Source organism: Lactobacillus sp. MRS-253-APC-2B (assembly GCF_012843675.1).
Taxonomy (GTDB): Bacteria; Bacillota; Bacilli; order Lactobacillales; family Lactobacillaceae; genus Limosilactobacillus; species Limosilactobacillus pulli.
Genome location: NZ_JABAFO010000007.1, coordinates 1 through 57,671, shown reverse-complemented (window position 1 = coordinate 57,671; position 57,671 = coordinate 1). Strand labels below are relative to the sequence as shown.

60 protein-coding genes and 1 other annotated feature are annotated in these 57,671 nt (G+C 47.3%); of the genes, 54 read left to right on the top strand and 6 right to left on the bottom strand.

Going from position 1 to position 57,671, the window contains the following annotated elements; translation table 11 throughout:
- Positions 1–53: 53 nt before the first annotated feature.
- From HF864_RS05160 to HF864_RS05110, 11 genes are all read left to right on the top strand, one after another.
- A complete protein-coding gene (locus HF864_RS05160; protein ID WP_169461998.1) occupies positions 54–257 on the top strand; it encodes a cold-shock protein in 204 nt (67 codons plus the stop codon).
- A gap of 15 nt (positions 258–272) precedes the next feature.
- Positions 273–845 carry an NUDIX hydrolase gene (locus tag HF864_RS05155; protein ID WP_169461997.1) on the top strand — a complete coding sequence of 191 codons (573 nt, stop codon included), beginning with the start codon at positions 273–275 and terminating at the stop codon, positions 843–845.
- Complete coding sequence (locus HF864_RS05150) at positions 838–1,164, top strand: hypothetical protein (RefSeq protein WP_169461996.1); 327 nt, start codon at positions 838–840, stop codon at positions 1,162–1,164. The genes HF864_RS05155 and HF864_RS05150 overlap by 8 nt, the downstream gene beginning before the upstream one ends.
- A gap of 17 nt (positions 1,165–1,181) precedes the next feature.
- On the top strand, positions 1,182–1,883 hold the full coding sequence (locus HF864_RS05145; RefSeq protein ID WP_169461995.1) for a 5'-methylthioadenosine/adenosylhomocysteine nucleosidase: 702 nt from the start codon (positions 1,182–1,184) through the stop codon (positions 1,881–1,883).
- Between the two features lie 4 nt (positions 1,884–1,887).
- Positions 1,888–2,232 (top strand): DUF1831 domain-containing protein, encoded by a 345-nt coding sequence (locus HF864_RS05140; RefSeq protein ID WP_169461994.1) that lies wholly within the window; start codon positions 1,888–1,890, stop codon positions 2,230–2,232.
- Positions 2,233–2,343: 111 nt separating this feature from the next.
- Positions 2,344–3,477: a tRNA 2-thiouridine(34) synthase MnmA gene (mnmA, locus tag HF864_RS05135; protein WP_169461993.1), complete on the top strand. Its 1,134-nt coding sequence runs from the start codon at positions 2,344–2,346 to the stop codon at positions 3,475–3,477.
- A gap of 139 nt (positions 3,478–3,616) precedes the next feature.
- Complete coding sequence (locus HF864_RS05130) at positions 3,617–4,276, top strand: histidine phosphatase family protein (RefSeq protein WP_169461992.1); 660 nt, start codon at positions 3,617–3,619, stop codon at positions 4,274–4,276.
- A 13-nt stretch (positions 4,277–4,289) separates the two neighbouring features.
- Positions 4,290–4,976, top strand: a complete 687-nt coding sequence (locus HF864_RS05125) for a tetratricopeptide repeat protein (RefSeq protein WP_169461991.1) — start codon at positions 4,290–4,292, stop codon at positions 4,974–4,976.
- Positions 4,973–5,266, top strand: a complete 294-nt coding sequence (locus HF864_RS05120; RefSeq protein ID WP_169461990.1) for a hypothetical protein — start codon at positions 4,973–4,975, stop codon at positions 5,264–5,266. Before HF864_RS05125 ends, HF864_RS05120 begins: the two co-directional genes overlap by 4 nt.
- On the top strand, positions 5,253–7,760 hold the full coding sequence (locus tag HF864_RS05115) for an ATP-dependent RecD-like DNA helicase (RefSeq protein ID WP_169461989.1): 2,508 nt from the start codon (positions 5,253–5,255) through the stop codon (positions 7,758–7,760). The genes HF864_RS05120 and HF864_RS05115 overlap by 14 nt, the downstream gene beginning before the upstream one ends.
- Positions 7,761–7,838: 78 nt before the next feature.
- Complete coding sequence (locus HF864_RS05110; protein ID WP_169461988.1) at positions 7,839–8,840, top strand: ribose-phosphate pyrophosphokinase; 1,002 nt, start codon at positions 7,839–7,841, stop codon at positions 8,838–8,840.
- Between the two features lie 48 nt (positions 8,841–8,888).
- Here the strand turns inward: HF864_RS05110 and HF864_RS05105 are convergent, their stop codons facing one another.
- The gene (locus HF864_RS05105; protein ID WP_169461987.1) at positions 8,889–9,311 is read right to left on the bottom strand and encodes an ArsC/Spx/MgsR family protein; all 423 of its coding nucleotides are present in this window, start codon (positions 9,309–9,311) and stop codon (positions 8,889–8,891) included.
- A 298-nt stretch (positions 9,312–9,609) separates the two neighbouring features.
- On the opposite strand from HF864_RS05105, the gene HF864_RS05100 reads away from it, so the two are divergent.
- Both HF864_RS05100 and HF864_RS05095 read left to right on the top strand, forming a co-directional pair.
- The gene (locus tag HF864_RS05100) at positions 9,610–11,175 is read left to right on the top strand and encodes a C40 family peptidase (RefSeq protein ID WP_169461986.1); all 1,566 of its coding nucleotides are present in this window, start codon (positions 9,610–9,612) and stop codon (positions 11,173–11,175) included.
- A 255-nt stretch (positions 11,176–11,430) separates the two neighbouring features.
- Complete coding sequence (locus HF864_RS05095) at positions 11,431–11,643, top strand: hypothetical protein (protein ID WP_169461985.1); 213 nt, start codon at positions 11,431–11,433, stop codon at positions 11,641–11,643.
- A gap of 141 nt (positions 11,644–11,784) precedes the next feature.
- On the opposite strand, the gene HF864_RS05090 is transcribed toward HF864_RS05095, so the two are convergent.
- On the bottom strand, positions 11,785–12,744 hold the full coding sequence (locus HF864_RS05090) for a YegS/Rv2252/BmrU family lipid kinase (protein WP_169461984.1): 960 nt from the start codon (positions 12,742–12,744) through the stop codon (positions 11,785–11,787).
- 69 nt (positions 12,745–12,813) lie between these two features.
- Positions 12,814–13,026 carry a DNA-directed RNA polymerase subunit epsilon gene (locus tag HF864_RS05085; RefSeq protein ID WP_169461983.1) on the bottom strand — a complete coding sequence of 71 codons (213 nt, stop codon included), beginning with the start codon at positions 13,024–13,026 and terminating at the stop codon, positions 12,814–12,816.
- Between the two features lie 130 nt (positions 13,027–13,156).
- On the opposite strand from HF864_RS05085, the gene HF864_RS05080 reads away from it, so the two are divergent.
- Positions 13,157–13,621, top strand: a complete 465-nt coding sequence (locus HF864_RS05080) for a hypothetical protein (RefSeq protein ID WP_169461982.1) — start codon at positions 13,157–13,159, stop codon at positions 13,619–13,621.
- Positions 13,622–13,698: 77 nt separating this feature from the next.
- Here the strand turns inward: HF864_RS05080 and def are convergent, their stop codons facing one another.
- Positions 13,699–14,259, bottom strand: coding sequence for a peptide deformylase (gene def / locus HF864_RS05075; RefSeq protein ID WP_169461981.1), 561 nt, complete (start codon positions 14,257–14,259; stop codon positions 13,699–13,701).
- A gap of 144 nt (positions 14,260–14,403) precedes the next feature.
- Between def and HF864_RS05070 the strand changes: the two genes are divergently transcribed.
- The 12 genes from HF864_RS05070 to holA all read left to right on the top strand — a co-directional run bounded on the left by HF864_RS05070 (position 14,404) and on the right by holA (position 25,746).
- Positions 14,404–14,691: a UPF0223 family protein gene (locus HF864_RS05070; protein WP_169461980.1), complete on the top strand. Its 288-nt coding sequence runs from the start codon at positions 14,404–14,406 to the stop codon at positions 14,689–14,691.
- A gap of 16 nt (positions 14,692–14,707) precedes the next feature.
- Entirely contained in the window at positions 14,708–15,472 is a 765-nt protein-coding gene (locus HF864_RS05065) for an inositol monophosphatase family protein (protein WP_169461979.1), read from the top strand.
- 92 nt (positions 15,473–15,564) lie between these two features.
- Positions 15,565–17,409, top strand: coding sequence for a translational GTPase TypA (gene typA, locus HF864_RS05060; protein WP_006499730.1), 1,845 nt, complete (start codon positions 15,565–15,567; stop codon positions 17,407–17,409).
- Between the two features lie 174 nt (positions 17,410–17,583).
- A complete protein-coding gene (locus HF864_RS05055) occupies positions 17,584–18,789 on the top strand; it encodes an FtsW/RodA/SpoVE family cell cycle protein (protein WP_240936881.1) in 1,206 nt (401 codons plus the stop codon).
- Positions 18,789–19,076: a YlbG family protein gene (locus tag HF864_RS05050; RefSeq protein WP_169461978.1), complete on the top strand. Its 288-nt coding sequence runs from the start codon at positions 18,789–18,791 to the stop codon at positions 19,074–19,076. Before HF864_RS05055 ends, HF864_RS05050 begins: the two co-directional genes overlap by 1 nt.
- Positions 19,073–19,642 (top strand): 16S rRNA (guanine(966)-N(2))-methyltransferase RsmD, encoded by a 570-nt coding sequence (gene rsmD, locus HF864_RS05045; RefSeq protein WP_169461977.1) that lies wholly within the window; start codon positions 19,073–19,075, stop codon positions 19,640–19,642. The genes HF864_RS05050 and rsmD overlap by 4 nt, the downstream gene beginning before the upstream one ends.
- A complete protein-coding gene (coaD, locus tag HF864_RS05040; RefSeq protein ID WP_169461976.1) occupies positions 19,639–20,160 on the top strand; it encodes a pantetheine-phosphate adenylyltransferase in 522 nt (173 codons plus the stop codon). The genes rsmD and coaD overlap by 4 nt, the downstream gene beginning before the upstream one ends.
- Positions 20,144–21,193, top strand: a complete 1,050-nt coding sequence (locus tag HF864_RS05035) for a SepM family pheromone-processing serine protease (protein WP_169461975.1) — start codon at positions 20,144–20,146, stop codon at positions 21,191–21,193. The genes coaD and HF864_RS05035 overlap by 17 nt, the downstream gene beginning before the upstream one ends.
- An 89-nt stretch (positions 21,194–21,282) precedes the next feature.
- Positions 21,283–21,921, top strand: a complete 639-nt coding sequence (locus HF864_RS05030; RefSeq protein WP_169461974.1) for a helix-hairpin-helix domain-containing protein — start codon at positions 21,283–21,285, stop codon at positions 21,919–21,921.
- A 67-nt stretch (positions 21,922–21,988) separates the two neighbouring features.
- On the top strand, positions 21,989–22,483 hold the full coding sequence (locus HF864_RS05025; RefSeq protein WP_169461973.1) for a ComE operon protein 2: 495 nt from the start codon (positions 21,989–21,991) through the stop codon (positions 22,481–22,483).
- Positions 22,484–24,751 (top strand): DNA internalization-related competence protein ComEC/Rec2, encoded by a 2,268-nt coding sequence (locus tag HF864_RS05020; RefSeq protein ID WP_169461972.1) that lies wholly within the window; start codon positions 22,484–22,486, stop codon positions 24,749–24,751.
- Complete coding sequence (gene holA, locus HF864_RS05015; RefSeq protein WP_169461971.1) at positions 24,721–25,746, top strand: DNA polymerase III subunit delta; 1,026 nt, start codon at positions 24,721–24,723, stop codon at positions 25,744–25,746. Before HF864_RS05020 ends, holA begins: the two co-directional genes overlap by 31 nt.
- A 49-nt stretch (positions 25,747–25,795) precedes the next feature.
- On the opposite strand, the gene rpsT is transcribed toward holA, so the two are convergent.
- Entirely contained in the window at positions 25,796–26,050 is a 255-nt protein-coding gene (gene rpsT, locus HF864_RS05010; protein WP_169461970.1) for a 30S ribosomal protein S20, read from the bottom strand.
- Positions 26,051–26,312: 262 nt separating this feature from the next.
- Here rpsT and rpsO point away from each other — a divergent pair, with 262 nt between their 5' ends.
- The 9 genes from rpsO (at position 26,313) to yihA (ending at position 38,008) form a co-directional block, all read left to right on the top strand.
- Positions 26,313–26,582, top strand: coding sequence for a 30S ribosomal protein S15 (gene rpsO / locus HF864_RS05005; protein WP_006499741.1), 270 nt, complete (start codon positions 26,313–26,315; stop codon positions 26,580–26,582).
- Between the two features lie 214 nt (positions 26,583–26,796).
- Positions 26,797–28,608, top strand: coding sequence for a ribonuclease J (locus HF864_RS05000; protein ID WP_169461969.1), 1,812 nt, complete (start codon positions 26,797–26,799; stop codon positions 28,606–28,608).
- Positions 28,609–28,670: 62 nt separating this feature from the next.
- Entirely contained in the window at positions 28,671–29,576 is a 906-nt protein-coding gene (locus HF864_RS04995; RefSeq protein WP_169461968.1) for a hypothetical protein, read from the top strand.
- 187 nt (positions 29,577–29,763) lie between these two features.
- Positions 29,764–30,954: an elongation factor Tu gene (tuf, locus tag HF864_RS04990; RefSeq protein ID WP_006499744.1), complete on the top strand. Its 1,191-nt coding sequence runs from the start codon at positions 29,764–29,766 to the stop codon at positions 30,952–30,954.
- Positions 30,955–31,275: 321 nt separating this feature from the next.
- Positions 31,276–32,625 (top strand): NCS2 family permease, encoded by a 1,350-nt coding sequence (locus HF864_RS04985; protein WP_169461967.1) that lies wholly within the window; start codon positions 31,276–31,278, stop codon positions 32,623–32,625.
- A gap of 84 nt (positions 32,626–32,709) precedes the next feature.
- Positions 32,710–34,455 (top strand): adenine deaminase, encoded by a 1,746-nt coding sequence (gene ade, locus HF864_RS04980; RefSeq protein ID WP_169462029.1) that lies wholly within the window; start codon positions 32,710–32,712, stop codon positions 34,453–34,455.
- Positions 34,456–34,589: 134 nt separating this feature from the next.
- Complete coding sequence (gene tig / locus HF864_RS04975; protein ID WP_169461966.1) at positions 34,590–35,903, top strand: trigger factor; 1,314 nt, start codon at positions 34,590–34,592, stop codon at positions 35,901–35,903.
- Between the two features lie 214 nt (positions 35,904–36,117).
- Complete coding sequence (gene clpX, locus HF864_RS04970) at positions 36,118–37,368, top strand: ATP-dependent Clp protease ATP-binding subunit ClpX (protein ID WP_169461965.1); 1,251 nt, start codon at positions 36,118–36,120, stop codon at positions 37,366–37,368.
- A gap of 55 nt (positions 37,369–37,423) precedes the next feature.
- Positions 37,424–38,008: a ribosome biogenesis GTP-binding protein YihA/YsxC gene (yihA, locus tag HF864_RS04965; protein WP_169461964.1), complete on the top strand. Its 585-nt coding sequence runs from the start codon at positions 37,424–37,426 to the stop codon at positions 38,006–38,008.
- 107 nt (positions 38,009–38,115) lie between these two features.
- On the opposite strand, the gene HF864_RS09540 is transcribed toward yihA, so the two are convergent.
- Positions 38,116–38,250, bottom strand: a complete 135-nt coding sequence (locus HF864_RS09540) for an SPJ_0845 family protein (protein WP_272208275.1) — start codon at positions 38,248–38,250, stop codon at positions 38,116–38,118.
- A 142-nt stretch (positions 38,251–38,392) separates the two neighbouring features.
- Between HF864_RS09540 and uvrC the strand changes: the two genes are divergently transcribed.
- The 19 genes from uvrC (at position 38,393) to hisC (ending at position 57,169) form a co-directional block, all read left to right on the top strand.
- Positions 38,393–40,204 carry an excinuclease ABC subunit UvrC gene (uvrC, locus tag HF864_RS04960; protein WP_169461963.1) on the top strand — a complete coding sequence of 604 codons (1,812 nt, stop codon included), beginning with the start codon at positions 38,393–38,395 and terminating at the stop codon, positions 40,202–40,204.
- Positions 40,205–40,285: 81 nt separating this feature from the next.
- The gene (obgE, locus tag HF864_RS04955; RefSeq protein WP_169462028.1) at positions 40,286–41,584 is read left to right on the top strand and encodes a GTPase ObgE; all 1,299 of its coding nucleotides are present in this window, start codon (positions 40,286–40,288) and stop codon (positions 41,582–41,584) included.
- A 36-nt stretch (positions 41,585–41,620) separates the two neighbouring features.
- Positions 41,621–42,547 (top strand): ribonuclease Z, encoded by a 927-nt coding sequence (gene rnz / locus HF864_RS04950; RefSeq protein ID WP_169461962.1) that lies wholly within the window; start codon positions 41,621–41,623, stop codon positions 42,545–42,547.
- A gap of 11 nt (positions 42,548–42,558) precedes the next feature.
- Positions 42,559–43,392, top strand: a complete 834-nt coding sequence (locus HF864_RS04945; RefSeq protein WP_169461961.1) for an SDR family oxidoreductase — start codon at positions 42,559–42,561, stop codon at positions 43,390–43,392.
- Between the two features lie 60 nt (positions 43,393–43,452).
- Positions 43,453–45,768 (top strand): single-stranded-DNA-specific exonuclease RecJ, encoded by a 2,316-nt coding sequence (recJ, locus tag HF864_RS04940; protein WP_169461960.1) that lies wholly within the window; start codon positions 43,453–43,455, stop codon positions 45,766–45,768.
- 13 nt (positions 45,769–45,781) lie between these two features.
- Positions 45,782–46,300 (top strand): adenine phosphoribosyltransferase, encoded by a 519-nt coding sequence (locus tag HF864_RS04935; protein ID WP_169461959.1) that lies wholly within the window; start codon positions 45,782–45,784, stop codon positions 46,298–46,300.
- A gap of 213 nt (positions 46,301–46,513) precedes the next feature.
- Positions 46,514–47,155 carry a DUF308 domain-containing protein gene (locus HF864_RS04930; protein WP_169461958.1) on the top strand — a complete coding sequence of 214 codons (642 nt, stop codon included), beginning with the start codon at positions 46,514–46,516 and terminating at the stop codon, positions 47,153–47,155.
- Positions 47,156–47,166: 11 nt separating this feature from the next.
- The gene (locus HF864_RS04925) at positions 47,167–48,378 is read left to right on the top strand and encodes an MFS transporter (protein ID WP_169461957.1); all 1,212 of its coding nucleotides are present in this window, start codon (positions 47,167–47,169) and stop codon (positions 48,376–48,378) included.
- Positions 48,379–48,485: 107 nt separating this feature from the next.
- A complete protein-coding gene (gene hisJ, locus HF864_RS04920) occupies positions 48,486–49,343 on the top strand; it encodes a histidinol-phosphatase HisJ (RefSeq protein ID WP_169461956.1) in 858 nt (285 codons plus the stop codon).
- Positions 49,344–49,383: 40 nt separating this feature from the next.
- Positions 49,384–49,615 (top strand) — a binding site (T-box leader).
- A gap of 71 nt (positions 49,616–49,686) precedes the next feature.
- Positions 49,687–50,844 (top strand): ATP phosphoribosyltransferase regulatory subunit, encoded by a 1,158-nt coding sequence (locus HF864_RS04915; RefSeq protein ID WP_169461955.1) that lies wholly within the window; start codon positions 49,687–49,689, stop codon positions 50,842–50,844.
- Positions 50,838–51,497 carry an ATP phosphoribosyltransferase gene (gene hisG, locus HF864_RS04910; protein ID WP_169461954.1) on the top strand — a complete coding sequence of 220 codons (660 nt, stop codon included), beginning with the start codon at positions 50,838–50,840 and terminating at the stop codon, positions 51,495–51,497. Before HF864_RS04915 ends, hisG begins: the two co-directional genes overlap by 7 nt.
- On the top strand, positions 51,469–52,752 hold the full coding sequence (hisD, locus tag HF864_RS04905; RefSeq protein WP_169462027.1) for a histidinol dehydrogenase: 1,284 nt from the start codon (positions 51,469–51,471) through the stop codon (positions 52,750–52,752). The genes hisG and hisD overlap by 29 nt, the downstream gene beginning before the upstream one ends.
- A 4-nt stretch (positions 52,753–52,756) precedes the next feature.
- A complete protein-coding gene (gene hisB / locus HF864_RS04900) occupies positions 52,757–53,341 on the top strand; it encodes an imidazoleglycerol-phosphate dehydratase HisB (RefSeq protein ID WP_006499764.1) in 585 nt (194 codons plus the stop codon).
- Positions 53,341–53,955 (top strand): imidazole glycerol phosphate synthase subunit HisH, encoded by a 615-nt coding sequence (gene hisH / locus HF864_RS04895; protein ID WP_169461953.1) that lies wholly within the window; start codon positions 53,341–53,343, stop codon positions 53,953–53,955. Before hisB ends, hisH begins: the two co-directional genes overlap by 1 nt.
- Complete coding sequence (gene hisA / locus HF864_RS04890) at positions 53,952–54,677, top strand: 1-(5-phosphoribosyl)-5-[(5-phosphoribosylamino)methylideneamino]imidazole-4-carboxamide isomerase (protein WP_169461952.1); 726 nt, start codon at positions 53,952–53,954, stop codon at positions 54,675–54,677. The genes hisH and hisA overlap by 4 nt, the downstream gene beginning before the upstream one ends.
- Positions 54,667–55,428, top strand: a complete 762-nt coding sequence (gene hisF, locus HF864_RS04885; RefSeq protein ID WP_169461951.1) for an imidazole glycerol phosphate synthase subunit HisF — start codon at positions 54,667–54,669, stop codon at positions 55,426–55,428. The genes hisA and hisF overlap by 11 nt, the downstream gene beginning before the upstream one ends.
- A complete protein-coding gene (hisI, locus tag HF864_RS04880; protein ID WP_169461950.1) occupies positions 55,425–55,775 on the top strand; it encodes a phosphoribosyl-AMP cyclohydrolase in 351 nt (116 codons plus the stop codon). The genes hisF and hisI overlap by 4 nt, the downstream gene beginning before the upstream one ends.
- Complete coding sequence (gene hisE / locus HF864_RS04875) at positions 55,756–56,082, top strand: phosphoribosyl-ATP diphosphatase (RefSeq protein ID WP_006499769.1); 327 nt, start codon at positions 55,756–55,758, stop codon at positions 56,080–56,082. The genes hisI and hisE overlap by 20 nt, the downstream gene beginning before the upstream one ends.
- 10 nt (positions 56,083–56,092) lie before the next feature.
- Entirely contained in the window at positions 56,093–57,169 is a 1,077-nt protein-coding gene (gene hisC / locus HF864_RS04870; RefSeq protein WP_169461949.1) for a histidinol-phosphate transaminase, read from the top strand.
- Positions 57,170–57,671 lie beyond the last annotated feature (502 nt).

The window sequence follows — 57,671 nt, the reverse complement described above, 5'->3', positions numbered from 1 at the left end:
CATTTAACTGTTTGATGCATTTTTATTTTGCAGCGAAATGGCAGGTGAAAAAATTGCTAAAAGGACGAGTAAAAAATTTTGATGCCCAAAAAGGCTGGGGCTTTATCGAAGTCGAAAACGAACCGGATGTCTTTGTTCACTTTAACGGTATCGAAGGCAGCGGACATCGCGAATTAAAACCAGGTCAGCTGGTTTCTTTGGTAGTCGTGCAGGGAAGAAAAGGGCCACAAGCCGCACACGTTTTGCCATTGGATTAGAAATGGGGGACGACAATGGATCTTGAAGAAAAAACAATTGATCAACAAACGGTCTTTAAGGGTCATGTAGTCGATGTCGAGCTTCAACACGTTAAGACGCCACAAGGCAATATCGCCACGCGTGAGATTGTTCGGCATGCTCCAGCAATTGCGCTTTTGGTGATTGACGATGATCAGAAGATGATTTTAGAAAAGCAGTGGCGCGCGCCGGTTCAAAATATTACCTGGGAAATTCCGGCTGGTAAATTAGATGAGCGCGATCACGGTGATGCCAGACATGCGGCGATTCGTGAATTGAATGAGGAAACGCGTCTGCAGGCCGGTGAACTAACCAAAATTACGGCTTTTTACAGTTCCGTTGGTTTTTGCGATGAATATCTAACGCTTTACCAGGCACGAAACCTTAAGCCGGTTGAGCATGCCTTGCCACAGGATCAAGATGAGGATATCAAGCTTTACCGCTTCAGTTTGGACGAGGCATTAAAGATGATCGAAGCAGGAGCGATTGAGGATTCCAAGACCATCGTAGCGGTTTATTACTGGCAGGCTCAGACGCTGGCACAAAAATTAAAGGAAAATCATGAATAATCAGCAGATTGATCCAGAAAAGATGACACGCCAACAGTATCGTGAATGGCAAAAGCGACAGGCCTCAAAAAATAATCGCCCAGTATCGGGCAATGAAGGGCCGGTCAATGATACCGATAATCTTAATGATGGATTTGAGAATGTTGGTCCAAGTACCGAAGCTGAGCCCATGATGCCGCGTCAAGCTGTTAAGCAGGCACAGGCCCAAGAATTGGCAGAGAGAAAAACGGCTCAATTAAAGCGCCGGCTCAACTGGGCGATTCTAGGATTGAGTCTGGCAATCATCGTTGTCTATTTGATTTTGTTTTTTGTAGGTTAATGGAGGAAAAGATTTTAATGAAGTTTGGAATTATCTGTGCAATGCAAGAAGAGATCAAGGAATTGAAGGGAGCTCTTTCAAATGCCCAGACCACGACTTTGGGCGACAAGGAGTACTTTAGCGGACAGATCGATGGCCAAGCAGTTGTTTTGGTTGAATCCGGCATTGGCAAGGTCGAGGCGGCCATCACGGCTGAGCATCTAGCAGTTGACTTTGGTGTTGATGTAATTATCAATTCTGGTTCAGCGGGCGGCATTGGTGAAGGCCTGCACGTTGGCGATGTGGTGGTTTCTTCAGAGACGGCCTATCATGACGTAGATGCAACCGCCTTTGGCTACGAATATGGCCAGCTGCCGCAAAAGGCACCCCGTTTCAAGGCTTCGACAAAGTGGGGCGATGCCTTGATGAAAGCCGGTGAGCAGACTGGTCTCAACGTTAAGCGCGGTTTGATCGTATCTGGTGATCAATTCGTTGCTGGCCAAAAAGCAATCGACAAGATCAAGCAGCACTTTCCAGATGCGCTGTCAGCTGAAATGGAAGGGGCAGCGGTTGGTCAGGTAGCCTGTGATCATGAACTGCCATACGTGGTCGTACGCGCAATGTCAGATACTGGTGATGAGGATGCCGGTGTTTCGTTTGATGAGTTTATCATTGATGCCGGCAAGCGCTCGGCCAAGATGCTTTTGCAGCTGTTCAGCGACTTAAAGGTCTCGAGGTGAAAAAATGGCTGAATTCGTTTCAAAAATCAAGCTGCCGGGTGATAACGATACCTACGCAATCAGCCCAGCAATTAAAAAATACACGCTGCTTGACCTGGGATTTGAACAATCACCCCGGGGAGTCTATACCTATCTGGGCAGCCTTGATCGGCAAAATCCATTTAAGCCGGTTGCCCGCTTAAAAATTCGCATCAATCCTGAAATGACTGGCTTTAAAATGGAAACGGTCAATACCAATGGTTTTCGGGAGGTCAATATTTTCAAGCATCCCCGGGCTGATGAATTGATTACGCAGTATCACTTTATCTTAGACGAGATGGTCGATCGGCATATCTTTGACCGTCAATAATGGTTTTTACTGGTCAAACCGGGTGTGTCTTTGTTACAATGAAAGGCACTGTGAACACGCGACCTTCACTCGTAGATTGTTCCAGAATCTATTGAAAATGATGGTGATAAAATGACAGACAACTCTAAGACACGGGTCGTCGTTGGCATGAGTGGCGGCGTTGATTCCTCAGTTACGGCGCTCTTATTGAAACGGCAGGGCTACGATGTCGTAGGCGTCTTTATGAAAAACTGGGATGATACCGATGAAAACGGCGTCTGCACCGCGACTGAAGACTATAAGGACGTAGCCAAGGTTGCTACGCAGATCGGGATTCCATATTATTCCGTCAATTTTGAAAAGGAATACTGGGATCGAGTCTTCAAGTATTTCATTGCTGAATACAAAAAGGGGCGTACGCCAAACCCTGATGTGATCTGCAACAAAGAGATCAAGTTCAAAGCATTCATCGAATATGCGCATCAGCTGGGGGCCGATTATGTGGCAACGGGCCATTATGCTGATCTTAAGGCCGACGCAGAAGGCAATATGCATCTGATGCGGGCAACCGACCCCCATAAGGATCAGACCTACTTTTTGAGTCAGCTGGACCATGCTCAGCTGGATCACGTGATGTTCCCACTGGCCGGCTACACTAAAAAGCAGGTCCGTGAGATTGCCAAGGAGGCCGGTCTGGCAGTTGCCGACAAGAAGGATTCAGTTGGCATCTGCTTTATCGGTGAGGATGGACATTTCCGCGAGTTCTTGAGTCAGTATCTGCCAGCTCAGCCTGGCAATATGGAGACCGTTGATGGTAAGGTCGTTGGTCAGCATGCTGGCTTGATGTACTACACAATTGGTCAGCGTCGTGGTCTGGGCCTGGGCGGCAATAAGGAGAGCAATGAGCCTTGGTTTGTTATCGGCAAAGACATTACCAAAAACGTATTATACGTCGGTCAGGGTTATGAAAATGAGCATCTGTACGCTACGCACCTGGAAGCCAGTGACATTCACTGGGTTGACGATGTAGTCAGCCGCTATGGTCGCCATTTCCACTGCACCGCTAAGTTCCGCTACCGTCAGATCGATGAGGGCGTAACGGTAACGATCAGTGATGATGACCAGATGGTAACGGTTGAGTTTGACGATCCGGCACGAGCAATTACGCCAGGCCAGGCCGTAGTCTTTTATGATGGTCAAGAGTGCCTGGGCAGCGCAATTATCGATCGGGCCTACAATCACGATCATCAGCTGCAGTACGTCTAATTCAAATGATTTTTATGGTCGCCTGCAAGAGATTGCACGCGGCTTTTTAGATTTTGCGATAAATATTGGTTATACCCTGGTTATTTTTGGTATCATATAAGCAGACACATCGAAAAGGCAGATATTTTGGAAGAGAAAAATGACAAGGATCTATTTTATCAGACACGGTAAAACTCAATGGAACCTGCAATCACGCTATCAAGGAGCCCATGGCGATTCGCCGCTCTTGAAAAGCAGCTACCGGGAAATTGAGCTGTTGGCCGAATCATTAAATAATACTGTTTTTGCCCATGCTTATGCCAGTCCGCTCAAGCGTGCTCGCGTAACGGCAATGACGCTGCTGGATAATCTAAATCGCCAGATGCCGTTTACCATTGACAGCCGGCTGCGCGAGTTTGACTTGGGAATGATGGAGGGAATGCATTTTAGTGCCGTTGCCGAAAAATGGCCCACGGTGCTGGACAGTTTTCGCCATCATCCCGATCAATACGATGCCACGATCGTTCAAAGCGAAAGTTTTCCAGCAGTCATTGCACGGGTTGGTCAAGCGGTCAAAGAATATGCGCGAAGCTATCCTGGCGATCAAAATCTGCTGATCGTCTCACATGGGGCGGCCTTAAATGCAGCAATTAATGGTCTGCTTGAGGTTCCAATGGCGCACTTAAAAGATCGCGGCGGGCTCAGCAATACATCGACCACAATTTTGAAAACTGACGATGCTAAGCATTTTGAGCTGGAAAAATGGAATGATACCACCTATCTGCATAAAGAACATTTAGATCCGACTGATACGATTTAATGGGGTGAATAATATGAGCAACCAAGAAATCAATCGTGAAGAACAAAAGAAACAGACCCAAAAGCTGGTACATCGCTTGGTAACGGCAATCGACGAAGAACCAGATAAGTTCAACAACTACTATGATCTGGGGGCGCTCTTGACGCGGCTTAATGATTATGAACAAGCAGAAGAATTGTTTATGAAGGCGTTGGGGATCTTTGAAAAGAAAAACGATGCCAAAGCGGTTAATCTGCTGAACTATGGTCTGGGAAACGTCTACTACTCAGTAGGCAAGATCAATGATGCCATCAAGCAGTACAATAAAATTGACGATGCCAAGCTAAAGGGTGATTCATATCTGATGCTGGCGCAGAGCTATATGAAGCAAAAACAGTATCAGCAAGCCGTAGCATATGGTTTGACGGCTCATGATCTGCGTCCCCAGGATCCTGAAATCAATCAGGTAATCGGCGACTCGCTGCTGGCCTTGGGTGAGTTCAAGCAGGCCAAAACCTATTATGATTTGATCTTAAAGCGTCATCCCGGTCGTGCCGATACACAGTTTAACCGTGGACTGGTGGCGATGGTTTTGGGCGAGCCTTACCAAGATTATTTGACGCAGTCGCAGCAGCTTGATCCGGACTACTACGCTCAAAGCGAAAAGCGCATTTCCGACATTGAGCACTTCTTACAAAAGCAATCCGGCCAGAACAAATGACAATTGCTCAAAAAAATAGCCGTCCGGCAAAAACGTCATTTATCGGCGTCGTGCGCCGGGCGGCTTTTGTTGCGCCAAACAGTTTTTACCAGGTTCTCTATGTTCAGGTTTTGGATGCGTCGTTTGTCGATCGTCAAACTGAGATTACCGTAGTGGGACGTTTCGGCGATCTAACCGTCGGACAGGCATATCGCTTTACCGGTTTTTGGCAGACGCGCGCTCGTTTTGGCAATCAATTTCATGCCGTTGACTATCAAAAAATAGAGGGGGATTTGCATGGTCAAGAGTAAAACCGCAACTGCCAAAGAAAGGCTGCGCGGGACGGTTCATTTTATCAAGTTTGCCAAAGAAGATGGTCCTCGTGCCTTTCGTATCTGTGTCATTGATGTGGATGAAGCCAGTTTTCCCTGGTCAGAAGAGGAGATTACGGTCAAAGGTCCGCTGGGCGATCTAAAAAAGCATCAAATGTATGAGTTTACTGGGCGACTGGTTGATAATGCCAACTATGGCCGTCAGTTTGAAGCTACCGGTTGCCAGATCGCCTTACCCCAGACTGAAGATGAGCTGGCGGGGACCTTGAATCAAGCCGGCATAGCCGTGACCGATGCTGAAGAGATCAGTCATCGTCTGTTTAAGAAGTTGGGTAAGAAAGCCGTTGAAAAAATCGTTGCCGATCCCAAGCGATTGGAAAAAATCAAGATTACCAGCGAAGCCGATCGCAAGCTGGTTTTAGACTACTTCAATGCCCGTCATGATGAGCATCAGATGAATGACGAGCTGGTTGACTGGCTGGCCAAGCTGGGCTTTAAGGATCGCCTTAGTGAGCGAATCATCAATAAGTATGGTGCCGATACGATGAAAATCGTCAAGGAAAATCCATATCAGCTGGTTTTAGATATCGATCGAATCGGGTTTGGCCGGGCCGACTTTGCTGCCAGCGTTTTAGGAATTGCTCCCGATGATTCGCGGCGTCTTTCAGCAGCACTGCGAGAGGTTTTGAATCAAGAGACCATGAATCAAGGGGCAACCTATGTCAGTCAAAAGACCTTGATTACTCAGGCAATGCGGCAGCTTGGCAATGTTTCTGATGCCGGACTGTTTGAAAATGAGCTGGCTGAGCTGATCAAGAGCCATCAGCTACAGGCTGAGGATGCTCAGCATATTTATCCCAGCTTCTTATATAACGCAGAATGGCTGATTGCCCAACACCTGCACCGAATTTTGTTTACTGAGGCCAAGGTTGATAAAAGGCGTGTTGAAAAAGCCGTTCAGACAGCAGAAAAGGCCGCGCAGATCGAATATGATCAACAGCAGAAAAAGGCAATCAAAATGGCACTGGAATCCAAGGTGCTCTTGCTGACTGGAGGACCTGGTACGGGTAAGACGACGATTATTCGCGGGATCGTCAACAGCTTTGCCCAGCTGCATGGCGTTGACGATGAAGAGATTATTTTGGCGGCACCAACGGGACGGGCGGCTCAGCAAATGGCAGCAGCCACCAAGATGCCGGCCAGCACGATCCATCATCTGCTGGGACTGACTGGTCAGGAAACACCTTCTAAAATGACGGCTAGTCGCTTAAAGGGAAGTCTTTTGATCATTGATGAGATGTCGATGGTTGATACACTGCTGTTCAAGACACTGGTTGCGGCAATTCCGCAAACGATGCATGTGGTTTTGGTTGGCGACCAGGATCAGCTGCCATCGGTTGGCCCAGGACAGGTCTTTCGGGATCTTTTGAGCTTTGCAGAGCTGCCTCAGGTGCGGTTGACGCAGATTCACCGACAAGATGCTAAGTCAACGATTATTCCGCTGTCCAAAAGCATCAATGACGGGCAGGTCCCAGCTGATCTGTTCAAGCAGGCCTTGCCAGACCGCTCGTTTATTCCAACCGACGCCCAAAATGCCGGTCGTTTTATTAATCAATTGATGGACTGGGGATTGAGTCAGCCAGGATGCGATTTAATGGACGTACAGGTCCTAATTCCAATGCACAAGGGAATTGCCGGGATCGATCAGCAGAATCGCAATCTGCAAGAACATCTCAATCCGGCCAGCCCAGATCGGCAAGAAGTAAAATTTGGTGAAACGATCTTTCGCAAAGGCGATAAGGTAATCCAAACAGTCAATGATCCCAATAATAATGTTTATAACGGCGATATGGGGGTAATTTCGGCCATCGAGGGCGGGGACAATGCGCCTAAGGCTAAGATCAAAAAGCCGCTTAAGGTTACCGTACGCTTTAACAACGACAATGAGGTCAACTATAATCGCAAGGAGCTGACCAATCTGCAGCTTGCATACTGCGTAACGATCCATAAATCGCAAGGCAGTCAGTTCAAGGTGGTAATTCTCTTAATGCTGGCCAACTATCGCATGATGTATCAGCGCAATCTGCTGTATACCGGCGTTACGCGGGCAACCAATTTTCTGCTTTTGCTGGGTCAGCCTGAGGCCTTTCAAGACTGTATTCAACAGCCACCATTGGCTCGGCATACGATGCTGGTTGACCGGCTCTTAAAAGTCTGGCAGCAGCCGGATTTATACCAGGCCCCCGAACCGGTCAGTGACGATGAGGATATCGATCTGTTTGCCAACGTTCCGAAGGCCGAAGTTATAGACTTTTTGGGACAGCAAAATCGTGAATCGGATAAAACGGTAACCAATCAGGCTGCCAATTTACCCCAAGCTAGTCGCCCCGATCGCTTGACTGCTAAGTTGATTGAAGAAGAGTCAATTGATCCATTGATCGGGATGCGAGGTATTACGCCAAAGGATAACTGAAGCAGATACGGCTTGCACATCAGGTTATTTGCTGAGATAATAGATTCAATGTTTAGCATAATTGCGTGGAGGATTTAAATGAGCAAGATTGAAAATGCAGAAAACGTTCGTCTGTTTGCGCTGAACTCCAATCAGCCATTGGCTAAGCGACTTTCCAAGAAATTGGGACTGCCGCTTTCGGATGCAACCATTACGCACTTTGCCGATGGTGAGATCTCAATTACGATCAATGAAAGCGTTCGTGGTCGTGAGGTCTACGTTTTGCAGTCGGTTTCACAGCCTGTCAACACCAATCTGATGGAGCTTTTGATTATGGTTGATGCTTTGCGGCGTGCCAGTGCCGCCAAGATCAACGTAATCATGCCTTACTACGGTTACGCGCGTCAGGACCGCAAAGCCCGCAGCCGTGAACCAATCACGGCCAAGCTGATTGCCAACCTGCTGGAAATGGACCAGATTGACCGCTTGATTGCTGTTGACTTTCATGCTCCACAGCTGCAGGGATTCTTTGATATTCCCGTCGATCACCTGCAGGCAGCGCCAATTTTGGCTTCCTACTTTGCGCAAAGCGATCTGGATCTGGAAAATACGGTTATCGTGGCTCCAGACCATGCTGGCGTGACCTTGGCTCGTCGATTTGCTGAATTTTTGGGAACGCCGATTGCAATTATCGACAACCGCAACCTTGATCAGCAGCGCGGTGCCAAAAATACTGAAACGCCAACTTCAATCATTGGTGACGTTGAGGGCAAAACGGCTCTGGTGGTTGATGATATCGTTGATACCGGGGTGCGGGTGGCCAACTCGGCTGAGCTGCTTAAGAGCTGCGGTGCCAAAGATGTATATGGCGTTGCAACGCATGCAGTACTTTCAAAAGGGGCCGTTGAACGGATTCAAGCTTCTGCGGTTAAAAAGATGGTAGTTACCGACACGATCGATCTGCCGGATGAAAAACGAATCAATAAGCTGGTTCGATTGTCAACGGCTGATCTTTTGGCTGGGGCCGTGGCAAGCATTCACAATCATGAATCGATTCATTATCTTTACAGCATGCCAGAAGTCAAGCCAGTAGAAGACTAAAACAAAAAGGATTCGATTTTGATGTTGAATCCTTTTTTATAAACTCAGTTAAGCTGGTTTGGCTTGCGGACTGGGAGCAGCAAAACCTTGTAACAGCCGCTTGAGCTCAAGGCGGCGCTGCTGTTTGGAAATAAAGAGCCCCATTTTTTCCTTGTCAAAACCGGTAATCAGTTTATTATCACTGAAAATGATCGGATTTTTTAAAATATGTGGACTTTTTTGAATGGCTGCCGTCAGCTCATTGAGCGTCATTTGATCCGGATCAATCCTTAACGCCTTGGTCTCACGCGAACGCTGAGAAACCAGATCATCGGTACCGTTTAAAGAGATCGTCAGCAGTTGTTGAATCTCGGCCGCGCTCAATGGCTCCTTTTCAATATTGCGCTGTGTCAGTGCGATGTTATGCTTGGCAAACCATTGAACGGCCTTGCGCTTGGAAGGATCATTGGTATGAAAATACAGATTGACCATTTGAACGAACCACCTTTATGTACTTTAAAAGACATTTTAGCAAGTTTGATAAAAATATAAATACTAATTGACCAATTGTTAAATAAAACTTTATTAATTGTGACTTTTTTTAGAAACTCTTAATCTTTTTGAAGGAGCTTAACGTTAATGATCATAAGGGATTTGGTGATTATCACCTAAAAAGCGAACATGCTGGCGTCTTCAAATGTTTATCAAAAAATGGTAAATTAAGAGAGTATAAAATTTTTAGTGACGTCTTGACGTCAATTAAAGTTAAGTTCAAAGAGGTGTTAAGTTCATGGTTAAACGGATCAAAGCCCAGCATCATCGACATGGTCGGCAATGGCTGCTCGGAACGGTCAGTGCATTAAGTCTGCTGGCAACGGCCCATGCCAAGGCTGACCAGGTTACCGTTAAAGATGGTGACACCGTTTGGAATCTGGCCAATCAATACCAAACCAGCGTTAAGGCAATTGAAGATGCCAACCCGCACGTTAAAAAGATCAGCAGCAGTGTTGATCTGATCTATGCCGGCCAAAAGCTGCAGCTGTCTAAAAACGATTCAGCCAGCCAGTCAGCCCAAACAACCGGCAGCGACAGCTATACGGTTAAGAGCGGTGACACGCTGAGCGCGATCAGTGAGCGTCTACACGTATCAATTGCTGATCTGGTAAGCTGGAATCATCTTAGTAATCCAGATCAGTTGACGGTTGGTCAACAGCTGGTCGTAACGGGAACGTCAACTGTCAGTCAGACTGCATCCTCAGTCGCTGACGTTTCAAGTACGCCGGCCAGTGCAGCATCAGCTGTATCGGCAGAGCCGGTTAGTCAGGCTCAGCCATCCTCAGCTGCTGGTTTGGCGGAAAGTACGACAATTCAAGCCGACTCTGCATCCGTTCAGGCTGCTGAGTCTCCTCAGTCTGACAGTGCTTCAGCTTCTGCGCAGGCAGTATCTGCCAGTGCTGTTGATCAATCATCAGTTGCGGTTTCAAACTCAGCAACTGATGCATCAAGTACTGAACAGTCAGCTTCATCTGCAGTAGAAACTGCTGGTGTTGATTCAGCCGTTTCGCTTGCGGAAAATGAGGATATCGCTTCAGCCCAGCCAACGGATTCATCAGCCGCCAGCGTTGAGTCATCCAGTGATGTTCAAAGTGCAGCATCAGCTGTCAGTGGTGAATCATCTAGCAATAATACTCAGTCATCATCAATCGCTGCTTCTAACCCGGCTAATGATGCAGCTGCACAAGATACGACGGCAACGACTGCCGTTGTCAATAATGATGCCTCATCAACGGATCAGGTTGGATCTACATCCACTGAAACGTCTCCAGTGACGGCTGATCAAACTATGACTGCTGAATCAACCACGGCAATGACTGATCAGACGACCTCAGCTGCATCAGCAAGTACCTCTGATCAATCAACACAATCAACTGCCAACAGCACGGCTACGGTTGAAAACACTTCTACGACAACGACCAGCAGCTCTGATCTGACGACTGGCTCAGTAGTCAGTCTGGCGGTTAAACTGGCCAACGCCAACATTCCATATGTTTGGGGCGGGGCCTCGCTTTCTGGTATGGACTGCTCGGGTTTGGTCGATTATGTTTTCCAAAACGCAGAAGGCATTTCTTTGCCACACTACACGGTATCTTTGGAAAGCTGTGTCAGTCAGCATTCGGTAGCCGAAGCTCAGCCAGGTGACATTCTGTTTTGGGGTGAGCATGGCAGCACTTACCACTGTGCCATCTACATCGGCAACAACCAATATGTTGCGGCACCACAGCCTGGACAAAACGTTGAGATTGAAACGATCAGCTCATACTTTATGCCAAGCTTTGCCGGTACGATGAATCGCTAAAAATAATTGTTAAGATAAGCACGAAATCGGTTCAAAGTGATCCGATCTCGTGCTTTTTTATTGGTTCTAATAAAAAGTTTTACCTATTGTGATGATAACTACTTTGGACTGTCAAAATACTAAGGCTTTTCTTATTAAAACGTAACAAACTTGTAAAACGAAAAAGGTTAACATTCCTTAAAGAGAGTGTTAAATTATGTTTATCAAATTAGGATCAGCTTTAAATATTTTCATTATTATTGGAGGTTGTTTAAAGTGAGTAACAAGTTTGAAATTCAACATGATCTGGTTGAAGCACAAAACAAGCTTAATCGGTTGTGTCAGGCAGAGTCAAAAGCCAATGCCGTCCAATCCGGTACTCAAACGGTAACAATCGAGCCTCAGTTTGGTGATGAGATGCAGCGTCTGCGTGAGGAATGCAGTCAGTTGAGCATCATCTTAGAAGCCATGGAAGCTTCTGAGGACTAGTCGGCTCAAGTAAAAACCAATTACAAAAATAAAGACAAACGGTTATTACGGCTCTGCTGATTAACCGATCCCCGCCTTGGTTAGCTGAGGTGGGGATATTTTAGTCTAAAAAACGTGCGAACAATTTTGCTCGCACGTTTTTTAATTGAATGATTTTTCCTTTAGTGAGGTACCCCAGAATGGATATCGCCTGGTATCCAGCGTTAAATCCATAAACCGACTGCCCATCTCTTCGCCATCGGTTTGCGCAAATTCCAGCGAAGTTGTTACGTAATGCAGCCTTGGTGAACGAAAGCACTTGGCAAAACGAGAGCGGTTCAGCTTGCCGCGCGAAAACAGCCATAGACACCAAAACGTGATCAGCCAGTTGCGTTTTTCAACCACCAGCAATTCGAGGGTATCTGAGCTCAGCGACTCATCCGGAGCAACCTTAAAGCCGCCGCCAATGTAAGGGTGATTGCTGGCGATTAGAATAAAGGTTTTGGGGAAGGGATGATGGTGGCCGTTTTTTTCTTGAACCATCGTCTCAAATGGCTCTTGGTTATATAAAACGCTCAAGGCTTGTGATAGATAAGAAAAGTTTCCCAGATGCCAGCGATTGAGTCGTTTTTTAGCTTTTGAGGCATTGGCTTGGCTGACGATGGCTGCATCAAAGCCGATCCCCAGATTATTCAAAAACCAGCCATTCTCCTGCTTGATGGCGTCATAATAGTGACCGACGTTGATTAGCGTCGGGTGCTTGGCATCCAAAATCTGGCTGAGAGCCGTCATTGGGTTGGGTGAGATTCCATAGCCGCGTGCAAAATCATTGCCACTGCCAGCTGGAATGTAGGCAAGCGGTATTGATGAGCCCGCTTTGATGAGGCCATTGAGTGTTTCGTGTAGAGTACCATCGCCGCCAACCACCATTATGATGTGATCGTCAGCACCGGCAAAGCGACCAGCAATGCGCTCAGCTAAATCAATAGCATGGCCATGATAGCGAGTTAAAACGACCTGATAGCTGATATTTAGTTCATTCAAACGACTCTGCAGCTGTTGCCAGATTTTTTTTGCCCGGCCGCCGCCAGCTAATAGGTTAACAATGATTGAATACTCCATACCAAACTCCTTAAAAGTAATAAAAAAGCCGAGACAGACTTGCCATCTCAGCCGCTAAGACCATTCAGCCTAGAATTCGGTAATCTTGAAGTCTGGATTCTGCTTTTCGTATGCCAAAGACTTTTCATCCAGCAGTTCAATGAATTCGATTTGGTATTCAGTCTTATTTTCCACGAGTTGACGTGCAGCTGCTTCGGAGTCAGCTTCCAAGTAAAGTGACTTGGTGTTTTCACGTCGAGGAGTCATGGTCTTATCTGGTTGATAGTAAACTTTAAAAGTCATATTTTCTCTCCTTAGATATTGGATATCGATAAATCACCAATTTATTTTATCACAACTAACGAGCAGTGTCGTCATTCTTAATGAACCATGTGGTATTCTTAAGATAAGAATAATAAACGGAGGGATGAACATGCGACTGTTTATGATAATTTTAATCTCAGCAATCATAGTCCTTGCCATCTATTTTTTGGTTCACCGTACGATGATCAATCGGGCAACCTTGATGCTGCGCAGACAGGCTCAGGCAACGACCGATGCAGCAATGGCCTATGCGTTAAAGCATATCTTGCTGCAGCTGCCGGCCATGCCTGAATCGCAGCTGGTGGCCGATGTCTGGGGAAAGGGCGTTTTGGCATTTGAGTATACGCTCAAGGCTAAAAAGGTTACTGAACTTAATGCCAAAGATATAGAGCTGGCATTAAACGCCTATGCTAAAGAAAAACATCTGGATTATCTGCCTTCAGCCCCCAAGACGTTTGTCGTGACCGATTGGTGGACCTATGAGCAGATGCTGCACGTTGATGTGGCCTACATTTATAATGAGGCAACTCGTGAATACGTGATGGATCTGCATAAACTCAATCAAAACAACTGATCTAATCAAACCAATTGATTGAGCACAAAAAAACAGGCATGCTGGATGCAGCGTGCCTGGAGTCTTGAATGAATGCATTAGTCAAATAAGATCGTATCCTTAGGGGCCTCGAAAGGATGCTCTTTGTTGATATGATCATAAAATAAAATGCCATGCAGGTGATCAATCTCATGCTGGCAGACGATGGCTGGATAATGCTTGAGCCGAATCTTGTGCGTTTCACCAGTCGTATCTTGATACTTTAAAGTAATCCGGTCATGCCGTGGCACATAGCCGGGTACGTCGCGATCAACCGATAGGCAGCCTTCGCCTTCAGTCAGGGCGCCATATTGAACTGATTCACTGACAATAACCGGATTAATGATGACATCCTTGAATACTGGCTCATCATCGGGTTCTTCACCAGGAACCAGCACAGCAGCCATTTGTTTGGACTGACCGACTTGAGGAGCCGCCAGACCGACACCGGCCCGCAGCTTGTATTTTTCGCATAATTCGGGATCTTGGCTGACCACCAGATATTCCATCAGATCCTTGGCCAGTTTTTGGTCATCTTCAGAAAGAGGGAACTCGACCTTGGCAGCTCGCTTGCGCAGAACGGGGTCGGGATCACGAACAATGTCTTTCATTAGAAACATACTTGGTTTCGCCTCCATATTAAACGTTCAATGAATAGTCTATCATAAAAACTCAAAAAAAAGCTGACAGAAGCCTGTCAATTTGATAATGAAGGCATATACTAAATAAGATAAGCAGAAATCTGCAAAAGGGGATGTGAGACAGTGCACGATAAAAACTATTCCTATCCACTAGATCCGAGCTGGAGCACGGCTGAAATCGAAACCGTCATTGCAATGTTTCGGGCAGTGGAAGATGCTTATGAGGTTGGCATCAATCGTCAGCAGGTTATGGACTGTTATCGAAAATTCAAGATGGTAGTATCGGCCAAAAGTGAAGAGAAACGCTTAGGAAGAGAATTTGCTAAGGCCACGGGCGGCTACCAGCTGTATGATGTTGTCAAAGCGGCTCGTGAGCAAAAGGCAGGACAGATTAAGCTAAGCATAAAATAACATTAGGGGTGTCATAATGCTGGAACAGATTGATCAGCAGGCGCAGCAGCTGATGTGGGAAGTCCGTCAGCAGACGCTGCAGCTGATGACCAAAGAATTTAACGTTGCTGAAAAAACCAGTGCTCGGGATCTGGTCACGACCGTTGATAAACAAAACGAAAAAATGATTGATGATCGGCTTAAAGAAATTGATCCGACCTGCCGCATCGTCAGTGAGGAAGGCTTTGGCGATCAAGTTAACGATTTAAAGGGGCATGTCTGGATTGTTGACCCGATTGACGGCACGATGAACTTTGTGATGCAAAAACGTAATTTTGCCATTATGATGGGACTGTATATTGATGGCAAGCCGGTACTGGGGTATATCATGGATGTTGTTGAAGGAACGCTTTATCACGGCGGTATTGGCAAAGGCGTTTTTGCCAATCAGCAGCGTCTGCGCACGCCAGCAAACAAATCACTTGCTGACAGCCTGATGGTCATGAACGGCTACTTGACTATGAATAATGTGCATGGCCTGCAAAAGGCTGCCAGAAAAGCACGGGGATTACGAATGTATGGCAGTGCCGGAATTGAAATGATCTATGTTCTGACGGGATGCTTGGGGGCGTATGTTTCTCATCTGCACCCTTGGGATCTGGCAGCAGGGCGTGTCTTGGCTGAAGAACTGGGATTAGTTGTGAAACCAATTGACGATGATCATCTCAATGTGTTATCATCTAACTTTGTATTAGTAGCGACAAAGCAAGCGGGTCAAGATCTTTTGAACATCGCTGAATAGCCCAAGACTGTGACAGCGGTCACAGTTTTTTTATGACAAGGCCGCTGCCTCACAAAATTTAGAGTATTGATTAGACGAAAGGAAGATAACTTTTGAAAACACGTGATGATATTCGCAACATTGCGATCATTGCCCACGTCGACCATGGTAAGACTACGCTGGTCAACGAAATGCTGAAGCAATCTGACACTTTGCCAGAACACTTCGAGATTCAAGATCGGGCCATGGATACCAACGCCATTGAACGTGAACGTGGTATCACCATTCTCTCCAAGAACACGGCCGTTAAGTACGGCAAGTACCAGATCAACATCTTGGACACCCCAGGTCACGCCGACTTTGGTGGTGAGGTTGAACGGGTTATGAAGATGGTTGACGGTGTTCTGCTGGTTGTTGATGCTTTTGAAGGTACGATGCCTCAAACGCGCTTCGTGCTGCAAAAGGCTCTTGAACAACACTTGACGCCAATCGTTGTTATCAACAAGGTTGACCGTAAGGGTGCTCGTCCAGAAGAAGTCGTTGATGAAGTGCTCGACCTGTTTATTGAACTGGGTGCCGACGAAGATCAGCTGGACTTCCCAGTTATCTACACGTCAGCTATGAACGGTACTTCGAGCTACGATTCTGACGTTTCGACGCAGGAACACACGATGAAGCCATTGTTCGACACGATCGTTAAGACGATTCCAGCGCCAATCGACAATTCTGATGAACCACTGCAGTTCCAAGTGGCAATTTTGGACTACAACGACTTTGTTGGTCGAATTGGGATTGGCCGAATCTTCCGTGGCAAGATCAAGGTCGGTGACAACGTTTCTGTTATGAAGCTGGATGGCTCCAAGAAGAACTTCCGGGTTACCAAGCTGTTTGGTTTCTTCGGTCTGAAGCGTGAAGAAATTCAAGAAGCCAAGGCCGGTGACTTGATTGCCATCTCTGGTATGGAAGACATCAACGTTGGTGAGACGATCACGGATTCCGAGCACCCAGAAGCCCTCAAGCCACTGCGGATCGATCCACCTACGCTGCAGATGACGTTCCGGACCAACGACTCGCCATTTGCCGGTCGGGAAGGTAAGTTTGTTACCTCTCGTCAATTGGAAAACCGCTTGAATGCTGAGCTGCACACTGACGTTTCACTGCGGGTTGACCCAACCGATGAACCAGGTGCCTGGACGGTTTCTGGCCGTGGTGAATTGCACCTGTCGATCCTGATTGAAACGATGCGTCGTGAAGGTTACGAACTGCAGGTTTCTCGTCCACAGGTTATCTACCGTGAAATTGATGGTACGACTTGCGAGCCATTTGAAGAAGTTCAAGTTGACGTACCTGACGAATACACTGGTGGGATTATCGATTCACTTGCCAAGCGCAAGGGTGAGATGAAGAACATGGAACCATCCAAGAACGGTCAAACACGGATGATTTTTGAGGTACCTTCACGTGGCTTGATCGGCTACTCAACCGAATTTATGTCCCAAACGCGAGGTTATGGGATCATGAGCCACTCCTTCAAGGAATACCGGCCAGTTATCAAGAATTGGAACCCAGGTCGGACGAAGGGTACGTTGGTATCAATGAATGCCGGCAAGGCTACGACCTACGCAATGATGGGTATCGAATCCCGTGGTACGCTTCTGATCGACCCAGGTACGGAAGTCTACGAAGGTATGATCGTTGGTGAAAACAACCGTGAAAACGATATTACCGTTAACATCACTAAGGGTAAGAACCTGACCAACGTGCGGGCGGCTGGTTCTGATGAAATGGCACGGATCAAGACGCCAACGCACCTTTCTTTGGAAGAATCGTTGGAATTCTTGAACGATGACGAATATTGTGAAATTACGCCCGAAAACGTTCGCCTGCGTAAGCAGATCCTGAACACGAATGCTCGTGAAAAGGAAGCTAAGCGTCGTCGGGCTGCTTCACGCAAGTAAAAAGACGGTCTGATTAAGTAACAGCTGTCGCCAAAGACCCATCATTCGGCTTATTGACCGGGTGAATGGGTCTTTTTTGTAACAATGCCAGCTGATGAATGAACGCGAAACGGGTTTTGCTGAGCAGGTGGTGTATAATATTGTTTGATTTTATCAAAAGCGAGGAATAGCCAGTTGAAGACGACGTTTAAAAAAATCTATCGAAAAATGCGCAGCATCGACTATTGGATTTTGCTGCCATATTTGGTGCTGTGTTTAATCGGTGTGGTGATGGTCTATTCGGCCAGTGCTGCCATCAAAATGCAGACGGGCGGATCACCGGTTGGCTATCTGGTTAAGCAGATCGTGTTTGTTTTGATGGGTTGGGGATTTTTTGGATTTTTGGCTTCTCTCAACCTGAATAAACTTCGTGGACGAGGTTTTTTATGGTGGACTTATGTGGGTATTCTTTTTTTATTGTTTTTCGTTAAGTTCTTTGGCCGCGCTGTTAATGGTGCCAATGGATGGATCAATCTCGGGCCGATCAGTATTCAGCCAGCCGAATTTTCAAAACTGTATCTGATAATCTATTGGGCCAATCGCTGTGCCAAGGTTAACGATGAGCTGCATCATCCTAGTATGCGCGAGTATTCCATGGCATTGTTTAAAACTAGTCTTTTACTGTTGCTTATCATTATTCAGCCTGACGTCGGCGGTTTTTCGATCAACTTTGCCATTGCTGCTTTGATAATCATGGCATCGGGCTATAATTCACGCTGGACGATCCTAATTTTTGATGGCCTGCTTTTGATTGGAATGATTGCCCTGCCTAGCCTAGCTAAGATTGTGGCGACTGGTCATATCAAAAATTATCAAGTCGCGCGCTTCGTGGCATTTGTCAATCCGTTTGGGACACAAAGCGGTGCCGGCAGTCAGTTGGTCAATTCATACTATGCAATCAGCAATGGTGGTCTAAAAGGCATCGGCCTAGGCAACAGTATTCAAAAAATGGGCTATCTGCCAGAACCAAATACCGACTTTATCTTATCAGTCGTCAGTGAGGAGCTTGGCTTTATTGGCGTGTTTTTGGTGCTTACGCTTTTGACGATCATCATTTGCCAGATCATTCGGGTTGGAGTTCGTTCTGACAGTATGTATGAGGGGCTGCTTTGTTACGGAGTCGGTACTTTTATTGCCGTTGAGGCTGCAATCAACGTCGGTGGGGTTACCGGCCTATTGCCGATTACTGGGGTGACGTTCCCATTTATCAGTTATGGGGGATCCAGTATGATTGCATTAAGCATTGCGCTAGGCTTGGCGATGAACGTCAGCATTCGGCAAAAGCTGCGGCGTAAAAACCAGCGACGACTGCAGGCAATCAGACAAAGGGGGATTGGCTAATGGATTTTTCGATTCGTCCCAGACGTGGGTTGATCGTTTATTTAAACAGTATGAAAACGGTCAAGTCATTGCGGCGATACGGCCGAATTCAATATGCATCACGTCGCATGCATTATGCGGTGCTGTACGTTGATGAACAAAATGTGGATACGATAACCGAAAAACTGCGACAGATGCGTAACGTTAGGCGAGTAATGCAGTCGCACTGGCCAGAACTTGATCCAGAATTAATAGACTTGGAATTAACGGGTCTGTATAAAAAACATGATGAGGATGAAAAAGAATGAGAATTATTTCCGGCGAGTTTCGTGGACGGCGCTTGAATGCCGTACCTGGAATGGCAACTCGACCAACGACTGATAAGGTCAAAGAGTCGCTGTTCAACATTATTGGACCTTATTTTGAGGGTGGAACCAGTCTTGATCTTTATGGCGGCAGCGGTGGACTAAGCATTGAAGCCGTTTCGCGAGGAATCGATCATGCAACCTTGATTGATCGGCAGTATGCAGCCATCAAAACCATCAAAAAAAACATTGAGGTTACCAAGCACCCTGAGCGTTTCAGCGTCTATAAGCAGGATGCCGAAAAATCCCTGCATTTCTTGAGTCGGCAAACGCAGCATTTTGATTTGGTTTTTTTGGATCCGCCATACGCCAAGCAACATATTATTGACGATCTTGAAAAAATGGTTGACTTGGATTTATTGAACGATCAAGCTTTAATAGTAGCCGAAACCAATCAAGAGGCAAATCTGCCGACTGAAAACTGGGGAAGCTTTGAATTCTTGCGTCAGCAGACCTATGGCATTACGGTGCTGACGATCTATCGTTTTAGAAAGGGTGAAACAGAATGAAAATCGCACTTTTTCCTGGGTCGTTTGATCCACTGACTTTAGGACACATGGACTTGATCCGTCGCGGCAGCGCCCTGTTTGATCAGCTGGCAGTTGCGGTAATGAGCAATGACTCCAAAAAACCACTGTTTACGGTTGAGGAGCGCGTGGCGCAGGTCAAAGAGGCCGTAGCCGGATTATCTAACGTTTCGGTTATCACGGCAGAAGGACTGACCGTTGATTTAATGAACAAGATTGGCGCCGATTATTTAATGCGTGGCCTGCGTAATGTTAATGACTTTCAATATGAGCGTGATATTGCGGCCATGAACCAGTTTTTAGATGATCAGGCAGAAACGGTCTTTTTCCTGGCTGATCCTAAATATCAGCATCTTTCCAGCAGTCTTTTAAAAGAAACGGCGGCAGCTGGTGGTGATATCTCTGCCTATTTGCCGGGCAACATCAATAAGGCTTTGGAGAAACGGCTGCGAGAGCAAAAACTGGAGCAGGTAAAAGAACAAAATGAGCAGACAAGATAAGCAGATTCTTAAACGGATTGCGGGAGTCCTGGCCGCGGTTTTGTTTGTTGGCTGGTTTTTATTTTGGCCATTGAACTACTATATCGAAACGCCAGGCACGGCCGATAATCTTAAATCATACGTAACGGTCAAGGGACATCCTGACAAGAAAAAGGGCAGCTATATGATTACATCCGTCTATCTGCAGCAAGCCCGCCCCGCAACCTATGTCTGGGCCCATTTTGATCCACACGCAACGATTGAAAAGGCTTCTGACGTTACGGGCGGTCAAAGCAGTGCTACGTATAACAAGGTCCAAAACTTCTATATGAAGAGTGCCATCAATGAGGCAATTGCTGTTGCCTACAAGGCTGCTCATCAAGAATATACCAAGCAGTATCTGGGGATCTACGTATTAGAGGTCGAAAAGCAGTCTAAATTTAAAAACGATCTGAAGGTTGGCGATACGATCACTGAGGTCAACGGTCGGCATTTTAATACTGCACAAGGCTATCAAAAATATATTGCCAAGCAAAAGGTCGGCCAAAATCTGACAATCACCTATCTGCATAATGGCAAGCGACACCAGACCACGCATAAGCTGATCAAGATCATGGGTGACCGCGCTGGAATCGGAATTTTATTGACTGACAACGTCAAGATTCATACCAAGATTCCAGTTAAGGTCAATCCTGGGCAGCTGGGTGGGCCATCTGGCGGCTTAATGTTTAGTCTGCAGATCTATCAGCAGGTATCCGGTGAAGATCTGCGGCATGGTCGCAAGATTGCCGGGACGGGAACGATTGCTCCAGATGGCTCGGTTGGCGAGATTGGCGGTATCGATAAAAAAGTCATTGCCGCTCACAAGGCTGGAGCAACGATCTTTTTTGCTCCTTATGTCAAGCCAACCAAGACGATTCTCAAATATGAAGAGGGTCATAAGACCAACTACCAGCTGGCCAAGGAAACGGCTAAAAAGTATGCACCGGGGATGGAAGTAGTACCGGTCAAGAGCTTTAACGATGCCGTTAAATATCTTAGAACTCATCAATAGAAAGAACGTCAGAGATTTTTGAAAATTTCTGGCGCTTTTTTAATGCGATCATATCTTTTTGGCATAAAGCATATTGAGGAGGTGAAAAAATGCAGTGGCAAGAATTCTTTGAGCTGCACCGTAAGACAATTCTGATCGTTTTAGGCGGATTGATACTGCTGATCGGTGGCTGGCTGTATTCAAAACCAACGCCGACCAGTCCTACGTTTGCTACGGCTACCAGCTCGGCCAAGCCAGCTGATGTTAAAAATGAGTCAGCGACACGGACTGCGAAGGTCTGTGTTGACGTTAAAGGAGCAGTCAATCAGCCAGGTGTCTATACGCTGGGCAAGAACGCTCGTGTCCAAGAAGCCATTAATGCAGCTGGCGGCGTGCATGCCGATGCGGATATGCGTCAGGTTAATCTGGCCAAGCAACTGCAGGATCAGCAGGTCGTCTATGTTCCAGCACAAGGTGAACAGCTGCCAGGCAGTTTGATGACTGGTATGGCTGCTGACCAAACTGGGCCGAGTCTTTCAGCTGGGGGACAGGATGCACCCAGGATCAATCTTAATCAGGCCAGCAAGGAAGAATTGTGTCAGATTAACGGAATTGGCGACAAAAAAGCTGATATGATCATCCAGTATCGGCAGCAGCATGGACCATTTAAAAGCGTTGATGAGCTGAAAAATGTCGATGGCTTTGGCGATAAGACGGTTGCCAAGCTAAAGGAACAAGTGGCGGTTTAAAATTGACGTTGGCGTTGGGATTGAATCTGGTATACTGGTTAGCAGAATAAAAAAGAGGATGATAAAAGTGGAACACAGAATTGATTGGGATCAGTATTTTATGATGCAGGCAGCCCTGCTGGCTTCGCGCAGTACCTGTCAGCGACTATCGGTTGGTGCAGTTTTGGTTCGTGATAAGCGCATCATTGCAGGGGGCTATAATGGCTCAGTTTCAGGTGATGATCACTGCTTGGATGCTGGCTGTTATTTGCGTGACGGCCATTGCGTACGAACGATTCATGCCGAGATGAACGCAATTTTGCAGTGTGCCAAGTTTGGTGCACCAACTGACGGGGCCAGTCTTTATGTTACCGACTTTCCATGTCTGCAATGCACCAAGAGTCTTTTGCAGGCTGGAATCAAAGAAATCAATTATATCCGCAATTATCACAATGATGACTATGCAATGAAGCTGATTCGTCTTAAAAACGTTGCTTTACACCAGATTAAACTTGATGCCAACATCTTGGAAGAAGCCCATTTGGATCAATACATCAATCCGCAAAAACCGGCGAATGATTAATTGATTGAGCCGCGGTGGCTTTTTCCAGCCCTAACCGCTGCCTTGGTTACTGGGATTATTTTAGGCAGTCAATTATGGCTGTTATTACTTCTGATCTATCTGCTGTACCGTGTGTGGACGCTGCATGATGGATCGACTTTCAGATATGTGCTCCTGGCGGCTTTGGTAACAGGAATGTTCTGCAGCCGGGCGCTTTATAATTCTTATCAAAAACCATTGCATAGTCCGCAGCCAATCGAGCGCACCTTTAAGACGATGCCCGATCAGATCAGCATCAATGGCAATCTGGTTCAGATGCAGGGAGTCGAGCTTGCTTCAGGTGAGCGGGAACTAATCACTTTGCGACTGCATTCCTCTCAAGAAAAAGCCGCCTTGATTCATAATCAGACCATGTTGATCTGGCGAATCAAGGGGCAAAAAGAACCAATTATCGAGCCGACCAATTTTGGCCAGTTCGACTATCAGAAGTATCAATGGCGCCATCATATCTATAATGAGGTCCGAACAGATGACTGGCAGGTAGACTCACAAAAACCACGCACTCTTATTGAGGGATGTCATTGTCTAAGAGCTGCACTGCATCAGTATTTTCAAACGCTGCCAGCACCTTTGAGCGAGTATTGCGACAGTCTGATTATCGGTTTGAATACGTTTGAGACGGCTCGCCTGCTCAGTTCAGTTAAAAAACTGGGCGTGATACATCTGTTTTGTATTTCGGGCATGCATGTTGTCTTGCTGATTGCAATTTTGCGTGGGCTTTTGATTCGCCTGCGTCTTAATATTGAAACGATTGACTGGCTCTTGATTTTTTTGCTGCCGTTTTATCTAATCGTCGGTGGCGGCGCGGCCAGTCTGATTCGGGCATCGATTATGGCAGAGGTCCGGCTTTTGAGTCATCGGCTGCATTTTTCAGGGATCGATGCCTGGTCGATCAGTCTTTTAATTGGCATAATGCTTGATCCATATGTATTATTAACGCTTGGTGGTCAACTGAGCTATTTAATGTCGCTTTTGATGCCATTGTCATTAAAAGACGTCTCGGATCTTAAAAGAGCATTTTGGCTGAATCTGGTCAGCTTGCCCAGTCTGTTTCATTATGTTTATGAGGTGCATCTGCTTAGCACGCTGGTCAGCTGGCTTTTGATTCCACTGTTTGGTACGATCCTTTTTCCATTGACATTGATTGCAGCACTGACTGCTAATTGGCTGCCATTATTGGCATATCGATTCAATCAGATGCTTAGGCTGCTGCATCATTTTTTGGACCAGCTGGCTGCATGTCCGGGAATGCTGACGTTTGGAAAGATCCCCGCTTTTTGGGCTATGATGCTTTTGATCTTAACGTTATGGCTGCTGGCTGATCCAGCACAAAAGGGCAGCTGGAAGCTTTTGATACTGGTCTACTGTGCTGTTTTTATGATGATTCATCTGCCGCTTTTTGGAGAGGTAACGTTTGTTGACATTGGGCAAGGCGATTGTGCCGTTGTCAAAATGCCGTTGAATCGCAAGGTAATCATGATCGATACCGGGGGTAAGCTGCACTATCAGATGCCACAATGGGCCAAAAGTCAGACAAACAATGATCAGGCAGCCAGAACCTCAATCAGTTATTTAAAGAGTCGGGGCATTACGCACCTGGATGCCATTTGTTTAAGCCACAGCGATGCTGATCATATCGGGTATCTGCCGACTGTGCTTGACTCAATGCGCGTCAGCGAGATTTTGGTACCCAGTGGAATGGAGCGTAATCAAAAATTCACACGTTTGATCAAAAAGCCGATTCAGGTCGTACCGGTTCAAGCAGGGGATCAGATCAAGGGAACATCGCTAAAAGTCGTCCATCCATTTAAGCCAGGTACAGGCAAAAATGAGGACTCAATGGTACTGGCTGGAAGATTTGGACAGTTGCGGTTTGTTTTTACCGGTGATCTGGATCGCAGTGGTGAGCGTCAGGTGATTAAGCACTATCCGAAGCTACATGCTGATGTCTTAAAACTTAGTCATCACGGCAGTAAGACTGGTAGTGATCCAAAGTTCTTGTATCGGCTGCAACCGCGTTACGGGATCGTTTCGGCCGGTCGCTTTAATCGATATGGTCATCCTAATCGCGTGACGATCAAAAATCTAAAAAAACAGGGCATTACGCCGATTTCAACGCAGCAGTATGGAATGATCAGTTATGTTTATCATCAAAATCATGGTTATTGGAAAACCAGACTAAAAGGGGATGAGTTAAAATGGATGTTGCCACCTTACGCCAACAGTTAAATGGCCAGGCACCGGCAATGGTCTACGTAGTATTGGGAACGCAGGGGATTTTACAGCAGCAGGCTCGTGATGCATTTATGGGATTGATTCCAGAAGCAGAGCGCGTGATGAATGTCGGCAGCTATGATATGGAAACAACGCCGCTTGCGACCGCAATTGATGATGCCATGTCAGCACCCTTTTTTGGTGAGCGGCGCTTGGTATTGATCAATAAACCATATTTTTTAACGGGCAGTCCAGCCAAGGTCAAGGTTAATCACGACCTGGATGCGCTTAAAAGTTATCTTGAGCATCCTGAGCCCTCGACAGTCCTAGTACTGATGGCGCCATATGAAAAGCTCGACAATCGCAAGGGTTTGGTCAAGGAACTGAAAAAAGTGGCCGTTGAAGTCAGTGCAGCTCCGTTAAGTGAACGGGATGCTCGGCATCAAGTCGAACAACAGCTCTTAAGTGATGGCTACCGTTTGGCAAATGGAGCCATGGATGAGTTGGTTAGGCGCACCAATGCTGATTATGGGCTGATGATGGCTAATTTAAAGAAACTGGAGCTGCTGGCCTATCAAACCAAGCAAATCAGTCAAGGCGACGTGATCGGCCTGGTTCCCCAATCACTGGATGAAAATGTCTTTGATCTGATTACGGCAGTCTTAAAGCGTGATCAGGCCCAGGCTTTAGACATTTACCAACAGCTTTTGGAAACCAATCATGAGCCATTGCAGTTAAATGCGCTGTTGGTCGGTCAGTTTCGACTGCTGATCCAAATTAAGGTCTTAAGCAGTCGCGGGTTAAGCCAAGGTACGTTGGCCAGCCGGCTTAAGGTGCATCCGTATCGGGTCAAAATCGTGATGCAGACGGCACGACGCTTTCAGATGAACGATCTGGTACGGGCCTATTTAGGCTTGATTCGCTGTGAAAAGGCGCTCAAGACGACAGCGCGCGATCCGGAGCTGCTGTTTCAGCTGTTTATGCTACAGTTCGCTAAAAAGGCCGGATAACACAAAAAAGCCGATGTCAATTAAGACATCGGCTTTTTTAATGTTGGCGCTACTTGTTGTAACGAGCCGTCAGACGGGACTTGTCACGAGCGGCCTTGTTTGCCTTGATCAGGCCCTTGGAGTGGGCACGGTCAATAGCGGAAATAGCTGCCTTGTACAGGTCGTCAAGGTTTTCGGCGCCGGCTACCTTAGCCTTGTCGAATTTCTTAACAGCCGTGCGCATTTCGCTCATTTGGGAAGCGTTGCGTGCTTGGGCCTTTTCGCTGATCCGTACACGTTCGATTGCTGATTTGATGATTGGCATGAATTTCACCTCCGTTAACCCGGTTTAATTAGTTGACCAGAATTTTTCAACATTTGTCATTATACAAAAGTCGGTAGTCGATTGCAATAGTCTTGATCTGATCGTTTTGAAAAAAGAACATGGGAGTTGCAATTTTAAGCATGATCCGTTATAGTAACAAAGGCTGCTCAAAGCAGTCATTGCCTCTTCTCGGTTCAGCGATCCTCACCGACGCTTTACCTAGAACTCGGCGCACAAAAAATTGAAAGGTGGGAATAGCAACATGGCTATCTCTAAAGAACGCAAAAACGAAATCATCAAGGAATACGCTACGCACGAAGGTGACACGGGTTCAACTCAAGTTCAAGTTGCCGTACTGACTGCTGACATCAACGAACTGAACAACCACCTGCGTACGCACAAGCATGATTACCACTCACAACGTGGTCTGATGAAGAAGATCGGTCACCGTCGTAACCTGCTGGCTTACCTGCGTCGTACTGACCTGCAAGCTTACCGTGAACTGATCAAGCGTCTGGGCCTGCGTCGTTAATCTTAACGTCTGCTCAGATTCAAAGTCTCGACAATCGTCGGGGCTTTTTTTGTTGCCTATTGATGATTAATTTAAAAAATTGCCGGGATAGAATGGTTAATTTTCAATCTATGTTGATTCTGTGGTAAGATGAATAACAGCAATTATGAACGAATAAATTGCCATGAGCCGCCCAGGTCCGTGGCGCGTTTAAATACAATCATAAGGAGCAAATATGAGCAAGATTAAGATTACGCCTTTTGGGGGCGTGCACGAAAACGGCAAGAATATGTATGCCGTTGAGGTTGATGAACAGATTTTTATCCTGGACTGCGGCTTGAAATACCCAGAAAACGAACTGATGGGGATTGACGTGGTCGTACCGGACTGGTCATTTTTAAAGGAAAGTGCTGATCGAATCGTTGGGGTATTCCTGACGCAGGGTCACGCCGATGCTATTGGCGGCTTGCCATACTTTTTGACTGACTTCAACGTTCCTGTCTTTGGGAGCGAATTAACGATTGCCTTGGCTAAGCTGGCCGTTAAAGACAGCGCCGACAAGAAAGTTAAAAAATTTAATGACTTCCATGTCGTTGATGCTGCAACTGAAATCGATTTTAACGATGTGACGGTTTCATTCTTTAAGACAACGCACTCGATTCCAGATACCATGGGGATCGTGTTGCAGACGCCAGAGGGCAACATCGTTTATACTGGGGACTTTAAGTTTGATCAAACGGCGGCAGAAGGCTACCGCACTGATCTGGCACGACTGGCTCAGATTGGTCAGCAAGGTGTGCTGCTGCTGCTGTCTGATTCGGCTGGTTCAGGCATCACTGGCATGAACACCAAAGAAAAAGACATCGCTGCCTATATTCAAGATACTTTTGAGGCAGCGCCTGGCCGGGTGGTTGTCGCCAGCGTAGCTTCCAATATCATGCGTGTACAGCAGATTTTAAATGCAGCTGCTGCGACAGGTCGCAAGGTAATCCTTTCTGGGCATGACTTAGAGCAGATCATCGATACGGCGATGAGCCTTGGCAAGTTGAAGATGCCTGAAGACGATCTTTTGATTACCTTGGAAGAAGCTAAGAAGATGGAGCCACAAGAACTGGTTGTATTGGAAACTGGCCGAATGGGCGAGCCAATCAAGGCATTGCAGCAGATTGCCAATGGTGACAATAAAAACATTACGCTCAACGAAAACGATCTGGTTTTTGTTACAACGACACCATCATATGCGATGGAAACAACAGTGCAAAAGACTGAGGACATGCTTTACCGGACGGGGGCCAGCGTCAAGTTTATTGCTGCTGATCTGAATCCATCCGGTCATGCCAATCAAAATGATGAACAGCTGATGCTCAACTTTATGCGGCCACAGTGGTTCATGCCAATTCAAGGCGAGTATCGTTTGCTTGATCAGCATGCCATCTTGGCTGAAGAAGTTGGCATTCCTGCTGATCATATCTTCTTGACCAATAAGGGTGACGTCTTGACTTATGAAGATGGCGCCTTCCATTTGGGTGCCCACGTGGAAGTTGGCAATACGATGATTGATGGAACCGGGGTTGGTGATATCGGCAATATCGTATTGCGTGATCGTCGTGTGCTGTCAGAAGATGGGATCTTTGTCGTTGTAGCAACGATTGACCGTAAGAAAAAGAAGATCGTGGCCCGGCCACAGATCACTTCACGCGGTTTTGTCTTTGTTAAGACGAATCGTCAATTGATGAAGCAGAGTGCGGATCTGGTTGAAAAGGTCGTTCAAGAAAATCTGGACCAAAAAGAATTTGACTGGACGCATCTTAAATCCGACGTGCGCGAAAAACTGAATCGCTTCCTCTTTAACCAAACGAAGCGTCATCCAGTGATTCTGCCGGTAATTATGGAGATCAACCAGCATCCAAAGCGCAAGAATCATTCTAAAAAGACCAATGATAAGGCCAATGAAGAATCAACGTCCAAAAAGACGACTGCCAAGCGTCGTGGCCGGGGACGCGGAGCCAAGCGTCAGCGCAAAGCCGAGACCAAGGCCAGCAAATAATCAACAGCGTGAGCATCTGTGAATGCTCGCGCTGTTTGGCTTTCAGAAAGGAATTAATAATTATGACGCCTTTGCAACAAGAGCAGTTTCATCAAGCCGATCAGCTTCTTGATCAGCAGCATTATCATGAGGCTGCACAGCGATTTGCCGCGCTTTATGAAGAAGTTGATGAGTTCGTTGTCAATCGTCAGCTGGTAAAATCTTTGTATGAGGATCAACAGTATGCCGAGGCGCTCAGCTATGCCAATGAGCATCTCAATGAATATACCGCCTCTAGGGAATTAATGCAGCTTTTGATCGAGGTTGAGCTGCATGCTCAGGCCTTTATTGACGTTCGCGTGCAATTAAACAGTCTGCCTAAATGGCATGATGAGTTCATCAAACAAGTTGAGCAGGCTGAAAGTTCGTTTGCCAAGCACTATCAGACCTCACTGAACAGCCAGCTCAAGCAGTTCTATCATTTGGGAGACGGCAGTTTTGCCGAACAGCAGCGACGTTTTAAAGCGGCCAGTCATCTGCCGCTTAAACAGTATCTGATCGGTGCCAAGTTCTTAGCGCGTGATCCATTCGTCAATCCACTGATTAGATCAAGTCTTTTGCAGATTATGCAGCGTCTGCATCTGCAAGAAAGAATCACGATCTATTGGCTGGATGAGCAAGAGCATGAGGTTGATTTGGGCAGGCTACAAGATGTCGAGTCGATTCAAACGGTCCAGCAGATCGAATCAATGATTAAAAAAGAGTTTAGTCAGCTCGATCCATTGTCGTATCAAATGTTTGATCAAGAGTTTCACTTGCAGCTGGCATTTTTGTATCCATTGATTGAATTGGCAATTCCCAATCCAACCGCATGGTACCATGCTTTAACGGCTTATTCACAGAGCACGGATCAGGATTACGACGTTATCTTGGCCAAACAATGGCAGAATCAAATTGCCCGCTTGGCTCAGCGACTGGGCATGCAATAAAAAGTTTCGGTTAAATTCATTTACAAATCAGGGTAGAGCTGATATTATAATTAAGAATTCTTTCGGAAAACCGGTTTTAAAACTTTTAATTGGCTCCCGGAAGTAGTACAATTTTCATTAAGGGTGTGTCAGACGGTTTTTGACTTGTCTGGCATTATACTTGTAATTTATCAGGAGGATTTCATTAATGGCTGAAAAAGAACATTATGAACGTACTAAACCCCATGTAAACATTGGTACTATTGGCCACGTTGACCATGGTAAGACTACTCTGACTGCTGCAATCACGAAGGTTCTGGCAGAAAAGGGTCTGGCAAAGGCTGAAGACTACGCTGATATCGACAACGCTCCAGAAGAAAAGGAACGTGGTATCACTATCAACACGGCCCACGTTGAATACGAAACGGAAACGCGTCACTACGCACACATCGATGCCCCTGGTCACGCCGACTACGTTAAGAACATGATCACTGGTGCCGCACAAATGGATGGTGCTATCCTGGTTGTTGCTGCTACTGACGGTCCTATGCCACAAACTCGTGAACACATTCTGTTGGCTCGTCAAGTTGGTGTTCAATACATCGTTGTATTCCTGAACAAGACCGACTTGGTTGACGATGACGAACTGGTTGACTTGGTTGAAATGGAAGTTCGCGACCTGCTGAGCGAATACGATTTCCCTGGCGATGACATTCCAGTTGTTCGTGGTTCTGCTTTGAAGGCTCTGGAAGGTGACCCTGAACAAGAAAAGGTTATCCTGCACCTGATGGATGTTATCGACGAATACATCCCAACTCCAAAGCGTCCTACTGACAAGCCATTCATGCTGCCAATCGAAGACGTCTTCACTATCACTGGTCGTGGTACTGTTGTTTCCGGTCGTATCGACCGTGGTACTGTTAAGGTCGGCGACGAAGTTGAAATCGTTGGTCTGAAGGACGAAATCCTGAAGTCTACTGTTACGGGTGTTGAAATGTTCCACAAGACGCTGGACCTTGGTGAAGCCGGGGACAACGTTGGTGTTCTGCTGCGTGGTATCGGCCACGACCAAGTAGAACGTGGTCAAGTTCTGGCACAACCAGGCTCCATCCAAACGCACAAGAACTTCAAGGGTGAAGTCTACGTTATGACGAAGGAAGAAGGGGGCCGTCACACGCCATTCTTCTCCAACTACCGTCCACAATTCTACTTCCACACTACTGACGTTACGGGTACGATCGAACTGCCAGATGGTGTAGAAATGGTTATGCCTGGGGACAACGTTACGTTTACTGTTTCCCTGCAAAAGCCAGTTGCCATTGAAAAGGGTCTGAAGTTCACTATTCGTGAAGGTGGCCACACTGTTGGTGCCGGTGTCGTTTCTGACATCCTGGACTAATTTCAAATTAGTGCAATAAATAAAAGAGCAAGCAGAGTTCTGCTTGCTCTTTTTTTGTGTCTAAAAAATGAATCTTTGCTTGGCTAGGGTGACTGATGTTCTTAAAAAAAGCGTATCTAAATTAAGCTTGAACCAGGCTGCAACTTGACGGCTTGGCTTTTTATTTCCGAACAATCGTATTTAAATCCTTTTACAAAAGCCGATTTAAAAATCAGATGCGAACATTCGTAATTTTATCGTTTTAATCTATTGCAAAAATCCGAAAATTGTTGCATAATCAAATCTTGTTTGTTGGATTAAATGCATAGGAGATGAATTTTAATGGGTCAAAGCACGAATAACTCGCCTGCTTCTACCAATATTTTAGAAAAATGGTTTCATTTAAGCGAGCAGGGCACGACGATCAAGCGTGAGCTGCTCGCGGGTCTGACGACTTTTGTTTCAATGGCCTACATTCTGTTTGTTAATCCCAGCGTCTTGGGAATGGCCGGCATGAACAAGGGCGCGGTTTTTACGGCAACGGCACTATCTGCAATTATCGGCTGTTTATTGATGGCATTTTTAGCCAATTATCCGATTGCCATTGCGCCTGGTCTTGGTGATAACGCGTTCTTTACATACTCGGTGGTTCTGGCAATGGGGATCTCATGGCAGACCGCGATGGCTGGTGTTTTTGTAGCATCGGTAATCTTTACGATCCTTTCTTTGATGAAGGTGCGTGAAGCTGTTATCAACGCGATTCCGCATGATTTGAAGCTGGCAATTGCCGCTGGGATCGGTTTGTTCATCGCTTTTGTCGGTCTGCAAGGCGGTGGCCTGGTTGTCGCAAGCAAGAGCTCATTGGTTCAATTGGGTTCATTGACGGTACCAACGACTTGGCTGACGATCTTTGGGGTTTTGGCAATCGCACTATTGATGGCTAAACGGGTTCCTGGATCAATCTTTATCGGGATGATTCTGACAACGCTGCTGGGCTTGTTTACGGGCCTGATTAAGATGCCTGCTCATATTATTTCGTTAGCTCCTTCCATGAAGCCAACTTTTGGCGTGGCACTGACCAGCCTGGGCAAGGTTAATACGCCGCAGATGTGGGCCGTTGTTTTGATCTTTTTGCTGGTGGCCTTCTTTGACACAGCCGGAACGCTGGTGGGCTTAGCTCAACAGGCTGGTTTGATGAAAAACGACCGAATGCCGCGGATTGGTCAGGCTTTGATGGCAGATTCGATTTCCATGCTGAGTGGTTCGGTAATGGGGACTACGCCAACGGCAGCCTACGTTGAATCATCTGCCGGAATTGCCGTTGGTGGCCGGACTGGTCTGACTGCCTTGACGGTCGGTGTGTTGTTTGCCTTTAGTCTGTTGTTCAGTCCACTTTTGACGGTGGTAACGACGCAGGTTACGGCACCAGCTCTGATTATTGTTGGTTCGCTGATGGCAAGTTCTTTGGCTGGCATTGATTGGCTTCACTTTGAAATTGCCTTTCCTGCCTTCATGGTGGTTGCCGGCATGCCATTGACCTACAACATTTCTTACGGGATCGCATTTGGGTTTATCATCTACCCATTGACGATGACGGTTGCTGGTCGCCGTAAAGAAATCAACTGGATCATGTGGACGCTGCTGTTCGTCTTCATCTTGATGCTGTACGTTTTAAACGTTTTGCCATCATAAAAATCTTTAAAAGACGCGATCGATAGCGGTCGGGTCTTTTTCTTAATATATAATAGAAAAAACTGAAAGAGGGACGAATTAATGATTAAAAAAGCTGAGTTAAAACATGTGATTGACGTGGCAGCTGGGCGCGTTGCTGCAGACGTTGTAATCAAAAACGCCCAGATTGTCGATGTCTGCTTGGGTTGCATGCGTAAAGGCGATGTAGCGATTGCAAGCGGCTATATTGCTGGGATCAGTGATCATTATGAAGGCAAGCAGACAGTTGATTTAGCCGGCAGATTCTTATTGCCTGGCTTGATCGATGCCCATATCCACGTCGAGTCGTCCTATGTTTCACCGGAAGAGTTTAGTCGTATCTTTGTACCATGCGGGACGACGACCGCTTTATGTGATCCGCATGAGATTGTCAACGTAGCCGGCTTAAAGGGACTGGAATACATGGAGCAGGCTGCCAAGCTGGCTAAGATGGATATTCGTTATTTGATGCCTGCTTGCGTCCCATCAACGCCTTATGAGCATGCCGGTGCCAATCTGGCTGCCAGTGACATGGAGCCGGCCTTAAAAAATGGTGAAGTGGATGGGCTGGCTGAATTGATGAACTATGTCGGCGTTGTCAATAATGATGACAAGATGATTGATGAAGTCATGCTGGCCCAAAAATATCATCGTCGTATTGATGGCCATGCGCCACAGGTTTCTGGTAAGCTGCTCAATGCTTATGCGGCGGCCGGCGTAGGCAACGATCATGAATGCTCAACGGTTCAAGAAGCGCAAGATCGTTTGGCATGTGGGATGTATGTTTTGCTGCGCCAAGGTACGACCGAACATGATTTAAAGAGCCTCTTGCCGGTTGTTACGCCACAGACTGCACGTCATTGTCTGCTGGCTGGTGATGATGTGCAGGCGGTCACGGCAATGACTTTGGGCCATTTGGACAACAGTATTCGCATCTGTATCGAACAGGGACTGTCACCAATTACGGCAATTCAAATGGCGACACTCAATGCTGCCGAATACTGTGGCTTAAATGATCGTGGGGCGATTGCGCCAGGACGCCGAGCTGATCTGGTGGTTGTTGATGATCTAAGAAGTTTCCATGTGGAACAGACTTGGATTATGGGTGAAAAAGTTGCTCAAGACAGCCAATATCTGCCTCAAGTGCAACGTTATCCAATTGGCGCCGTAGAATCTTCCATGCATGTTAAGCCATTGTCAGCTGACTGCTTTAAACTGCATTTGAGCGGCAAGCCGGTGCGCACGATTGAAGTAATTCCAGGCGAGGTGCTGACTGGTGAAAAGATCTGCCAAGTCAGTCATGACAACGATGGCGACTTTGTCTATAATCCAGCTCAAGATGTGACCAAGCTGGCAGTTATTGAGCGCCATCATGCGACCGGTAAAATGTGTACGGCCTTGGTTAGTGGCTATGGAATCAAGCATGGTGCGATTGCCATTTCAATTGGCCATGATTCGCACAACATCATGGTTACCGGAGTCAGTGATAACGAGATGCATGCAGCCGTTGATGAATTGATCAAACAAGGTGGCGGCGTTGTCATGGTCAAGGATCAAGAGCCGATTGCGCGGATGCCATTGCCAATTGCTGGCTTGATGAGCGATCAGCCAGCTGAAAAAGTCGTGGCTGCGCAAAACGAGATCAACCGAGTCGCCCATGATGAGCTGGAAATTCCCGCCAACGTTGATCCGGTCATGTCACTGAGCTTTTTGCCATTGGCAGTGATTCCAGAATTAAAATTAACCGATGAGGGACTGTTTGACGTTGCCAATGGTCGCTTTGCTACGCTGGAGGTTGACGATCAAGCCTAAATTGGCGATAATTGGCGCGAATAGTTGAAATCCGGAACACTGTACGGTAAACTATTAAAGTATGTACAGGTCGCTGTTATTTAAGAATTGAAACGGCGATCAGTTGAAAACTGCAAGTTATTGGAGGAAATGAAATGTCAGCAAAATGGGAACGCGACAGCGAAGCCAGCAAAGGGACATTAACTTTTGAAATCGACGTTGAAACGGCTAAGAAGGGTATTGACCAAGCCTTTAAGCGTACGCAAAAACGGATCACGGTTCCTGGTTTCCGTAAGGGCCACGTGCCACGTCAACTGTTTAACCAAATGTACGGTGAAGAAGCTCTGTACCAAGATGCTTTGAACATCGTGCTGCCAAAGGCCTACGAAGATGCCGTTAAGGAAACGGGCATCGAACCAGTTGACCAGCCACAAATCGATGTTAAGAGTCTGGAAAAGGGTCAGCCATGGGTACTGACTGCCGAAGTTGCCGTTAAGCCAGAAGTTAAGCTGGGCGACTACAAGGGTATGGAAGTTCCTGCTCAAGACACCACGGTTTCCGACAAGGAAGTTGAAGACGAATTGGAATCCAAGCGTCAACAACAAGCTGAACTGGTTCTGAAAGAAGACCAACCAGCTGAAAACGGCGACACGGTTGTTATCGACTACGTTGGTTCCGTTGATGGCGAAAAGTTTGACGGCGGCTCTGCTGACAACTACTCGCTGGAACTGGGCTCTGGTGCCTTCATTCCAGGCTTTGAAGACCAACTGGTTGGCCACAAGTCCGGTGACGACGTTGAAGTTAAGGTAACCTTCCCTGAAGAATACCACGCTCAAGACCTGGCTGGTAAAGAAGCCGTCTTTGAAGTTAAGCTGCACGAAGTCAAGGAAAAGCAACTGCCAGAAATGGACGACGAATTCGCCAAGGACGTTGACGAAGACGTTGACACGCTTGACGAACTGAAGGAAAAGACGAAAAAGCAGCTGCAAGAACAAAAAGAAGACGCTGCTCACGCTGCCATTGAAGATGCCGCGATCGAAGCCGCTGTCAACAATGCTGAAACGGAAGAAATTCCACAAGCTATGCTGGACGACGACACGGACCGTCAAGTACAACAATACCTGATGGGCATGCAACAACAAGGCATCAACCCTAAGATGTACTTCCAAATCACTGGTACGACTGAAGACGACCTGCGCAAGCAATTCGCCAACGATGCTGCCAAGCGCGTTAAGACCAACCTGGTTCTGGAAGCCATCGTTAAGGACGCCAACCTGGAAGCAACCGATGAAGACATCGATGCTGAAATCAAGGACCTGGCTTCTCAATACGGTATGGAAGAAGATGCCGTTAAGAAGGCTCTGTCCAAGGATATGCTGAGTCACGACATTCAAATCAAGAAGGCCGTTGACCTGGTTACGGATTCTGCCAAGCAGGTTGAATCCAAGGACGCAGAAGAAGACAAGTAATCTTTGACATTGCGTTAAAAAACAGCTGTTACGCTGCTTAAAACAAATAGGGCCCAGCGTTCGGTCATCCGGGTGCTGGGCCCTGTTGTCGTACTGAGTCGATTAAATCCACGTCTTGAATCATTCTGAATGGGCAGATGATGGTTTGAATTATTCGAAATTTGGTCGACAGTTTGGTATGATAAACACAATCATTTTAAGAGGAGGACGCAAAATGTTTGAAGATACCAGTGGCATGGATGCCGTGCACTGTTCTTTTTGTGGCAAGTCGCAAGACGAGGTAAAAAAGATCGTTGCCGGTCCTGGCGTCTACATTTGCAACGAGTGTGTCGATCTTTGTCAGCAGATTATTGAACAGGAACTGGCTGAAGATCACGCCAATGAAACTTTCCGCGTACCAACGCCGGCTGAAATCGTCAAGGAGCTCAATGATTATGTAATTGGTCAAGACGATGCCAAGAAGACGTTGGCCGTAGCGGTATACAACCACTACAAGCGGGTCAACGCCATGATGACCGGTGACAACAACGAAACCGATCTGCAAAAGAGCAACATTGCTATTATTGGGCCAACGGGTTCTGGGAAAACCTACCTGGCACAATCATTGGCTAAGATCTTAAACGTGCCGTTTGCCATTGCCGATGCAACGACTTTGACTGAGGCCGGTTATGTCGGTGAAGACGTTGAAAATATCATCCTAAAGCTTTTACAGGCGGCAGATTTTGATGTTGAACGGGCCGAAAAAGGGATTATCTACATCGACGAAATTGACAAGATTGCCAAAAAAGGCGAAAATGTCTCGATTACGCGGGATGTTTCCGGTGAAGGCGTTCAGCAGGCGCTGCTTAAGATCTTGGAAGGCACGATTGCCAATGTTCCGCCGCAGGGAGGTCGTAAGCACCCGCAACAAGAATTCATTCAAGTTGACACCAGCAACATTTTGTTTATCGTCGGTGGGGCCTTTGACGGAATTGAAAACATCGTCAAAGAACGCTTGGGTGACAAGACGATTGGCTTTGGCACCGATACTGGTGAATTGCAGGATGTTAACGAAAAGAACATTTTACAACACGTAATTCCAGAAGACCTGCTCAAGTTTGGACTGATTCCAGAATTTATCGGTCGGCTGCCAGTCTTGACGGCACTGCAAAAGCTGGATGAAGATGATCTGGTACGTATTTTGACCGAACCAAAGAATGCGCTGGTCAAGCAGTATCAAGAACTGATTCGTCTGGATGGCAGTCAGCTGCAGTTTACGGATGGTGCCTTGCGTGCAATGGCGCAACTGGCGATCAAGCGTAATACCGGTGCGCGGGGCCTGCGCTCAATTATTGAAGACGTGATGCGCGATGTCATGTTTGATCTGCCGAGTCGCGATGACGTGGCTAAGGTCGTAATCGACAAGCGCTGCGTAGAAAATCATGGCGAGCCGCGTTATCTATTAAAGGACGAAAAAGCTTCATAGGCAGTCAGAAAGGGTCAACAGTGGCCCTTTTTTAACGGAGGAATCAAAACAGATTATGGAAGTTCATCACGTTGACTTAACGATCAGTGCAGTTGCCGAAGAGCAGTATCCTAAAACGGACTACCCTGAGATTGCCCTGGTTGGCCGTTCCAATGTCGGCAAGTCTTCTTTGACCAATGTCTTGATCAATCGCAAAAACTTTGCCCATACTTCCAGCCAGCCTGGTAAAACGCAGACGCTGAATTTCTACAATGTTGAAGATCAGCTCTTTTTCGTTGATGTGCCTGGCTATGGTTATGCCAAGGTTTCCAAAAAGCAGCGCGAAAAGTTTGGCAAGATGATTGAGACCTATCTGACTACGCGTCCGCAATTAAAGGGCGTGATTGAGCTGGTTGATGCCCGCCATGCGCCAAGTGATGACGATGTGGCCATGTATCAATGGCTGAAGTATTACCAAGTACCGCTTTTGGTGGTTGGGACTAAGATTGACAAGGTTAAGCCCAGTGCCCGGACAAAGTCGATTTCACAGATCACGAAGACGCTGGGGCTAGAAGATACGCCACTGCAGCTTTTCTCGGCAGAAACCAAGTACGGTAAGGATGAGGTTTGGCAATGGATCGAAGCCCGCATGCATGATTAGAGATATTTATCAGCTGTAGCTGGATCAAATTGAATCAGGCAACATAAAAGGGCCCCGCGTCCGGAATTGACCGGATACGGGACCCTCTTGTCGTTTAATGACAGTCATTACTGCTTGTCTTGTTGCTCAGCTTGCTCTTTGTCAGCTGGCTTGTCTTTTGGCTTAGCCTTTTCTTTAGGATCGATTGCCAGATCGTTGAACAGCTTTTCCAGCTTTTGATTGCGCTGCGTTACCAAACCCATAGCTGAACCTCCTTTAACTTATTGCTTGAAGCTATCCTAACATAAACTAGAAAAAGCGTAAATCAACTCATAGGCGATTCTTTTGCGACCAGGAGTCGACCTGTACTAAAATTAAAGATAATTGCTAAAACGGAGGAATTTGATGACCACACAACGAGTGGAACACAAGCTGATGCTGCTGCCGGACAAACCCGGCTGCTATTTGATGAAAGATATCAATGGTCAGATCATCTATGTCGGCAAGGCCAAAAATCTCAAAAATCGCGTACGCTCGTATTTTAAGAGCAGTCATACCGGCAAGGTCGCGGCGATGGTTGATCAAGTAGCTGATTTTGACATTATTACCACTGATTCCAACAAAGAAAGCTTTTTGCTGGAGATCACACTGATTCAAAAACACCAGCCTTATTACAATATCAAGCTTAAGCGAGGGACTGGCTATCCTTATATCAAGATTACCAATGAGCGTGACCCACGTATCGAAATCACCGGTCAGATCAAAAAAGACGGGGCCTATTATTTTGGCCCGTATCCAAACGTTTATGCCGCTGAAGAAACGCTGCACTTTATCCAAAAAGTTTATCCACTGCGGCGCTGCAAGGGGCATCAGGGACGGCCATGTCTTTACTATCACATGGGACAGTGCTTGGGCGCCTGTTTTAGAGAGGTACCGCGTGAGGAATACGATACCCAGATCAAAAAAATCAAGTCGTTTTTAAACGGTAATACTGCCAGCGTCAAGCGTCAGCTGTTGGCCAAGATGAAACAGGCCAGTGAAGAATTGGAGTTTGAACGAGCCGCGGAGATTCGCGATCAACTGCACTATATTGAGGTGACGGTTGAAAAACAAAAAATCATTACTAATGACAAAACACCGCGTGATCTGTTCAACTTTTATATGGACAAAGGCTGGCTGAGCATTCAAGTATTCTTTATTCGTCAGGCTCGTTTGATGAAGCGGGAAAAGCGTTTGTTTCCAGTCGTTGATTCAGCAGCAGAAGAAATGACCAGCTTCATTTTACAGTTCTATAACCGTAAAAATAATATTTTGCCAAAAGAGATTCTCTTGCCGGCTGGCTTGCCCAATCGAGAAATCAGCGAGATTTTAGGGGTACCGGTACGAACGCCGCAGCGAGGAGAAAAACGGGATCTGATGCACATGGCCTATGAAAATGCCCAGCTGCAGCTCAATGAAAAGTTTCGTTTACTAGAACTTGATCAAGCCAAAACCAGTGGCGCTATGAAAGAAATCACGGACGCCCTGGGACTGCCAGAATGTCATAAGATTGAAGCTTTTGACCACTCGCATATTCAAGGTGCCGATCCGGTCAGTGCCATGGTCGTGTTTGTTGATGGTGAGCCAGCCAAAAAGCTTTACCGCAAATACAAGCTTAAATCCGTGATCGATCATGCCGATGAGGCCGCCAGCACGCGTGAGGTAATTCGGCGTCGCTATAGCCGACTTTTAAAAGAAGGTCAGCCACTGCCTGATCTGATCTTTATGGATGGCGGTGAGATTCAAATGGATGCCGTCAAAGACATTTTGGAAAATGAACTGAACCTGCAGATTCCGGTAGTTGGCATGGTAAAAAATGATAAGCATAAAACGGCTGATCTTTTATATGGCAACGACGATCATCACGTTCATCTAGATCCGCGCAGTCAGGGCTTTTATCTGGTGCAGCGAATTCAAGACGAGGTGCATCGCTTTGCAATCACTTTTCACCGTAGCGTGCATACCAAGCATTCCCTTAGCTCACGTTTGGATGAGATCAAAGGCGTGGGGCCCAGAACGCGCAATAAGCTGTTAAAGGCTTATGGCTCATTGGATAAGATTGCTGATGCCAAGGTTGAAGAGATTCAAGCTTTGGGCATCAATCAAAAAACGGCCCAATTAATCAAACTTTCTTTGCAGGGTAAGGCCACAATGGCAAAAGGCAGCAGTCATGACTGATTTTGACGCCCGCATGATTTTTCCTTATACTAGACTTAGTAGTCACTATTTTAAGAACGGAGAATATTTTTCATGGCTAACATGTTTGTGGATCAAATAAAAATTGAAGCCCATGCCGGAAAAGGCGGTAATGGGATGGTGGCTTTCCGACGCGAAAAGTACGTTCCCAACGGCGGACCAGCTGGTGGCGACGGTGGCCGCGGCGGCAGCATCATTTTAAAGGTCGATCCTGGCTTGCGGACGCTGATGGATTTTCGCTACCACCGGATTTTTAAGGCTAAAAATGGCCAAAATGGAATGAGCAAGCAGATGACGGGGGCAGCTGCTTCAGATCTGATCGTTGCCGTCCCCGAGGGAACTACGGTGCGCGATCTGGATACCGGCGAAATCATGGGCGATCTGACTCAGCCTGGTCAAGAGTTGGTAATTGCTAAGGGTGGCCGTGGCGGTCGCGGCAATATTCACTTTGCCTCAGCCAAAAATCCTGCCCCTGAGATTGCCGAAAATGGTGAACCAGGTGAGGATCGCTATTTGGAATTGGAATTAAAGATGCTGGCCGATGTTGGTTTGATCGGGTTCCCATCTGTGGGCAAGTCAACGCTGCTTTCCGTTGTTACGGGAGCCAAGCCTAAGATTGCGGCCTATGAGTTTACAACGCTGGTGCCAAATCTAGGGATGGTCATGCTGCCAGATGGTCGCGACTTTGCAATGGCTGATATGCCTGGTTTAATCGAGGGTGCATCTAAAGGGGTCGGGTTAGGTCTGACTTTCTTGCGCCACATTGAGCGGACTCGGGTCTTGCTGCACCTGATCGATATGGGCAGTCAAGACCCCGAACAGGCCATTGAGCGCTATCACCAGATCAATCATGAATTGGCCGCGTATGATCCTGAGCTGCTCAAGCGGCCACAGATTATCGTTGTTACCAAAATGGATCTGCCGGATGCCCAAGAAAACCTGGCCCACTTTAAGGAAAAGCTGGCCCAAGACGATACGTTTGAAAAGATGCCGCCAGTCGTGCCGATCAGTGCCATTACGCACCAAGGCGTCCAGGGACTGATGCAGATGACGGCCGATCTGCTTGATCAAACGCCGGCCTTTGACAGCGAGCATCATGATAAGCTGGAGACGGTTGAATACCATGCCAAAGAAGAAGAACCAGCCTTTACCATTACGCGTGATGACGATGGCACCTGGGTCCTGGGTGGCGAAAAGCTGACGCGGCTGTTTAAGATGTCCAATCTGGATCATGAGGATGGTCAGCTGCGCTTTGCCCGCCAGCTGCGGCACATGGGCGTGGACGATGCATTGCGGGCCAAGGGCATTCAAAACGGTGATCTGGTGCGCATCGAAAAATTTGTTTTTGAATTTGTCCAATAATTGATGATAATAGAAGACAGAATAGGAAAATGATTTATGCAGATTGAATTCTTAGGAACCGGTGCGGGGTCGCCAAGTAAGCAGCGCAACGTTTCCAGCATTGCCTTAAAACTGCTGGAAGAACGCAATGCAGTGTGGCTGTTTGACTGTGGCGAGGCAACTCAGCACCAGATTTTGCGGACGACGATTCGCCCTCGCAAAATCGAAAAAATCTTTATCAGTCATCTTCATGGCGACCATATTTTTGGTCTGCCTGGCCTGCTGAGCTCGCGGTCGTTTCAAGGCGGCAATGAGCCATTGACGATCTATGGCCCGGTTGGCATCAAAGAATTTGTCAAGACGGCCTTAAAAGTGAGTGAGTCGCGCTTGAGTTACCCACTGAAGTTTGTCGAGTTGACTGATGATGGTAAGATTTTCAGCGATAAGACGTTTACGGTTTATACCAAAAAGCTGAACCATAAAATTGCCTGTTTTGGCTATCGCGTGGTTGAGCATGATCATCCTGGCGAGCTGCAAGTCGAAAAACTGCGCGCAGCCAAGGTTCCATCCGGTCCAATCTATGGCCAGCTTAAAGCCGGTCAGACCGTTGAGCTGCCGGATGGACGCGTTTTGGATGGCCACGACTTTATTGGTGAGCCGCAAAAGGGCCGCGTGATTACGATTATCAGTGATACGCGTCATACGCCGGCGGCCGTTGAACTGGCGGAGGATGCCGACGTCTTGATTCATGAAGGTACCTTTGCCAAAGATGAGATCAAGATGGCGCGCAGCTATTACCATTCAACCAGTGGTCAGGCGGCAATGACAGCGAAAAAGGCGCATGCCAAAAAACTGCTGTTGACGCATATCTCGGCACGCTATGCCGGCAAGGCGGCCTATCAGCTGGCCTACCAGGTTCGTGATATATTCCCCGCCACGCGCGTCGTTAATGATTTTGATATAGTTGACGTACCATTTAAATAGAGGTGATGGCAATGATGAAGCGAATGAAGGCATTACGGATGCTGCGCAACAAGATTGTTTTGATTACTGGCGGATCCAGTGGTATTGGCAAGGAGCTGGCTTTAGAAGCAGCCAGACGCGGTGCAATCGTCGTAGTCTGCGCGCGTAATCTAGAAAAGCTCAATCAGGTTGCTCAGCAGTGTCTGATTCTTTCGGGACGCCCATCATTTGCCTATCAATTGGACGTCACTGATCCGGATCGCGTCGATGAGGTCTTGAATACGATTCGGCATGAGGTTGGCGAGATTGATGTTTTGGTTAATGCTGCTGGGCTGGGCGACTTTACCGCGGTTAAAGATCAGCCTCGTTCAGCCATGACGCGCATGGTTGACGTTAATTTGCTGGCATTGATGTATCTGAGCCGCTGCGTAGCCAAACAGATGATGGACCAGGGATTTGGCGCCATTATCAATCTGGGATCTTTGGATGGCAAGATCCCAACGCCGAATGCCGCCGCCTATTCAGCAACCAAGGCCGGTGTAATCCAGTTCGACAATATTTTGCGCATGGAAGTGGCTGACTATGGTGTCCAGGTGTTGACCGTCAATCCGGGTCCCGTTGCCACGTCGTTTTTTGATAAGGCGGATTCCGATGGCAGCTACCTAAGCAAACTGCCACGTTGGATGATTGTGCAGCCGGCGGAACTGGCTAAGCAGGTTTGGGATCATGTTGGGTATGAGACCCGTGAGATTAACGTACCAGCTTGGACTTCTTGGCTTTCATGGGGCTATCAGGTGTGGCCGGGACTTGGCGATTGGGCAATCAAAAAGTTTTTTGACTATCAACAGGACAAGCGCAGTCTATAAAAAGCAGCGACCGGGACTAAAGCAGGTTCCGGTTGTTATATTTTAAGGAATGGTGAAATCATGGAAGCGCGCTATGAGTGGGAATTTTCCCAAAATAAAAACCAGCAGCTGGCCAATGAGCTACAGCAGCAGTGTCAATTATCGCCACTGTTGGCTCAATTATTGATCCAGCGCGGCATTGATTCGGTTGAAAAAGCCAAGCAGTACTTGGATCCACAACTGGCCGAACTGCGCGATCCCTTTGAGCTGCACGATATGCAAAAGGCGGTCAATCGGATTCAAGCTGCCGTTGCCAATGGTGAAAAGATCGTTATCTATGGCGACTATGACGCGGATGGCATTACCAGTACGGCCGTTATGTATGAAACCCTGGACGAGGTGGGGGCTCAGGTTGAGTTTTTCATTCCCAACCGTTTTACTGATGGCTATGGTCCCAACCTTGACGAGTATCAGCGATTAATTGATGGTGGTGCTCAATTAATCGTTACGGTCGACAATGGCGTTTCTGGAGCCAAGGAGATCGAATATGCCAACTCGCGCGGCGTTGACGTGGTCATTACCGATCACCACGAGTTGCCTGAAAAACTGCCTGAAGCAGCAGCAATCGTACACCCTAAGTATCCAGGCAGTGAGTATGCAGGCGGGGACCTTTCCGGTGTTGGCGTTGCCTTTAAGACGGCCTGGGCCCTAACCGAAGAGTTTCCCCAAGAAATGTTGGATCTGGTGGCAATTGGCGAACTGGCCGATCTGGTCGACGTAACCGGTGAGAATCGGGCACTGATCACCTGGGGTCTCAAGCAATTGCGACAAGGGATGCGACCTGGTCTTCATCAGTTGGTCAAGCTGGCCAAGCTCAATGAGGATCAATTGTCCGATCAAGACGTTGGCTTTGGCATTGCACCACGCCTGAATGCGTTGGGACGGATTGATGACGCCAATGAAGGCGTTTTGCTTTTGACGACCATGGATGATCGCGAGGGTAAAGAGATCGCCCAAGAAGTCGAAAATGCCAACCAAACGCGTCAGCAGCTGGTGGCTAAAATTACGGATGAGGCGTTAAGACAGGCTCGTGCGTCTGAAAATACCGACCGATCGACTCTATTGCTGCTGGGTCATGAATGGCATCAAGGTGTTTTAGGCATCGTTGCCAGTCGCGTGGTTGAAGAAACCGGCAAACCGACGATTGTTGCCAGCGTCAATGACGGTGATGAGATTGCCAAAGGATCTGGGCGCAGTCATGATGGGTTTGACCTGTTTGAGGCTTTACAAAAGCACCGTGATCTGATGACGGCGTTTGGCGGTCATGCTCAGGCATGTGGCATGTCATTTAATATCGATCAGGTTGACCAGTTGCGCGCTGCTTTGGAACAAGAAGCCAAAGCACAGGGACTGGCTGAGTCAGGACCGATCAAATTAGATCTGGCAGCCAGCCTCAGTCCGGATGATGTTAACGAAAACCTTTATGATCAGCTGCAGCGACTAGCGCCTTTTGGACCGGGCAATCCAGAACCGGTTTTTGCAATTCATGCCGATCGCATTAATAATGTCAAGACGATGGGCAAGCAGCAAGAGCATCTTAAATTTGAGCTGCGTGGTCAAAAAAACAGTGCGGCCGTGGTAGCGTTTGGCAAGGCCGACCTGGCACCATTGCTTTTGGCTGGAGTCCCGGTAACGATTGCGGCTACGCTTGGCATTAATGAATGGCATGGCAAGCGAACCGCTCAATTGATGCTTAAAGACATCAAGACGCAGGGAACGGCAATCCTGGATCAAAGAACGCGCCAGCTTTTGCCGGGAATGTTTAATGAAACCGGCTATTATGTGGCCTTTGATCAAACGCTGCGCGAAAACATTGCTGGTCACGCACATGGCATCGTACTGGATCCCCAGACCGCACTGGAGACTGATTTTAAAGATCAGCAGGTAACGATCGTAGACTGCCCACCTGATTTGGCGATGCTTAGTGCACTTTGGCAAAATGGCGGCCAGCCGGCAATGATTCGACTGCTGCTTTGGGAAAAGCATCCCGTTCGGTTTGGCTTGCCAAATCGTCAGCAGTTTGCCATGTTATATCGCTTTTTGCGTCAGTATCCAGAGATTGCCAACTATCGCCAGCAGCAGCCAGCCATGGCCCGTTCACTGCTGATGCCGGTTGAGCAGTTAAATTGGATGATTACGGTGTTTTATGAGGCAAAATTTGTTACAATAAATGATGGCGTTCTGAGACTGGCGGAGCATCCTGCCCATGTTGACTTGGAACAGACGAAATGCTATCAGCAGCACGCGGCTCACCTAAAAAGCGCGCAGGTACTGCTGTACAGCGATACGCACACGCTGCGCAAGCGAGTTGCGGCTTGGCTGATGGCAAACGAATAAGGAGAAATTTTAAATGGCTCTAGATCTTTATAAATACGTTGCAAGTATTCCTGACTATCCAGAAAAGGGAATCATCTTCCGTGATATTTTACCGCTGATGGCTGACGGTGAGGCCTTCAAGCAGGCAACCGATGAAATTACAGCATTTGCTCGTGAACGAGACGTTGATATGGTTGTTGGTCCTGAAGCGCGGGGCTTTATCGTTGGCTGCCCAGTTGCCTATGAGTTGGGCGTTGGCTTTGCCCCAGCCCGTAAAAAGGGCAAGCTGCCACGGGCAACGGTCAGCGCTTCTTACCAGCTGGAATATGGTGAGGCTACGCTGCAGATGGAAAATGATTCGGTTAAGCCAGGTCAGCGCGTGCTGGTGGTTGATGATTTGCTGGCAACTGGTGGTACGATCGGCGCAACGATTGACATGGTTGAACAGATGGGCGGCAAGGTCGTTGGTGCAGCCTTCCTGATTGAATTAAAAGAGTTGGAAGGCCGCAAGCATCTGCGCGATATTGATATAAAGACGCTGATGGAATTCTAGGCACTGATCGTTTAGGATTGCTTTGGCAAAAAAGGGTCCAACGCTCTTGGAGTGGGGGACCCTTTTATTATCACATGTCTATTTTATAGTGATCGTGCAGCTGATCAGTCAAAAAGTTCAAATTATAATTGAAATTAAAGTACGATTAGTAAAATTTTATTGTAAAGTAGTAATGAAATAGTTTTTTATTTAAGGATTATAAAGGAGCTTTTCATGATTTTCTTAGTTGTATTCGGTGCACTGATGCTGATTTTAAGTGCCTTTTACCTGGTTAATTCCTGGCAGCAGTATCGCCAGTGGGTAGTGCCAACGATTATGCTGGTCCTAAGTTTGGCGGCTACGGTTTATGGTACGATCAATCTTCCATATTGGCACCATAGTCAATCTGCACAACAAACGACGAGTGCTGTCAGCTCAAAATCGTCGCTTAGCTCTGCGACCGGCTCGCAAGCTGATTCCAGTTCCAGCTTTTCAGTCAATGGTACTACCGCGGTCTTTAATCAGCAAGACAGCGGCGCCACTCAGGAACAAAAAGAAATGTACCTGCTGCGCCAACTGCAGAAAGCCTACAGTAAGATGGGGACTGTTAACTATGACAGCAGCTCAAAAACATATCAGATTATGCCAACCAATGAAAATACGGTTGAAGCTTTGAACTATATCGCGCAAAATCCCGATCAGGCCCAGCAGGCAGGGTGGTCGAATCTAACCAGCTCGCTTAATCAGACTTCGGCCCAGATTAAAAAAATCGTGGGGAGCGGCTACTCGCTGAGCATGATGAAGCCCAACGATGATCAGACGGCATTATATACTGCAAAGGATGGTAAACAGACTTATAGTATCGTCAATCAGTAAGAGGTGGGATAATGAAAAATCATGATCGAGTGGTTTTGGTGACGGTGATTGCGTTTGGTCTGGCTATGCGGGCACCAATTATTACCATTCCGTTGATAATTGATCAACTTGCTCGTCAGTTAAAAACGGCGGTCGGCAACCTTGGAATCTTGACAACCATTCCGCTGATAATGTTTTTGCTGTTCTCAATTGTTGCCGCTAAGGAAATGACTCGTTTTGGCCTGCGCAAAGCCTTGAACTTTGGTTTGACGGCGCTGGTATTAGGAGCATTGTTAAGACTTCATGTGACCTGGCCAATGCTTTTGGCGGGAACGATTTTGGTTGGGCTGGGAATTACCCATTTAAACGTTTTGACACCTTCCGTGGTTGCCACGTATGAGCCCAATCACACCGCTTTTTATACTACAGCTTATTCGCTGGCGATTATGGTTGGTTCATCAGTATTCAGCCTGCTGACGCATCCGCTATCGAGTACTTTTGGCTGGTGGTCCGTCTTGGTCGTTTTATTAATGTTGACGATGTTTCCTTGGCTGATGTGGATACTTTTCAGGTTGCCGGTACCATTACGTTCTCAAGCAAAGCGCGCTGATAATCAGTCAGTCAAATCAATTCATGAACCAGACCTAAAAACGACTGCTGCGCCGCTTTGGCAGAATCGATATGCGTGGTGCTGCCTGTTGATGTTTGGTACACAGTCGCTTATTAACTATACTTTAGTGGCCTGGCTGCCAGAACTGATGCGCTTTAACGGTATTTCTGGCGGTCAGATCAGTATTGTCTTGGCAATGTATTCAGCAGCAGGCATGCCGGTGTCATTGCTGCTGCCCCGTTTTCTTGAAACAGCCACGCATCGAAGCCAGATCCTAATGTCGATCGTGGTTGGACTGTTGACGCTGTTGGCGGCCGTTTTGATGTTTTGGCAGTCGTCCATGCCACTTGTTTACTGGTATTATTTGTCAATCATTACTGGTGCGATGACGGCTTTTTACTTCATTATGGCGCTAACGACTTTTCCACTTAAGACGATTTCACCAGCCCGAACGGCACAGCTTTCTGGTTTGACGCAAAGTGGCGGTTATCTAATAGCATCGTTTGGTCCAGCGCTTTATGGCCTGGCTTTTAAAAGCAGTCCGCTGGGGATCATGCAGATTTGGTGTTTTGCCATCGTCATCGCTTTATGTACTTTGGCCAGTTTTGTGGTTATCAAAATGCCAAAAATTTAAAATCAAGCTTAAGGACAGTAATCAGTTTGATTGCTGTTTTTTTTATGCCTTGACGAATTTTAAGCCAGTCGCTAAACTGAAAAAAATTTTAAAAAGGGATGATTAGAATGCTTAAAATTGATGGCCACACGCATACTGAGCTGTGTCCTCACGGCAGCCATGAGAAGACACGAGCGATGATTGAAAGAGCAATTGAGCTTGGTTTTGACGAATACTGGATTACTGAGCACGCGCCGATGCCAAAAGACTTTGTTCAACGATTTGCCGGTCCAGCTGACGATTGGCAAACGGAAGGACTCGGCTGGGAGCAGGTTGACGATTATCTAAACTTAGCTGATCAGCTGCAAAGCGAGTATGCCGGCCAGATCAAGATCAGTATCGGTTTTGAGATTGAGTATCTGGCGGGCTTTGAAGAAGCGACACGCGCCTTTTTGGATCAATACGGAAAAAATACCCAGCACAACATCTTATCGGTGCATTATCTTCAGGATGATCAAGGAAAGTTTTGGGGGATTGACTACTCCATAGATGAGCTGCAGGCTGGGTTTGCCAATGAGCTGAAGACGCCGCAGCTGCTGTATCAGCGTTACTTAAAAACGGTTCTGGCCAGTGCTCGCTGCGACTTGGGCAGCTTTGGACCTGATCGGCTTGGCCATCTTAGTCTGATCAAAAAATATCAGGATTATTTCGGCCTGCCGGAAGCTTTTGATCAGTCATGTCAGCGGCTGATTGATGAGATCATGGCCACTGCCAGCAAACGGCAGCTGAGCTTGGATTTTAATTCGGCTGGTCTTTACAAAAAATACTGCAATGATTTTTACCCAGGCATTCAGATTGCATTGGCAGCATTAAATGCCGGAGTACCGTTGATTTTTGGGTCGGATGCGCATGGTGTTGATGAGGTTGGTCGTGGCTGGCACGGTATGAAAAATTTTTTAAAAGTTCTTGACACTCTTAAAAGATGAGAATAATATAGCTACAACACCAAATGAATCTCATTATTTTTTAATGGTAATGAACCGGAGAGTAGCTATCGTGGATTATTAAGAGAGTCTCGCAAAGTTGGGAAGAGATTGATTGCGATAGTGAACCACACCGGTGAGCCGACCAGCTGAAAGGTTATAAGTAGGCTGTTCCGGGACCACTCGTTATCAGGGCTGAATTTTATCCAGCATGAGGATCGTTTCGCAAGGGGCGATCGAATTTGAGGTGGGACCACGCGAAAAGCGTCCTCTTAGTCCAGATGGGCAGAGAGGACGCTTTTTTATATAAAAAATAAATGAGTAAAAAATGAGAGGAGGCATTATCATGATGAGCAGCATTGCTTTACCGGCTGGCTTGCGCGATCAGTTTGGCACGGAGGCAGAATCAAAGGATCAAATCAGTGCCTGGCTGATGAAAAATCTGCGCAGTCGTGGTTATCGACGCATCATTACGCCAATCGTGGAGCGACGGGATCTGTTTGCCGAGTTCAACATGCAAAGTGAGCAGTATCGAGTGATTGACCCGGCTGGCGATGAGTTGGTCTTGAGACCGGATCTGACCTTGCCGGTTGCCCGGTTCTTGGCAACGACCAACGTTAAGCTCCCCCAAAAGATTTATTATCTGGGCGAGCGGTTTCAAGCGGCACCTGAGCTTTCAGGCGGGCAAAACGAACAGACGCAGGCTGGCATCGAATTAATCGGCTATGGTTCATTGAAGGCAGAAATGGAAGGTGTGATCTTAATGCATCAGCTTAACCGCCATCTGCTGGACAATCAGTTAACGATTGAGCTGGGACACGCCAGACTGGTTGATACGATTCTCGATGCGCTTGAACTGGATGAAGAACTGCAGCAGCAATTGGCCCAGGCACTTTATCATAAAAACTTTCCGGCCTATGAAAAGCTGCTCAGACAGGTTGATGCCCTCCAGACAATGCCGTTTCTGCGTAAATGGCCATGGCTGTTTGGCACGTTGGCGGAGGTCAACGACATGTTGGCAGAAGTCAAGGTTCCTGAGCCGGCCCGTCCGTTACTTGGTCAACTCAAGACGGTGGCTGAATTCGCTGGTGAGCTGGCTGATCAGCAGGTAATTGTCGATCTCAGCAGTGCGGTGCCGCAAAAATACTATACGGGTATCGTTATGAAAGGCTATGTGGAAAAGACGACCGGTGCCTATTTAATCAGCGGTGGACGCTACAACCGTCTTTTGGCCAACTTTCAGTCACAGTTGGAGCCCGCGGTTGGCTTGGGAATCAACATTGATGCCTTGGCCGAGGCGACAGCACTCAAACTGGTCAAAAAACAGCCGGTCTTTGTCTACGCGCCGTTTGAGCTTCTCGGACAGGCAGCGGCATTGGTTGAAAAGCACGGCAACTATTCGCTGGCTTTGGCTGATTCGTTGCAGGAGGCTCAGCAGCAGGCCCAAACAGCGGGGGCAAAACTGGTCGCCTTGGATGCAGAAAAGGGGATGAAAGAATGCTGAGAATCGCGCTGACCAAAGGAAGAGTTGAAAAGAAGTTCATTCCGCTTTTGCAGAGATGCAATATTGACTGTCAGCCCTTGATCGATAAGCAGCGCCGCTTAATTATCAATCTGGGTGATCAGTATCAGATCATTCTGGTTAAAGGTGAAGACATTTGTACCTATCTAAGAAAAGGAGCGGTTGATCTGGGCGTCGTAGGCAGCGATGTTTTAGAAGAACAGGGTGCCGATGAGCAGGTAAATGAACTGTTGGATTTAAACACTGGTCGCTGTCAATTTATCGTTGCCTCAAAAAGCGATTTTGACTGGAATCAGCCCCGCCGCAAGGTAATTGGCACCAAGTATCCCAACGTGGCGCGTCGCTGGTTTGCCAGCCAAGGCGAAGACGTCGAGATCATCAAGATTGCCGGCTCGGTTGAACTGGCACCACTGACTGGCTTGGCCGATGCCATCGTTGATCTGACTGAAACCGGAACGACGCTGCGGGTTAATCACTTGGTCGTTCATGACTGGCTGGACGTAATCACGAGTCGGCTGGTGGCTAATCCGGTTGCCTTAAAGCAGAAGCGTGATGAGATATTTACATTGACGAATCAATTAAGACAGGCAATGGAGGAAGAGTATGATGAAGATTTACGAAAAGTCACTGAATGAAATGAAAAAAATCGTTGCTCGCTACACTGAACAAACCATTGATTTTGAAATCGAAAAGACCGTCAGCGAGATTATTCAAAATGTAGCACAAAACGGTGACCAAGCAGTTCGCGACTATGAGCGCAAGTTTGATAGTGTCAACCTGGCAGATTTTTCCATTCCGGCCTTTCAGCTTGACCAGGCCTTGGATTCAATCGATGAAGACTTACGGGCGGCTTTGGAACTGGCTAAGCAAAATATTACCAGCTTCCACAAACAAGAAATTGAAAATAGCTTTGTTGACGTCAGCACACCAGGAATCATGCGCGGTGAAAAGATTACACCGCTGGCCAGCGTAGGTCTGTATGTGCCAGGCGGAACGGCAGCCTATCCTTCAACTATTCTGATGTGTGGCATTCCGGCTAAGCTGGCTGGAGTTAAACGTGTCGTAATGGTGACGCCGCCACAGCCAGCCGGGATCAATCCGGCGGTCTTGGCAGCTGCCAAACTGGCCGGAGTCGATGAGGTCTATCAGGTTGGCGGTGCTCAAGCCATTGCTGCTTTAGCCTATGGCACGGAAACCATCCCCGCTGTCGATAAGATTATGGGACCCGGCAACATCTTCGTGGCAACGGCTAAAAAGCAGGTGTTTGGCAAGGTAGCCATTGATATGGTAGCCGGTCCATCTGAAATCGGCATCCTGGCTGATGAAAGTGCCAATGCCAAAGAAATCACGGCTGATCTTTTGTCACAAGCTGAACACGACAAGCGGGCCCGGGCCATGCTGATTACCAACAGCAAGTCGCTGGCCGAGGCCGTTTCTAAAGAGATTGAACACCAATTAAGCACGTTGCCGCGTCAAGAGATTGCGCGAACTTCCATTGAGGATCGCGGTTTTATTGCAGTGATGGAAAATACGGCTGAGATGTTTGAGCTGATGAACGACGTGGCACCAGAACACTTGGAGGTTCAATTGAAAAATCCAACGCAGTACTTGGGCCTGATCAAAAATGCCGGCTCAGTGTTCCTGGGCCGCTACGCCAGCGAGCCTTTGGGTGATTACGTGGCCGGACCAAATCACGTGCTGCCAACTGGTGGAACAGCACGCTTTGCTTCACCGTTGGGGGTTTATGATTTTGTCAAGCGGACTCAGTTCATTCAGTTTGATCAGCAAAATCTTAAAGCCGATCTCAAAGCCATCACCAAGCTGGCGCGCACGGAAGGCTTGGAAGCTCACGCCCGCGCTATTGAAGCCAGATTTGACAAGGAGGACTGATCAGATGCGCAAAGCAACGATAAACCGAGCTACGAAAGAGACGCAGATCAAAGTCGCGCTGAATCTTGACGATCAAAGCCAGGTTGCCATTAATACCGGCGTGGGCTTTTTTGACCACATGCTGGAGCTGTTTGCCAAGCACGGCCGCTTTGGCTTGGTTGTGGAGGTCAAAGGCGATCTGAACGTTGATGCTCACCACACGGTTGAAGATACCGGCATCGTCTTGGGTCAGTGCTTTAAAGAAGCATTAGGCGACAAGGCGCAGATTGAGCGCTATGGCAATGCCTTTGTACCAATGGATGAGACGCTGGCACAGGTTACGGTTGATTTAAGCGGCCGTTCCTATCTGGTATTTGATGCCGAGCTGACCAATCCACGGCTGGGTGCTTATGAAACGGAAATTACCGAGGACTTTTTCCAGGCGCTGGCCTTTAATGCCGAGATGAATCTGCACGCCAGAGTATTATATGGCCGCAACACGCACCACAAGATTGAAGGATTGTTCAAGGCAACGGCCCGCGCGATGCGGCAGGCAGTTACGATCAATCCAGCCATTCAAGGAGTTAACTCAACCAAGGGGATGATTTGATGATCGCGGTAATTGATTATGGAGCAGGCAACGTCTTTAACGTGCTCAAGGCCTGTCGATACCTAGGCCGAGAAGCTGAACTGACGGCTGACCCGCAAAAAATATCGCAGGCGGATGTGGTGCTGTTTCCAGGCGTGGGAGCATTTGGCGCGGCCATGACTCGCTTAAAAGAAACTGGGCTCGATCAAGTCATTAAAAGCACGGTTGCCAATGGGACCCCATTTTTAGGTATCTGTCTGGGCATGCAGCTTTTGTTTGATTCATCAACCGAATTTGGCAGTGTAGCGGGCCTGGGCTTGATTCCAGGACAGGTCGTGCGAATTCCCGATGATGATGGTCAAAGGATCGTTCCGCAGGTGGGCTGGAATCAAAACGAACTGCAACGGCCGGAAAGTATTTTTAAGTCGATCGATCGGCAATATACCTATTTTGTTCATTCCTATTATGCCAAGTGTGCTGAGGAATATGTCGTATCAACCGTTGACTATGGCGTGGCCGTGCCAGCAATCGTTCAAAAAGACAACGTTTATGGTTTCCAGTTTCACCCTGAAAAAAGCGGTCAAGTTGGGCTGAAATTGCTGCAAACATTTTTTGAAAAGGCGGTGAAAGCATGATTTATCCAGCAATTGATCTTCAAGGCGGCAGCAGCGTGCGGCTCTATCAAGGCGACTTCAAACAAGAAACGCTGGTCAGTGCTGATCCGATCAGGCAGGCGCGCTTGATTAGAGAGGCCGGCATCGGTGGGCTGCATCTGGTGGATCTGGATGGCGCTAAGACCGGTCAGCCACAGAATTTTGAGCTGGTAAGTCAGATCGTTAAGGTATTTGCTGGTGAAACCGAGATTGGCGGCGGTATTCGAAACGAGCAGACGATCAGGCGCTACCTAAAAAGCGGGGTTGATCGCGTTATTCTTGGTTCGGTAGCCCTAAAAGATCCTGAGTTTACCAAGCAGATGCTGGAAAAATTCGGCAGTCGGGCGATTACGATCGGTGTTGACGGTCGTGACGGTCAAGTAGCAACTGATGGCTGGCTCAATCAGTCCACGATTTCAATGGCCGATCTGATTGCGGCAATGACTGCTGCTGGGGCCAAGCGTTTTATTGTTACTGATACGGCAACGGACGGTACACTGACGGGGCCAAATATTGAGCTGCTGCAAGGCTTGCAACAAAAGTTTCCTGAAGTACGGATCGTGGCATCAGGGGGCGTTGGCAGTCTTGATGATCTGAAAATGCTTAAGCAGGCTGGTTTAAAAGACGTGATCGTTGGCAAGGCGATTGCAGCGGGTAAGGTAACCTTAGAGCAGATTGCAGAGGTGAATGAGAATGCTGGCTAAACGAATCATTCCGTGTCTGGACGTAGCTGATGGCCGAGTGAAAAAAGGCGTTCATTTCGTCAACTTAAAAGATGTCGGCGATCCGGTTGCAATTGCGGCGGCGTATGAAAAACAAGGCGCTGATGAACTGGTTTTTTTGGATATCACGGCAACCAATGAAAAGCGGCAGACCATGAGCAGCGTGGTCGAGGCGGTATCCAAACAAGTCTTTATGCCGCTTACGGTTGGCGGCGGCATTAAAAATCTGGCCGACATGGAGCGCATGCTAAAGGCTGGAGCTGACAAAACCGCGATCAACTCAGCAGCGGTTGCCAACCCAGCATTGATCAGCCAGGGCGCTGAACGGTTTGGCAGTCAAGCCGTTGTGGTGGCGATTGACGTTCGCTGGGATCCAGTAGCCGGCAAATATTTTGTCTATACGCATGGCGGTCAGCAAAAGACGGATCTTGAGGCAGTTGCCTGGGCTAAAAAAGCCGTTGAGCTGGGTGCCGGCGAACTGCTGATCACCAGCATGGACTGCGATGGAACCAAAGATGGCTTTGATCTCAAGCTCTACCAGACGATTGGCCGTGTCGTCAATGTGCCGATCATTGCTTCTGGTGGGGCCGGTGAGATTCAGGACTTTGTGGACGTCTTTGAGCAGACACCAGTGACGGGAGCTTTGGCTGCCTCGGTCTTTCACTTTAAAGAGCTGACGATTCCGCAGGTTAAGCAGATGCTGGCTAAGAAAGGGGTGCCGGTTCGTCAATGAAACCCGATTTTTCAAAAATGAATGGTCTGCTGACGACGGTGGTAGTTGATGTCACTACCAAAGCCGTCTTGATGGTCGCCTGGATGAATGAGGAAAGCTTTCAAAAAACGCTGGCCAGTGGTGAGACGTGGTTTTGGTCTCGTTCCCGCAAAGAGCTTTGGCATAAGGGAGCTACCAGCGGCAATACGCAGCGGGTGGTCAGCATGACGCTTGACTGTGATGGCGATACGCTTTTGGTAACGGTTGATCCAAAAGGGCCGGCTTGTCACACTGGCCGATCCAGCTGCTTTTTTAACCCGATTGAATTAACGAAAGAAGGTAACCTAAATGACACAACAGAATCTTGAAGAACTTTATAACCTGGTTAAGCAACGAAAAGAAAATCCAATTGATGGCTCGTACACCGACTATCTCTTTAAAAAAGGCCTGGATAAGATCTTGAAAAAAGTTGGTGAAGAAACGACTGAGGTTATCGTTGCCGCCAAAAACAGTGATCCGGCTGAACTGCAGTATGAAACGGCTGATCTGCTGTATCATTTAATTGTTCTGCTCGTTGAATGCGATCTGCCATTTGAAAAAATCAAAGAAGAACTGGGCTCGCGCGTTGGTCAGATGAGCCAGTTTAAGGATCGTGCCCCAATCAAAAAGCTTTAGAGGTGATCCGATGAAAGAAACGATTAAGCGGCTGGCAAGCTATGTGCCGCCAACACCAACTGAAATGATTGCCCAACAGTATGGCCTTAAGCGCGTTGCCAAGCTTTCAGCTAATGAGAATCCCTATGGTACCTCGCCGAAGGTTGCAGCCGCGGTTATTGACGCCGTGCAGCAAGGGAGTGGCAATTGGTATCCAGACGGCAATGCGACTGAGCTGCGAGAGATGATTGCTCAAAAATTGGGCGTTAAGGCAGAAAATATTGTCTTTGGCTGCGGCTTGGATGAGATTATTACCCTGGTTTCAAGAGTCTTTTTGGAAGCAGGGGATGAGATCCTGACTGCTGAGCCGACGTTTTCCGAATACGGCCTCAATGCTCAGATTGAAGGCGCGACCATCAAAAGCGTGCCGATTGATTCTCAAAGCGGCGCCAATGATTTAAATGCTTTTTTAAACAGCATTACGCCAAATACCAAAATGATCTGGCTGTGCAATCCTAACAATCCGACTGGCGGGTATAATGAAACAGCAGCGCTGCGTGATTTTATGGCACAGGTTCCCAAAAACGTTTTGGTGCTGATTGATGAGGCATATATTGATTTTGTCAGGTCAGCGCAACCAGCTTCGGCATTGCCGCTGCTTGAAGAATTTGACAACGTGGCTGTTTTAAGAACCTTCTCAAAGATCTATGGACTGGCCGGCTATCGGGTTGGCTATATCATTGTTGATGATCAGCGGGCGCGCTATCTGCAGACGGTGCGCCTGCCATACAACCTGAATACTCTATCGCAGGTGGCGGCTTTGGCGGCATTTGCTGATCAAGAGTTTGTCGAGCAGGTGGCGGCTAAAAATGCAAAAGAGCGTGATCAATGGGAGAAGTTTTTAAAGCAGCACCATATTTTCTATTATCCCAGTCAAGCTAATTTCATCTACTTTAAGGTGCCGGATGCTGATCAGCTGGCTGAACGCTTCTTGGAAAACGGGTATCAGATTCGCACCGGATTTGCTGCCGACTGGCTGCGGGTAACGATTGGCCTGCCGAATGACAATCTGGCGATGCAGCAGATTATGGCTGATTTTTTGAATTAAGAGTTCGGATTAACTGCTTTGTTTAGACAAGGCAGTTTTTCTGTTTTAATTGAAAATAAGCTGATTGATTAAGCGGCTATCTTAAAAAAATTGGATGTCTGATTTTTATTTTGTAAGACGGCTCTATTTGAAAAAACGATGATTTATTCTTAATTGCTACCAAAAAGTTCAACATTTCCGTTAGTAAACAAACGGTTTATTTAATCAATGTTCATGTTTCTTAAATAAATCAAAAAAGTTTGTTTTTTGTCGTTGACATTTGATTGTAATCTCGGTATATTAGATAACGTTGTCGCGGCGATGAGTTGCCGATCACTTGAGATCAACGGCTTTTCGCCAAGCTGCCAAGAAAAATCGATTAAAAAGTTCTTGACAGGTAGTTGACAATTTGTTAAACTGATAAAGTTGCTTGCTTAAAAGTGAGTAACGGTAGACCTTTGAAAACTGAATACAGTTTCGACGAACACAAATGTGCAGGGTCATCAATCATTACGATTGATGC

Coding starts and splice junctions, on each gene's coding strand:
- HF864_RS05155 (WP_169461997.1), top strand. CDS start 273: ATGGATCTTGAAGAAAAAACAATTGATCAACAAACGGTCTTTAAGGGT.
- HF864_RS05150 (WP_169461996.1), top strand. CDS start 838: ATGAATAATCAGCAGATTGATCCAGAAAAGATGACACGCCAACAGTAT.
- HF864_RS05145 (WP_169461995.1), top strand. CDS start 1,182: ATGAAGTTTGGAATTATCTGTGCAATGCAAGAAGAGATCAAGGAATTG.
- HF864_RS05140 (WP_169461994.1), top strand. CDS start 1,888: ATGGCTGAATTCGTTTCAAAAATCAAGCTGCCGGGTGATAACGATACC.
- mnmA (WP_169461993.1), top strand. CDS start 2,344: ATGACAGACAACTCTAAGACACGGGTCGTCGTTGGCATGAGTGGCGGC.
- HF864_RS05130 (WP_169461992.1), top strand. CDS start 3,617: ATGACAAGGATCTATTTTATCAGACACGGTAAAACTCAATGGAACCTG.
- HF864_RS05125 (WP_169461991.1), top strand. CDS start 4,290: ATGAGCAACCAAGAAATCAATCGTGAAGAACAAAAGAAACAGACCCAA.
- HF864_RS05120 (WP_169461990.1), top strand. CDS start 4,973: ATGACAATTGCTCAAAAAAATAGCCGTCCGGCAAAAACGTCATTTATC.
- HF864_RS05115 (WP_169461989.1), top strand. CDS start 5,253: ATGGTCAAGAGTAAAACCGCAACTGCCAAAGAAAGGCTGCGCGGGACG.
- HF864_RS05110 (WP_169461988.1), top strand. CDS start 7,839: ATGAGCAAGATTGAAAATGCAGAAAACGTTCGTCTGTTTGCGCTGAAC.
- HF864_RS05105 (WP_169461987.1), bottom strand. CDS start 9,311: ATGGTCAATCTGTATTTTCATACCAATGATCCTTCCAAGCGCAAGGCC.
- HF864_RS05100 (WP_169461986.1), top strand. CDS start 9,610: ATGGTTAAACGGATCAAAGCCCAGCATCATCGACATGGTCGGCAATGG.
- HF864_RS05090 (WP_169461984.1), bottom strand. CDS start 12,744: ATGGAGTATTCAATCATTGTTAACCTATTAGCTGGCGGCGGCCGGGCA.
- HF864_RS05085 (WP_169461983.1), bottom strand. CDS start 13,026: ATGACTTTTAAAGTTTACTATCAACCAGATAAGACCATGACTCCTCGA.
- HF864_RS05080 (WP_169461982.1), top strand. CDS start 13,157: ATGCGACTGTTTATGATAATTTTAATCTCAGCAATCATAGTCCTTGCC.
- def (WP_169461981.1), bottom strand. CDS start 14,259: ATGTTTCTAATGAAAGACATTGTTCGTGATCCCGACCCCGTTCTGCGC.
- HF864_RS05065 (WP_169461979.1), top strand. CDS start 14,708: ATGCTGGAACAGATTGATCAGCAGGCGCAGCAGCTGATGTGGGAAGTC.
- HF864_RS05050 (WP_169461978.1), top strand. CDS start 18,789: ATGGATTTTTCGATTCGTCCCAGACGTGGGTTGATCGTTTATTTAAAC.
- rsmD (WP_169461977.1), top strand. CDS start 19,073: ATGAGAATTATTTCCGGCGAGTTTCGTGGACGGCGCTTGAATGCCGTA.
- coaD (WP_169461976.1), top strand. CDS start 19,639: ATGAAAATCGCACTTTTTCCTGGGTCGTTTGATCCACTGACTTTAGGA.
- HF864_RS05035 (WP_169461975.1), top strand. CDS start 20,144: ATGAGCAGACAAGATAAGCAGATTCTTAAACGGATTGCGGGAGTCCTG.
- HF864_RS05030 (WP_169461974.1), top strand. CDS start 21,283: ATGCAGTGGCAAGAATTCTTTGAGCTGCACCGTAAGACAATTCTGATC.
- holA (WP_169461971.1), top strand. CDS start 24,721: ATGGATGTTGCCACCTTACGCCAACAGTTAAATGGCCAGGCACCGGCA.
- rpsT (WP_169461970.1), bottom strand. CDS start 26,050: ATGCCAATCATCAAATCAGCAATCGAACGTGTACGGATCAGCGAAAAG.
- rpsO (WP_006499741.1), top strand. CDS start 26,313: ATGGCTATCTCTAAAGAACGCAAAAACGAAATCATCAAGGAATACGCT.
- HF864_RS05000 (WP_169461969.1), top strand. CDS start 26,797: ATGAGCAAGATTAAGATTACGCCTTTTGGGGGCGTGCACGAAAACGGC.
- HF864_RS04995 (WP_169461968.1), top strand. CDS start 28,671: ATGACGCCTTTGCAACAAGAGCAGTTTCATCAAGCCGATCAGCTTCTT.
- tuf (WP_006499744.1), top strand. CDS start 29,764: ATGGCTGAAAAAGAACATTATGAACGTACTAAACCCCATGTAAACATT.
- HF864_RS04985 (WP_169461967.1), top strand. CDS start 31,276: ATGGGTCAAAGCACGAATAACTCGCCTGCTTCTACCAATATTTTAGAA.
- tig (WP_169461966.1), top strand. CDS start 34,590: ATGTCAGCAAAATGGGAACGCGACAGCGAAGCCAGCAAAGGGACATTA.
- clpX (WP_169461965.1), top strand. CDS start 36,118: ATGTTTGAAGATACCAGTGGCATGGATGCCGTGCACTGTTCTTTTTGT.
- yihA (WP_169461964.1), top strand. CDS start 37,424: ATGGAAGTTCATCACGTTGACTTAACGATCAGTGCAGTTGCCGAAGAG.
- HF864_RS09540 (WP_272208275.1), bottom strand. CDS start 38,250: ATGGGTTTGGTAACGCAGCGCAATCAAAAGCTGGAAAAGCTGTTCAAC.
- uvrC (WP_169461963.1), top strand. CDS start 38,393: ATGACCACACAACGAGTGGAACACAAGCTGATGCTGCTGCCGGACAAA.
- obgE (WP_169462028.1), top strand. CDS start 40,286: ATGTTTGTGGATCAAATAAAAATTGAAGCCCATGCCGGAAAAGGCGGT.
- rnz (WP_169461962.1), top strand. CDS start 41,621: ATGCAGATTGAATTCTTAGGAACCGGTGCGGGGTCGCCAAGTAAGCAG.
- HF864_RS04945 (WP_169461961.1), top strand. CDS start 42,559: ATGATGAAGCGAATGAAGGCATTACGGATGCTGCGCAACAAGATTGTT.
- recJ (WP_169461960.1), top strand. CDS start 43,453: ATGGAAGCGCGCTATGAGTGGGAATTTTCCCAAAATAAAAACCAGCAG.
- HF864_RS04935 (WP_169461959.1), top strand. CDS start 45,782: ATGGCTCTAGATCTTTATAAATACGTTGCAAGTATTCCTGACTATCCA.
- HF864_RS04930 (WP_169461958.1), top strand. CDS start 46,514: ATGATTTTCTTAGTTGTATTCGGTGCACTGATGCTGATTTTAAGTGCC.
- HF864_RS04925 (WP_169461957.1), top strand. CDS start 47,167: ATGAAAAATCATGATCGAGTGGTTTTGGTGACGGTGATTGCGTTTGGT.
- hisJ (WP_169461956.1), top strand. CDS start 48,486: ATGCTTAAAATTGATGGCCACACGCATACTGAGCTGTGTCCTCACGGC.
- HF864_RS04915 (WP_169461955.1), top strand. CDS start 49,687: ATGATGAGCAGCATTGCTTTACCGGCTGGCTTGCGCGATCAGTTTGGC.
- hisG (WP_169461954.1), top strand. CDS start 50,838: ATGCTGAGAATCGCGCTGACCAAAGGAAGAGTTGAAAAGAAGTTCATT.
- hisD (WP_169462027.1), top strand. CDS start 51,469: ATGAAGATTTACGAAAAGTCACTGAATGAAATGAAAAAAATCGTTGCT.
- hisB (WP_006499764.1), top strand. CDS start 52,757: ATGCGCAAAGCAACGATAAACCGAGCTACGAAAGAGACGCAGATCAAA.
- hisH (WP_169461953.1), top strand. CDS start 53,341: ATGATCGCGGTAATTGATTATGGAGCAGGCAACGTCTTTAACGTGCTC.
- hisA (WP_169461952.1), top strand. CDS start 53,952: ATGATTTATCCAGCAATTGATCTTCAAGGCGGCAGCAGCGTGCGGCTC.
- hisF (WP_169461951.1), top strand. CDS start 54,667: ATGCTGGCTAAACGAATCATTCCGTGTCTGGACGTAGCTGATGGCCGA.
- hisI (WP_169461950.1), top strand. CDS start 55,425: ATGAAACCCGATTTTTCAAAAATGAATGGTCTGCTGACGACGGTGGTA.
- hisE (WP_006499769.1), top strand. CDS start 55,756: ATGACACAACAGAATCTTGAAGAACTTTATAACCTGGTTAAGCAACGA.
- hisC (WP_169461949.1), top strand. CDS start 56,093: ATGAAAGAAACGATTAAGCGGCTGGCAAGCTATGTGCCGCCAACACCA.